This is a genomic window from Actinoplanes sp. GCM10030250 (genome assembly GCF_042666575.1).
GTDB lineage: Bacteria > Actinomycetota > Actinomycetes > Mycobacteriales > Micromonosporaceae > Actinoplanes.
Genome location: NZ_JBHTDO010000046.1, coordinates 1 through 57,671, shown reverse-complemented (window position 1 = coordinate 57,671; position 57,671 = coordinate 1). Strand labels below are relative to the sequence as shown.

Genomic DNA, 57,671 nt, shown 5'->3' with positions numbered 1-57,671 from the left:
ACTGTGTTCTGCGGGGTCACGTCGCAGTGACTGATGAGCTCAGGCTTGTCATACAGCCGTTCGAGGTCGGCGGGGAGCTGCACCTGTAGCTGCTGGCCGAACCATTTGGCGTCAGACGGCGGCACGAACGACTCGGAGGCGTCGTGCAGCCGGCGCAGCAGCACCGCGATCTCCGCCACCACCTCGTCCGTGACAGCCCAGGACTCGGGCGGGTTTCCCGGCACCGAGCCTTCGATGAAGTCGAAGACGTCGCGCCCCTTGTCGTCGCGGCCGTGCCAGCGTGGAACCCCGGTGAATCCTGCTCCGACAACGTGGGCCATGTAGGCGGCGACGGCCGGAGACTGCGTCAGGTGCGGGCGTCGGACGGTGTTCCCGACGCGCACCAGACCTTCGGTGATATCGCCACCAGTGAGCGGAACTTCCTCGCCCGCACCGGTCATGGGGCGCCCTTCGGGCCAGATATCCTCCTGCATTCCGTTTCTTGCACCGCCTTTCAAGGGATGGAGAAGCCGCCCGCGCTTGCGGCTGGAACGGATTCCGAGGACGCGGCCGCCTTCATCTTCGATGGGGGCGTGATGGCGAAGCGAGATACCGAGCCATCCAGCTGACGCCACAGTCGCGACGCCGGCCAGCGCTATCGCGGTGCTCGTGGATACCGCCTCGGTCAGGGTCCCGAAGATCACCGGACCGACACCCTGAAGGGTCATGGCGCCGGTGGCCAGCAGTCCGAATGCGAGCCCGCGTTCGGGCTCGGCCACGGCATAGAGGAAGCGGCGTTGCAGTCCCAGGCCATAGGCGAAACCGACGCCGCTGATCATCAGAAGTACCGCCACCAGCACGAGGGGCAGCGAGAAGGCCAGCAACACCAGGGGCGCTCCCAGGACCGCCATGAGAGGAACGGTGAGCCGTTCCCTGGTGGTGGACCGGACGAACCTGCCGACCACGAAGTCACCAACGATCATGCCAACGGGTAGGCAGGCCAGCAGCATGCCCGCTGTGGCAGGCGTGGCGCCGCGCGCGGACGCGTACGGGATCATGAGGCTCTCCGCGCCGGTCACGAAGCTCGGCGGCAGGCACTGGGCGAGCAGCAGAACCCGGACGCGGGTGTTGCCGAGAAGCGCACGAGTGTTGGCCAGGCTGGCAGTCAAGATGGACTGGCTCTGCGAAGGCGTGCCCGGAGGCTTCACCCCGCGCAGCAGGAACCACACGGTGGCTGCGGCGGACGCATGGAGGCCCGCGCTGATCAACACGGTGCTGCTGCCGCCCAGACCGGCGACGGCCAACCCGCCGAGGGCAAGCCCGACGAGCTGCCCAGCAGAGGCAGCTATGTTGAACAGTGATCGGCCGAGGACGTAGACGTCTCCGGTGAGGACCTCGGTCACCACCCTGCTGGTGGAGCCGGCGAAGATCGGCGCGGAGACGGCCACGGTCGCCACGAGCAGCAGGCTTACCAAGATCGATGGCTCCGCGAGAGCAATGATCAGCTCGATCGCGCACAGCAGCGCAAAGCCCGCGGAAATGAGCGCCCGCGGCGGAAGCCGGTCGGCCAGGGACCCGAGGAACACTCCGCCGATGACCTGCGGGAGATAGGCGATGCCGTAAGTCACGGCGGCCAGCAGCGGCGAGTTGCTTGCTTCGAACACCAGAACCGAGACCGCAACGGTACGCAGCGCGTCAGCCACGACTCCCAGCGACCGTGCGCCGAACACCACAAGGAACCTAGGCTCAGCCAGTGCGTCGCCGAAACGAGCCTGGTCTGTCATATGGCTCCTCCTGCTGATCCCGTGGGTTGCCGCCGGGCCTGTTCATCCACAGCAGCACGCCGTACCCGAGCTGCGGTTCTGGCTGTCTGACGGTCAGTTCCGATCAGGAGAGGTACGGCGTGTGCATGTCCAAGCTAGTTGCGCTCTCGCAGGCTGTCGAGAACGCCGACACCTCGAGAATCCCGCCACGAACCTGCTCGGCGGCCAAGCGTTGCCGGATGCCGGAGTTACCCACCTCGTCCGCACGGACGCAGCCGACGCGCGCCAGGCCGCAAGCGCAACCTCGTCGCCGGCCGCGGAACAGCCACCAGCACCCATGGGAACGCTTTCTCCGTACGCCATGCATAGATCCTTAGACCGATAGTGCCATTTTTCCTCCTCTGTAGACGTGCTTTCCGGAGCATATTGATCGAGTCCAAGAGAATGCGATCACCGCAGCTCAGATGGTATTCTCGCCGCATCTGAACGCCGAAGCAGAGATCGCCGAACCGGACATTACCGGCCGCGCTCTCGCGCGCACCGAGGCAGGGCGGCGATCCACCCTATCGTGATCTCGCATAGATGAGTTACGATGCCTCGCGAGATCGAAACGGGGCTCCGGGAAAATCGGAATCGGAATTGGGTGCATTCCCCATTCCGTCGCAATCATGGACACGCCGAAATAGATGCTCCGTTGGCGCGACCGATACGAAAGGTATCCCCTGCAGTCAGGAAGGAAACCGGTATGAGTCAGTCCGCACCCGAAGATCAGGCCCGCGAACACGCCGCCCAGGAACGCGACCGCGCTACCCAGGCCCGCGAACGCGCTACCGAACAGCGCGCCCGCGCCACCGAGCAGCGTGCCCGCGCCGTCGAGGACCGCGAACGTGCCGGCGGTGAGCGCGAGCGCGCCACCGAGGCCCACACCACCGCCGACCAGGCCCGTGAACGCGCCACCCAACAGCGCGAGCGCGCCACCCAGCAACGCGAGCGCGCGGGACACTAACGACTACCCGGATACGCAGCCCGGGAGGGACGCTCCTCCCGGGCTGGCTCAGGTGCGCCACCGCCGACCTACCGACGGTCACGATGCCTACGACGCGCATGAATAGGGTGAAGATGAGCATTCCGGAGCCGTCGCAGATCAGCGATGACCCAGCTAACACCGCCCCGCCGGAAGTGCTGCGCCCCGCCGCGCTGCCGGCAGTGATCATGCCGAAGGCCATCGGCTTCGACTGGCCCGAGCGGCCGACGGGAGCGAGCCTCGTCGAGCTGTTGCAGAACGAGAGCCGCCAGCTTTCGCCGACAATCCTGCTCAACACCCTGAGCCGGCTCCTGCCGGCCCTGGAGGAATGGCATCTGCAGGGTGCGGCCGTGCTGGCTCCGTGGAGCCTGCGGCTGACCGGTGACACGCTCAACGTGTGGTGCGCGCCGGGGCTGGGTGCGACGGTGGCCTGGCCCGAGTCCATGCGGCGGGTCAGCTCGCACGGGCCGAGTGCCGACCTTTTCGCACTGGGCTTCCTGCTGCACCGGCTGGCCAGCGGTCGCTGGGCCCGCGATGCGAAGCACGCGGTGATCGATGCGGGAATACTGGGCGGGGAGTGGCCGCCCGGCACTGATCTGGCGATCCTTGCCAGCCTGCACCCTGATCCCAGCCGGCGCGCCCAGACCGCCGGCGATCTGCTGGACCGGGTCAGCCCGTTCCTCGGGCATGAGGGCCGGCCACGACTGGACCGGGGCACGCGGGTCCAGGTGGCCGACGAGAGCGTCACGGGCTGGATGAAGGCACGTGGCCGTCCCGACGGCGACAACGAGGATGCCTCGGTCTGGGACTGGACCAGCGACGGCCTGGTCGCTGCGGTCCTTGACGGGGTGTCAGGTACGGGCGACGGCGGCGGCAGATGGGCCTCACGTGAACTGCGCCGCAAGCTGCGAGCCCAGTGGCGGGACAACGTCTGGGACCCGCACGAGGCGCTGAAGGGCGCGGTGGAGGCCATGAGCAGCCCGCCGATGTCAGTATCCCCGGACTCGTGCACGGTCGGTGTGATCGTCCAGGTGACCGGCACACAGGTCAGCTGGGTCTGCATCGGCGACTGCCGGCTGTACCTGGCCCGGCCGCGATCGCACGGAATGTCGGTATCCCGGCTCTCCACCGAGCATTCGTTACGCGCATCCGCACTGCGCGCCGGGCGCAAGGCGACGGCAGCGGACAGTCAAGTGGTCACCAGCGCGCTTCCCCAGCCGCAGCGCGTACTGTCCGCCGGCCGGGCTGACATCTTTCTCGGGGATGTGATGCTCCTGATGTCCGACGGCGCCTGCCGGATGCCGGACGACACCGAGGGAATCGACGACTGGCGCTTCCCCGACGTCCTTCACGAACTGCTCGGCGAGGCCGATCAGGTCCACGCCCCATTGCTGGTGTCCAAGCTGTGCAGGCGTGCCGACGAGCTGGGCGGCGACGACAACGCGACCGCTCTCGCGGTGGTGTGCGGACCGATACCCCCGGCCATCCTCAACCGCCCGGTGCGGCGGCGGTCTGTCCTGGGAGACGAAGTGGCTCCGCTGATGCAGGCCGCCGACACCTCGAACCACTCCCGGGACTGAATGGCGACACAGGAGGAAAAATGGTGGATGAATGCGGGCTGTGCCGTGGCCCGGAGATTGATAAGGAACTCGGCCGCGTCCAAGTTTGGGAAGACGAGCTATGGCGGCTTTCTACGAGCATCGGGCCGGGAAATCCGACCATCGCCTCGTCTTACCTTGAACCCAAGCGTCACATTCCCTACCTTCCCGACCTTGACGGTGCCGAGGCCGCAACATTCGGCTCAGTACTCGCCCGGTGCAGTGCGGCGCTTCGCGCGGTGACGGGAGTCGACCTCGTCTATGTCTATATCTTCGGGGGCACCCCGCATCTGCACGTTCATCTCGCGCCGCATCGGGAAGGTGACGCACTGAACACCTCCATGATCAAAGGCGAGCTGGTCCTCGAAACTCTTTCGTCCGGCGTCACCGGGTTCCAGAGCAAGGAGTACGCTGGGCTCCCCGAGGATGAACTCGAGGCCGCCGCCACGGCGCTGCGTGCCGAATTGAACGGCTTCCATTCGTCTTCGTCATCGTGAGCACCAACTCACCCGGTCGAGTAAGAACTCCTGACTCGCCCGGGTGCAACGCTATGGCTTGATCTCCGGTGTGCTCGTTGTCGCTGGCATGAGAAAGCGCGACGCAACCGTGGCTGGTCGACGACGACATCTGACCCCGGATCGAAACGCTGATCGGCGAAGCAGCGACCGCGGTCAGTCCTGGTCGTCGGCCGGTCAATGGCTGCAAGGTGCTGTGCGGAATGCTGTTCGTTCGTTCGAACTGATCGAGCCGCTGCTACGGCCGTGGCCGCGCAAGACTCCAGGGGGCCACAGTCGGGTGCCGGCTCGGCAGCGCCTGCAGGGCATCCTGTTCGTGCTGCACACGGGCATGGGCTGAATGGTCAGACGGAAGCGAGAAATGCCTGCACCCGCTCCATCAGCAGCGCGGACGCCTCAGGATCGTAGGCATCGAGCGAGGAGTCGGCGAAGAGGTGCTGGTCGCCGGGATAGACGAATAGCTCGGCGGCCGCCGAGGAGCCGGCGAGCTCGCGTGCGGCCGGCAGGTCCTCGTTGAAGAACTCGTCGCCCTCCTTGCCGTGGATCTGCACCGGCACACCCTCGGGCCACGTTTCACCGAATTCCGCGACCGGGAGGCAGGAGTGCATGAGGAGTGCCCCCCGGGCACCGGGCCGGGTCTGCGCGAGCCGCTGGGCGATCGTCACGCCGAAGGAGAATCCGGCGTAGACGAGCCCGGGTCCGAGCTCATCGGCCGCGGCGGCGCCGCGCTCCCGGATCGCGTCGAGCCCCAGCTCTCGAGCGAATCCGAACCCATCCTCGATGCTGCCGAACGTGCGGCCGTCGAACAGGTCCGGCGCGTGCACGGTGTGCCCGGTCTGTCGCAGGCTGTCGGCGAAACTCCGGACCCCGTCAGTCAGTCCTTGGATGTGGTGGTAAAGCAGCACGTCGGTCACGACGGTGAACTCCTTCCGCGAATGGTCTAGATTTCCGGAACGTTCCGCGATGCTAGTCTGTTAAGCCATGGAAGCCAACCCGCCGGACTACGAGCTAGCCGATCGGATGGCGCTGACCAGTCCGGATCAGGTGAAGGCCATCGGCCACCCGCTCCGCACGATGATCCTGCAGCTCCTCCATGAGCGTGCCGCGACCGTGACTGAGCTGGCGGAGGTGGCCCAGCGCCCTAAGAGCACGGTCGCGCACCACGTGGACGTGCTGACACGGAACGGTTTGCTCCGGGTGGTGCGCACGCGGAAGGTCCGGGCGATCGAGGAGCGCTTCTACGGGCGCACCGCGCGCATCTTCCACGTAACAGCCGAGCCATCACCCGCCGGCGAACAGATGCCGGGCGACTTCAACGACTTCGTGGTGGCTGCACGCGAATCCGCGAAGGCGTTCGAGCGTGGAAAGCTCTGGGGCTTCATCCGGCATGCGCGCATCTCGGAGGATCAGGCCTCTCAGTTCTGGGACCAGATGGTGGAACTCGTCGATGAGTTCGACCGGATGCCGAGATCCGGCGAGACCATGTACGGGTTTGCTATCGGCATCTATCCCACCGACCACCCGGCCCTGCCGGCGGCGCAGGATTCACCTCCCGGTGAATCGTGGACGGCCTGATCACGCATTGGTCAAGCCGGCTGCCGCCGTCACGGACGGACCTCCTCGTGTCGGCAGCCGGTAAATGCCTCGGAGCGGAGTCTCGCAATCGGCAACCCTGGACACGCATCGCATCCCGGCTTGCACGGCTCGCCCAAGTACGCCTGTTCGATCTTCATCCGCCTGGCGTCCGACGCACCGCTCCGCTGGACGGCGAAGTATGCCTTCGCAGTGGCTGCGCTGTCCGTGTCGTCGGTGTTGTAGGCGTGTACAGGTCGTCCCACTCGTTGCAGATCATCTCGCTGTTGCCGTTGAGTGGCCCGGGCGCCGAGACAGCCGGCGTCACCGGCGCGGGTGTCGACTCGGAGCAACCGGCGGATGCCAGCGTCACGACGCCCACGACAGTTATCGCCGCGCATCGGAACATGGCCGGATTGTAGATGGCCACAAGCCTGCTCCATGTCCGGATCTGGCGCGACCGTGCTCGCCGGCCGACAGCAAGACGTCACGCTCGGCGGCTCACCCACGCCGACGCCGTGATCTTCCGATGAGAGCAACTCTCGGTCTGGAGGAGGAGCGGCTCCCAGCTACGCGGATCGCCATGAATGACGTTGATCATGGCTGCGGAGTCGACGGCCAGGCACTCGTGGCGGTGAGAGTTGTGGCTACGCCTCCTCGCGACTCCAAGCCGCCTTTACGTCCATCATCTGGGCGGTTTTGGCGGGGTCTCGGTCTACCAGATCGCCAAGTACCGCATCGATCTCGACGATCAGGTCGCCGGAGAGACGAACGCCGGCCGCCGCGGCGTTCTCAGTGACCTGTTCTGGACGGGTCGCGCCGATGATCGCCGAGTTGACGCCGTCCGGCTGCAGTGTCCAGGCAAGCGCGAGCTGGGCCATGGACAACCCGGCTTCATCGGCGAGCGGACGTAGCCGCTGGACACGCTTGAGGAGCTCCTCGCCGAGAACCCGGCGGATGAATCGCGGCGCGCGGCCGGCACTCGAAGCCCGCGATCCCTCCGGCGGCGGCCGGCCGGGCAGGTACTTACCGGTCAGCACGCCCTGAGCAAGCGGCTGAAACACTATCTGCCCGATACCTGCGCTGCGGCACAACGGCAGCACCTCCGGTTCGATGACTCGCCAGAGCATGTTGTACTGCGGTTGATTGGCGACGATACGGCTGCGGAGACCCATTTTCTCAGAGAGATCAAGAGCGGCCCGGATCTGCGGCGCGGTCCATTCGGAGACGCCCAGGTAGAGCACTTTGCCCTGGCGAACAAGATCGTCGAATGCGGTCAGCGTTTCGTCCAGGGGAGTTCGTTCGTCGAAGCGGTGGGCCTGGTAGAGGTCAACGTAGTCAGTGCCGAGCCGGCGTAGCGAGGCGTGACACGATTCCATGATGTGCTTGCGAGACAGGCCTCGATCGTTCGGTCCGTCGCCGGTCGGTAGGCACACCTTCGTCGCGATCTCCACCGATGCACGGCGTACTGGGCGCAGTGCTTCACCGAGGACTTCCTCAGCGGCGCCGAAAGCGTAGACGTCGGCCGTGTCGAACGTCGAGATACCGGCGTCCAATGCGGCGCGAATGCAGGCCAGCGCCTGGTCACGGCCCACGAGTTCGCCATGCGTCAGCCAATTCCCGTAAGTGATCTCACTAATGCTGAGGCCGCTGCGTCCGAGGCGTCGATGATCCATGGACAGTGATCTTAGCTACGCGTTGCTGCTTACTCGTCTGCCGCTGATCGTGCACGTCGGTCAGCGACGGCCCGTCGCGCTCAATGGTCGCCACCGAGCCCAAGCCGAAATGCTGAACTGCCGAGATGAAGGACTGTCAGGCGTTGCAGTCGATGCCCTGCACGGACCACAGGTATCAGTGAGCAATTTTCAACCTGGCATCGGGCCCGAAGCCGCCGGGCCGTTGTCCGGCGTCGCCGGCCGACGCCCTCGCCACGTTGAAAAAGGCTCAGTGGACGGCACGGCGATTGTCGGCAGGCTACCTTCGGCGCTGGAGCAATGGTTGATTGATCGCGCCGCGACGCGGCCACCCGAGACCGAGTTCGTCTACATGAGCGCAGGCGTTCACGGCGGTGGGCGCGGATCCGGTCAGCGAGGTGGTTCAGGCTCCGATGGGACAGCGGGATCTTGGCGGGGTAAGCCAAACAGCGAGGCTCCCAGGTTTCGATGTCTCCATCAGCCTTGGGGCGGGACAGACGTTTCGCCCGGTCAGGTTGCCGGCGGATGAGGCACCGGCGTGATCGTGGGCGCCGGGTCGTCACGCAGCCGGCTGTACAGGTATCCGTCGCGCCAGGCCCCGTCACGGAACTCACACGCCCGAACTACGCCCTCGAGTTGGAAGCCGGCCTTCACCAGGGATTTCTGCTCGGCGGCGTTCTCGGGGTGCGTCCCGGCCTGGATGCGCTGCGCCGGGCTGTGGCTGAACAGGTAGTCGGCAAGCAACGCCTGGGCTCGCCAGCCGATACCCATGCCGCGCCATTGCGGCAACAGCACGATGCCGATCTCCCAGTACGTGGCCATGCCGCTGTAGACCCCTTGCCGGTAACTCACCAGCCCACACGCCTGCCCTCGCACATCGACGATGAGCCGGCCGTCTCGTTCGCCGAGGTATCCATCCTGGGCGAACCGGCGGGCCGGCTGCTGCGCGTCCTTGAAACCGGACCAGTCCAGACCTACGAGGTACGGCTCGGTAAGGAACCGCCGAAACATCTCCAGGTCCGACTCCACAACCGGCCGCAGCCGTAGCCCGTCCCCGTCCGTCATAGGGGCCAATGTTAGCTGTGATCATCGACCGGATCTCCGCCGCGAAGCCCGGGCGGAAACCCCGAGCCGACGTCTGCGGGGAGCCTGCACGGATCTGCCGCTCCGGGTGGAATCTCGATCAGGGTATGCGTCGCTTGACGCACTGTGAACGCGATGCTCGGGCTGCGGATCTTCGAAGCTTGCGGCGCCAACATCGCCGACCTCGGCGAAGGAACACGCCACCGGGTACTCAAGGTTCGAGAAAGGCGCCCGCAAGGTCCTCGACCGCCACCCCGACTACATCCTCGCCTCGCCCACTGGGCCATGGATCCGGGCAACGCTCCTGCCGTCCTGGACCACGAGGGTCATCCGCGGTCGGCCCAGGGCCGGTCGGTAGCTGAGCCGGGCATCCCGCTGCCGCACCTCGGCGCTGCCGCGACACGTGCGCTGACCGCGCACGGCGTTGTCCGGCTCGAACAGGTGGCCGGGCCCAGTGAGAGCGACGTGCTCGCGCTACGTGGAGCCGGGCTTACGCTCTTCGCCACCTGCGAACCGCGATGGACGCGGCCGGGCTGTCCTTCCGTGACGACTCTGGCGCCTCGCCGCATGCCAGCGCCACACCAGAGACGTCCTGACAACTCGTCTGCAAGCCGCCGCCGCGAGGGCAGAACGATCTCGGAGCCCTCAGACTTCCCTCACCACGACGGGCTCACGATCCGATGGCGACCTCCGGCCGGGACGGCTCGGGTGAAGTCGCATGTGTGGCAGCGATGAAGTCGCCGATCGTGGAGGCCAGCAAGTCGTGAAGGAGGGTGTCGGGATCGCCGGAGCAGGCTCGGGCGATGCCTTCGACCGCGTAGTGGACGGCGGCTCGGGCGCCGCGGTCGCGGAACGCCCGCAGCGACACCGGGGTCTCGGCCGTGTATCGCTCGGCCCAGCGGGCGGCGAGCGGCACCTGCGCCAGAGCCCGCGCGCCGATGGCATCGAGCTGATCGGGTGCCGGGCCGTCGAGGTCGTTGAGGAGGCGGCGGGCGGTCAGGACGGTCACTGCCATCGCGCGCTGCCGTTCCTCAGCGGCAACCGGGAGGGCGGTGGCTGCGGCGCGCAACGCGATCCTCAGGTCGACGCGTACGTCATCGCTGGTCAAGCCGACCACGGAGGGCACCAGACCGACCAGCCGGCGCCGGCCCTCGTCCGAGGAACAGTCGTTGACCATGCGGGCGAGGTGTGCCAGCAGCGGATGTGTGCAGGCGGGGTGGTCGGTCCACCGTTCCCCGGCCAGGTATGACGCGAATTCCATGAAGCAGGCGCCTCGGCGCGGATGCCGGTGCTTACCCCGCGACAGCATCGGCACCAAGCTCGGCGTACCAAAATTTCTGCCCCACACGATGCCCTCCATCGGTCGGCGTCTCTTCGGCCAGTGTCACCCCGGGCGGTCGCCGCTGCCCATCCATTTACCACGATCTGCGCCGACGGTCGGCGCAGTGATGGCAGAGCCGGATCTCCAGCATGCGGTCATCCTCGCCGGACGGGCGATCCGTGCATGCCGCCTCGACGCCGGCCCGGCACCCCGCCGTCACTCCGGAGGTGAGCGAGGAACAGGGCGAACGCTAGGGCGCCGGGCTACCGGTCACCACGAGCGACCGGAGGCGGCCGGTGTTGTCGAAGAAACCGAAACCGACGCGGCCGGTGCGGAACATACGGTCGACGGCGGTCATGCGAGGGTTGGCGGCGCCGTCGATGTATACGGCGATCTCGCCGGTGGCGGGCAGGTGTCAGACGCGTGCCTGGACGACTTCCGAGCCGGTGAGCTGCCAGCATGCCGGGGTGAACGGCGTCCTCCGGCAGAGAGTCAGAGCGGACTGGCCGAGATCTCGACGAGTTCCGCGTCGCCGGCGGTCCAGCCGGGCACGGCCACCGCGAGATACCGCACAGTGGACGGCGCGCTGAACGCGGTGTAGGTGATGCCGTCCGCGGAGGACTCGATACGTGCCGCGCGTTGCGGGCCGCCGGTCCAGGTCAGCGACACGGCGGCTACGGCGCTCGCCGCGCCCAGGTCGACGACCATCCGCCCGTTCGGGCCGGGGCGCCAGGCCGTGCCGGGGTTGCCGTCGACGGCGTACGACGGCTCCCCCATGCCGGCGGGCAGCGGTGAGGTGGGGAACGTCGTGCGCCCGCGGGCCAGGTCGGCCGTGGGGGTGACCGGCCCGGCGATCGGCACGGCGTAACCGCGGGTGCCGCCGGCGGGGACTTGCGCCCGGGCCTGCCAGGTGCCGGTGCTCAGGCGTACGTCGACGGCAGCCCCGGCCGGCGCGGTAACCGTGACGTGGTGCGAGTCGGCGACGTTGAAGCGGGTCCCGGTCGGGGCCCGGCCGGTCACGGTGAAGCGGGCCGGCCGCACCGCGCCACCACCGGCGGGCACCGAGGCGGTCAGGTCGAGCCCGCCGTCCGCGCGCACGATCGACACTCCTCGGTACAGACGGTCGCCGCGCGGCAACGTCAGCACCGCGCCGTTGATCGCGGCCGAGGACAGGTTGAGCAGCGTCAGGAAACCGTCGGCGTCGCTGAGCCGCAACGCCGCCGGCCCGCCGGTGGGCAGTCTCCGACCGGCCGCCGCGGGCAGGTCGGCGCCGACATACCCTTCGATGAGGGTGGCCTGCGGAATGGTGACGCGCACCGGCGACGCGATGACCGGGCCGGTGGCACCGTGCGCGACCAGACCGGCGCGGCCGTCGATGTCCGCCCAGGCGCCCAGCGTCGCGGTGGCGGGGGCGGTGGCCGCGGTGGTCCAGGTGGTGCCGTCGGTCGAGGTCTGCACGAGGTACGCGGTGGCGTACGCGGTCTCCCAGGTCAGCGTCACGCCGGTGACCTGGACGGCGCTGCCGAGGTCGACGGCCAGCCAACTGTCGGCGCGGCCACGTTCCTCGCGGGCCACCGCCCACCGGGTGCCGCTGTTGCCGTCGACGGCGTTCGCGGCCGGGTAGGCGGGGTCGGCCGACGACGCGGTGACGGCGCGGCCGAGGGCCCGGTCGGTGCCGGCGGCGTCGAACACCTGGAGCCCGAACAGCGAGTAGCCATACTGCCCGGCCGCGGAAACCCCCGAAAACCTGACAAACCTTATGGTACGGGGAACGAACGTGATCCTGTCGGTGCCGCCGTCGCCGAGACCGGCCGAGGGTGTCACCGTGCCGCCGGCGCCCGTGAAGGTGCGATCGCCGTCGAGGCCGGGCACGCCGGGCATGGTCAGGTTGAACAGCGTCAGGTGTGACGGGCCGGGCCCGGCGTAGACGACGGTGCCCGTGGGCAGGGTCGCGTAGCCCGCCCACCCGGCGGCGGTCTGCAGCACTGTTGCCGTGGCGTCGACGCCGTCGCGGGCCGCGGTGTACGCGGCCGTCCAGGAACGGGCCGGCGGTGCCGTCTGCGCGGGCAGGAACGCCGGCGCGCGCGTGTCGATCAACCAGTTGTCGTGGCCGGGCTGCCACAGGAACCGGACCTGCCCGGGCTTGGTGACGGCCGCGGCGAAGGCTGCGGTGCTCTGGTGTGCGGTCAGCCCCACAGCGTCGCCGAAGGTGCGGGCACCGGCCGCCGCCGCGAAGAACTCGGCGCTGGTCACCGGCGTCACCGGGGCGGTGCGCCACTGGTGGAACAGGTAGGCGATGGCGAGTTCGGCGCGGGCCTCCGGCTCGTACTTCTCCTCGCCGCTGAACTTGGTCAGCCGGTTGACGGGGGTGTACCGCAGGTACGGCATGAGCCGGGCGGCCAGGTCGGCCTCGGCGCGGGCGGCGTGCCGGTCGCCCTGCACCTGGGCGAGGAACGCCAGTGGCAGCACGTCACGGCCGTAGAGGTGGTAGCGGTCGGCGACCATCGGCATCACCGGCTCGCCCGCGTCGCTGGCGAGCAGCCGCAGGGTGGCCCACAGCTCGCGGCCGTTCGGCTGGCTGGTGAGGACCTGCGGCAGGGGCTTGGCGGCGGCGAGGAAGTGCGCGGCGGCGCGTCCGGCCGTACGCCAAAGTTCTGCTTGGTAATGGGGGTTGACTGATTCGTGGTTCTCCACGACGAAGGTGTCGTGCAGATTGTGGGCCACGTTCACATCGCGGACGGCGCGGCCATCGATGATCGCCGGGTTGGCCCGGTCGGCGGCGGGCAGGCCGCCGGCGTTGGCCGCCCAGAAGACGAACCGTTCCTTCCAGCGCGCCGCCTCGGCGTCGCCGGCCGGGGCCCAGGCCAGGCCAGGGGCGATCGCCTGGGCGTAGACGCCCATCTCCTCCAGCTTGGTGTCGCCGCGGTAGCCGCCCGCGCTGCCGTTCGGTGTCCAGGAACCGCTGAGCGGGTCGTTGCCGGTGCCCAGCCCGTAGGCGTAGGCGGCCTGCGCCCGCGCGATGGTGCCGACGTTCGCGCGGGTGGCCGCGTCCAGGTCGGCCCAGAGCAGCCGGGCGGCGAGCACGAAGTACAACTCGAAGGTCGAGTCCCAGAACAGGCGCTGCCCCCACTCGGTACCGCCGGTGAGCCGGTTGGTAGCGGCGAACCGGGTGATCGTGGTCAGTGTCTGCCGGCGCAGCGTGACCGCGTCGACCCCGGCCAGGTCGGCGTCGTAACCGTCGGTGGTGAGCAGCACCGCGTTGCCGAGCACCGCCGCGAACCGGAAGTCGGCCAGACGGTACGCGCCGATCGCCGGGTCCCATTGCTGCTGCACCCATCGGGTGTGCGCGAGGAGCAGCCGGTGATACTCATCGGCGACCGGATCGGCGGCGCGGGCGAGAGCGGGCCGCGGCAGAGCGAGGGCGCCGCCGGCGGCGCCGGCCAGAGCGAGCAGAGCACGGCGAGTGGGCATACACGGCACTCTTCCCAAGGGCATCCGCGGTAGTCAATGCTTTAGTTAACTCTGTGAACAGATAATTTTCATTGGCAACCACCTTTGCCGCGCCGTGTCCAACGGTGTCCAGCGGCGTCCAGGATCCGGGGCGGTTCCGCCCCGGCACAGACATCGTCGGTCCTCGATGGGCCGCCGGTACTCCGACCGGCGGCCAACCGAAGGAGGACCAGTGAGAAACCTCGGACGACTCGCGGTGACGGTCTGCGCCCTGGCACTCTCGGCCGCCGGGCCCGCGGCACCCCCCGCCCACGCCGCACCGCCCGGCAGCACGTTCGGCGCCGAGGCGGAGCCGGTGCCCGGCGGCTTCGCATCGTGGTCGGAGCTGTTCACCACCCAGGACCGGATGAACGTCGCCGGAACCCGCGTCACCGCTCTCGGACGTGCGGATGCGCGTTCCGGGTACGCCGGCGTCATCGCCGATCCGGCTTCCCGCGAGCTGCGGGTGTACTGGAAGGGCGCGGCACCGGCCGGGCTGTCGGCGAGAGCGCGCTCGTCCGTACCGGTGCGGGTGTTGCCGGCCGCGTATTCCGAGCGTGACCTGCAAGCCGCGGCCGAGCGGCTGCTGGCTCGCGCGGGCGGCCAAGTGACCATGGTCGGTCCCCGGGCCGACGGCTCCGGGCTGCTCGTCGGCACCGGCGGCGCGGCGATTCCGGCCGCAAGGTACGCGGGCGTGCCGGTGACGCTGGAAACGAACGTCAAGCCGGTGGCGTTGACCCGGGTCAACGACGCGCCGCCGTGGTCCGGTGGCGCACGCTGGCAGAACGCCACCCGTGGCGGCAGCTGCTCCACCGGTTTCGGCGTGGTACAGGCCGGCGTCAACCGGGTACTGACCGCCGCGCACTGCGGCGAGCCGAACCACCTGGCCGAGGATCCGGCCGGACAGGACATCGGCCGGGTCGGCACCGAGGACGACGGCAACGACGTCATGGTGATCAACGGCAACTCGCAGGGACGGGTGTACCTCAACACCTTCGACTCGCTGGGCCGGGTGGTCCAGGAGTTCTCCAGCCCGGTCGTGGGCACCCGCGCCAGCCAGGTCGGGAACATCCTCTGCACATCGGGCTCGTTCTCCGGATCCCGGTGCCGGGTCTCGGTGAGCGCCACCGGATTGTGCATCAACCTCTCGACGCCGTCCGAGGGCACCGTGCGGGTGTGCGGACAGGTCCGGGCCGATCAGCTCGACGGGCTCGCCGCCGCCGGCGAGGGTGACAGCGGCGGCCCGGTCGTGTCCTTCGACGGTGCGGGCACCAGCCGGGTGCTGGCGCACGGCACGATCAGCGCCGGGAGCAGCGCCCAGGAGGTGGCGTGCCGCGGGTACGACACGTCCGACCGCAACTGCTCGTCGCGGATCTTCTTCGAGGACATCACCACGGGCCTGGCGGAGATGAACGCCACCATCCTGCTCGGCTAGCGATCAGCCGGCCCGGGCTGGCCGAGTCTGGCCCGCACCGGGCCGGCGTCCGGGTGGTCGAGCTGGTCGAGCATTTCCAGGGCCATTTCCCACGTACGCTCGGCGGCCGCGCGATCCTCGGCCGCCGCGAGGGTGTCGCCCAGCCGCACCAGCGAGTCGGCCTCCTGGTACCGATGGCCGAGCGTGTGCCAGAGCGCACGGGCGCGCAGGTAGGACTCGGCCGCCTCGTCGTGCCGGCCGAGCATGTGCTGCGCCTGCCCGAGACTGTCCCACGCGTTGGCGGCGCCGAACCGGTCGCCGATCTCCTGAAGCACGTCGAGGGCCCGCCGGCAGTACTCCACCGCCTCCCCGTGCCGGTCGAGCAGAGTCAGCGACCAGCCGATGCTGTTGTACGCCCGGCCCCGGCCGGACCGGTTGCCCGCGGCGGTGAACAGGCGCAACGACTCCTCGCTGTGGCGCAGCGCGTCGTCCTGCCGGTCCTGCCGCGCGGCGACCCAGGTCAGGTCGAACCCGATCCGGCCCTGCCCGGAGAGGTCGCCGGCCGCACGGTACAGATCGCGGGCCGCGGTCAGATGGCCGACCGCCTCGCCGGGGCGGCCGAGGTGCACGCCGGCCCGGCCCAGGCCGCGGCGGACCGGCGCCTCCTCCGCCGGGTCACCGAGTCGCCGCGCGGCCGGCAACGCGACGTGCTGCACCGCCACCCATCGCGGCCAGTGCCCGCGGCGTTCCAGGAAGTGGGCCAGGGTCCGGGTCAGCCGGCACGCGTGCCGGTCGAAGCCTTCGGCCGCGGCCAGCGAGACCGCCGCGATCAGCACCGGCACCTCGGTGTCGAACCAGGCGAGCGCGGCCTGATGGCCGGCGATCGGCTCGGGCGTGACCGCGGCGGCGGCCGGCGGGACCGGGATCGGATCGCGGTGCTCATCGAGCCGCAGGTCCGCGGCGTGCGCGGTGTGCAGGTAGTGGTCGAGGAGCCGGCCGATCGCCGCACGCCGGCCGGCGGCGGTGTCGACGGCGCCGGCCAGCTCGGCGGCATAGGCCCGCAGCAGGTCGTGGCAGGCGTAGCGGTCCGGTGCGGACTCGGCCGTCAGGGAGGCGTCGGTGAGCTCCCGCAGCGCCGGGCGCACCTCGGCCGGCGGCGCACCGGCCAGGCTCGCCGCCGCCGCCCCGCTGACCTCCGGGCCGGGATGCAGCGCCAGCAGCCGGAACAGGCGGGCCGCGGCCGGGCTGAGCGACCGGTACGACCAGGAGAACACGGTACGGACGTCGGAGCGCTGTTCGGCGCCGCTGAACGGCTCCAGCCCACCGCGCGCCGCGCACAGCTCCTCGGCCAGCGCACCGAGCGGGAACTCCGGGTTGAGGGCGGCCCGGGCGGCGACGATCGCCAGCGCCAGCGGCAGTCGCGAGCAGGACGCCACCATCGCCTCGGCGGCCCTCGGCTCGGCGGCCAGCCGGTCGGCGCCGAGCCGGGCGGCGAGGAGTTCCCGTGACTCGCCGGCCGTGAGCAGGTCGAGCGGGATCGGCCGGGCGCCGTCGAGGCTGACCAGCCCGGCCAGCCGGTCACGGCTGGTGACCAGCGTGCGGCAGGAATCGCCGCCGGGTAACAGCGGCCGCACCTGGCTCGCGTCGCGGGCGTTGTCAAGCACCAGCAGCAGGCGCCGCTCGGCGAGCAGGCTCCGATAGAGGGCGGCCTGGGCCGGTGCCGTCGGCGGGATCTGGTGCGGCGGCACGCCGAGCGCGTCCAGCACCGAGCGCACCGCGTCGTCCCGCGAGACCGGCACGCCCGCCGGATCGTAACCGCGCAGGTTGAGATAGAGCTGGCCGTCGCGGAACCGCTCGGCCACCCGATGCGCCCAGTGCAGCGCCAAGGCGGTCTTGCCGACGCCGGCCGTGCCCCAGACGGTGACCACCGGCGCCGCCTCGCGGCCGTCCGGATCGATCAGCCGGTCGAGCTCGGCCAGCGGCCCGGCCCGGCCGGTGAAACCCGGCAGGGCCGGCGGCAGATGCCCGAGCACCCGGCCGGCGCCGGCGCGCCGGCGCTCCTCGACCAGGTCGCGGGCGGTGGCCAGCCGGCCCTGCTCGGCCGGGGTCGCGCCGAGCAGCCGGACCAGCACGTCGAAACGGTCGGTGGGTGGCAGCACCCGCCCCGCCAGGTATTCGCCGATGATGCCGTGCGACCAGCCGGTCTTGGCGGCGAGCTCACGGTAGGTGAGCGGATTCGCGCCTTCCCGGCGTGCCTCCCGGCGGCGGAGCCGGCGCAGCACAGCGGCCAGGGCGGCGACGGTCGTCACATCGGCGATCTCCCGCCGGGACAGCTCGGACACCGGGCAAGCATAGTCATTCATCGATTCCTTGAGAGTGGGGCCGCGTCGCGCGCCACCTCTGGCAGTCCGTCGGCCGCCCCGGCTCGGCTCGCCGACCTGGTCGCGGCCCGCGCACACGCTGAGCAACAGGCCCGGGACAAGGCCGGCGACAAGGCATTCGACACCGCCTACGCCGACCAGCCGGAGCGGAGCAGGTTGCGGACGCCGGCGAAGAACTGCTCGAGACCGGCGTCGAACGGGGTGTCGTCGACGACGTAGGTCCAGGTGGCGCTGGGGCGGTCGAGAACCGGGTCGGGCGAGGCCGGGTCGAGAGCGGCGAACGCGTCGGCGGCACGCTGCTCGGCCGCCGGGATCAGCTGCCGGAAAACGGGGATCGCGGCCCGGTGGAACTCGTCGAGCGGGTCCAGGTTGGCGATCGAGCGCAGGTGGATGCCTTCCCGGAGTTCGGCCATGGCGGACAGGTGATCGGCCCACGCCTGGTCCAGGTGGAACAGCAACAGCTGCCGGGCCACCGCCGCGAGCCGCCGGTCGACCAGGTGGAACCGGGCCATCACCTCGAGCGCGCGGTCGGTGGTGAGGATTTCCTCGCGGTAGGCGGCGATCGTGGTTCGGTGCTGTTCGAGCAGGTAGTGGTAGCGCCAGGTGTTGCGGTGCACCTCGAGATCGACCTGTTCGGCGAGGCGCTGGGCGTCGGCGGCCGGGCGTGGGCCGTACCGCAGAAGCAGCTCGTCCTCCTTGCTCACGAAGAACACCGAGCCGCCCGGATCGCCCTGCCGCCCGGCCCGGCCGCGCACCTGATCGTCGACGCGGCGGCTGTCGTGGCGGCCGACCCCGATCACGTAGAGACCGCCGAGCGCCGCGACCCGCGCGTGGTCGGCCTGGTCACTGCCGCCGAGCCGGATGTCGACGCCGCGGCCGGTCATCTGGGTGGAGACGGTGACGGCCCCGGGGAGCCCGGCCTCGGCGACGATCGCGGCTTCCATGGCGTCGTTGCGGGCGTTGAGGACGGTGCACGGGATGCCCGCGTCGCGCAGGCGGGCGCCGAGCGTCTCCGAGTCGGCGACGCTCGGCGTCGCCAGGAGCACCGGCCGGCCGGCCGCGTGGGCCCGGGCGACCTCCGCGACGACGGCGGCGTCACGCTGGCCGGTGGTCTCGTGGACGCGGTCGGGTGCATCGAGGCGGATGCACGGCCGGTGCGGCGGCAGGACGGCGATCTCCAGGCCGTAGAACTCGCGCAGTTGCTCCCCGACCGGCAGGGCGGTGCCGGTCATCCCGGCCACCTTGCGGTACTGCCCGAGCAGCGCCTGCAGGGTGATCGTGGCCAGAACGGTGCCGCCGCCGCTGCCGGTCAGCCCTTCCTTGGCCTCGACCGCGGCCTGTAGCCCGTCGGGCCAGCGGCGGCGCCGGGCGACCCGGCCCCGGAAGCCGTCGACGAGTTCGACCCGGCCGTCCCGGACGATGTAGTCGACGTCCCGGACGAGCAGCGCCGACGCATACAGCGCCAGGTTGACGGCGGTCAGCAGATCCAGGTTCTCCGGCTGGTAGAGGTGGACACCGCCGAGACCCTGCTCGGCGAATTCGATGCCGGCCGGGGTGAGGTGCACGGCCTGGTTCTCGTCGGCGACCGTGTAGTGCTCGTCGCGGATCATCGCCCGGACCAGCGCGGCGATGCCGGGCGCCAGGTCAGCCCCCGCGCCGGTGGAACCGGCCAGCACCAGCGGCACACGCGCCTCGTCGACCAGTATCGAGTCGGCCTCGTCGACGATGACGGCGTGCAGGGGCGGCTGCACCCGGTCCGCGGCGCCGGTGCAGAGCCCGTCGCGGAGGAAGTCGAAGCCGGCCTCGTTGACCGAGACGTAGGTGACGTCACGCCCGTACGCCACCCGCCGCTCCTCCGGCGTGGAGGCCTCGGTCACCCAGCCCACGGTGACGCCGAGCCGCTCGTAGAACGGCCACATCCACTCCACGTCACGCCGCGCCAGATAGTCGTTGACGGTCAGCACGTGAACCGGCCCGCCCTTGCTGAGCTCGGCCGCAGCGATCGCGGCGGTCAGAGTCTTGCCCTCACCGGTCGCCATCTGCACCACCCGGCCGTCGATCAGCGCCAGAGCCCCGACGAGCTGCTCGTCGTACGGCCGCAGCCCCAGCGTCTGCCACGCCGTCTCCCGGGCGATCGCACAGAGCTCGGCTCGTGGCGTCCCTGTCCCCCGGGCCTCGGCCCAGAGCGGCCGCAGGTCGACGGCCGAGCCGGGCGGCCGCACCACCCAACGCCGCAGGAACTCCATCCAACCCGGAAGCGCCACCGTGTCCCCCTCACGTGCCGGCATCCACTGTGCCCGACCCCAGCAGACCGCTGCCACCCTCCTGCCCGCCAGGTCCGGGCGGCCGTCGAGATCCGTCCGACGGACGCGAACCTGACACCGGCCCGCGCCACGACGTGGGCGGCCTGCGGACACGCGGGCGTGAACAGCGATTGACCATGATCTGACCTGGCAGGTGAGTATCCGCACGGCTGACTCTGGGTCCTCTGAAGCATCACCGTCCGGAGGCAGCCCATGATCCGATCGCTCGTACCGTCGGTGAGCACCGCCAGGCGTTCGCCGATGTCGCCGCTCGCCGCCTGGGCCGCCAGCCTGGCGGCCACCGCGGCGTCCACCTACGCGTTGGACCTCTGGGCGGCGGCCGCCGGAGCCGGTCTGGTCGCTTCCGGGTTGCTCGCCGATCTCGATCATCGATCGGTGGTGGTGTTCCTCCTCGTGACCTACACGGTCTGGGTGTTCGGGCTGCGCGCCAACTTGAGGGCGAACGGTTCTCTGCTGGCAGCGACAGGGGCGAGCACCAATGTGCTGTCCAAGCTGGCGTACGACATCACCCGGCGCCGGTGGGGCGATGGGCGCGCCGCTCGCCTGGCCGCCGCTGTGGCATACACCGCCACCGAGGTCGCCAAGGAGGTGCCGTACTACACGGCCGCATTCGGCGCCGCCGCCGTGACCGACTCGATCACCACCGATGACGCACTCGTCTTCCTCGCCGGCGCCAACCTCGGCGCCGCGCTCTACGAAGCCGCACTTGCCCGCCTCACCCGGAGCATCCTTCGCCGGCCGAGATCCAGCGGTGGATCGACCGTGCGCCGGGCGCCCACGACTGGCGGCCGTTCGTCCGCTACACCCTGCAGTGCGAGGGCAATACCCGTCCGGCCGACGACGAGGTGACCGCACGCGAAGACCTCACCAGAACAAAGATCACCACACTGGTACGGGTGGACCTGCCGCACGAGGGGATCGAGGTCATACCGACGGCCCAGCACGGTTCCCACGGCTACGCCGCGATCCTGCTCTGGCGGGCACGCCGCACTGCGGCGCCCAGCGGCAGGTTTGTCGGCTAGACGCTGGCGCGACCCCGCCGGGACGCCGACACTGAGCCTCATGGCGAACCTGGGCGACGTCATGGACGACGTTCGGTGGCAGGGCTTCGTCGGCCGGGCCGCGCAGGTGGCCGCCTTCGACGACGCCCTGGCCGGCCGATCGGCTCGCCGCGTGCTGTTCGTCCACGGTCCCGGCGGCGTCGGCAAGACCACCCTGCTGCTGCACCTGCGCAGCCGGGCGCGCCGAGCCGGCCGTCCCGCCGTCTACCTGGACGGCAGCGAACTCGATCCGTCCCCGGAAGGCTTCGTACACGCTGTCCAGTCAGTCGACACCGGCGCCGCGCCGGTGCTGCTGGTCGACGGATACGAGCATCTCGCCCCGATAGACGGCTGGTTACGCCGCGACCTGGTGCCCACCCTGCCCGCCGACGGCGTCGTGGTCTTCGCCGGCCGCGACGCGCCCGCGCCGGCCTGGCGGGCCGATCTGGGCTGGCGGGGACTTGTCGCTGTGCACTGTCTGGGCAACCTGGACGAGGCCGACAGCACCGCCCTGCTCGAGCGGGCCGGTGTCGCCGCACCGGACCGGGAGGCGATCATACGGCTGGGCCGTGGCCACCCGCTCGCTCTCGCCCTGCTCGCCGACGCGGCGCTGACCGGCACGGTGCCCAGAACCCTCGCCGACGCGCCGGACCTGATCTCCGCGCTGATCGCGTCGCTGGTGCACGAGGCCCCGTCGGACGCCCACCTGGCCGGCCTGGCCACCTGCGCCAAGGTGCTGCTGACCACCGAGGACCTGTTGCGGCGGACGGTCGGCGACGACGACGCGCCGCGGGTCTGGGAGTGGTTGCGGGACCGGCCGTTCGTCACGGTCCGGCCGCACGGCCTGACCCCGCACGACCTGACCCGCGCCGTTCTGGAAGCCGAGTTCGAACGTCGCTTTCCCGACCGTTACCGGGATCTGCACCGGGTCATCCACGACTACGTCGTCACCGGCCTGCACGCCTCCTCCGGCACGCATCGTCAGCTGCTCGCACAGCAACTCGCCCAGCTGCACCGGGAGGGGCCGTTCAGCGCCCAGTTCCGCGCAGTAGCGGCGGACGGAACCGTCGCCCTGGTGCGGGCGCGCCCGGAGGAGCTTCCCGGTGTCGCCGAGCTGATCGGCCGGCATGTGGGTCCCCGGTCGGCCGAGCTGGCCCGCGGCTGGTTCGCCGAGCGGCAAGCCGGCGCCAGTGTGGTGCGTGTCGAGGGCGAGATCAGCGGCTTCATCTATCACGCGCGATGCCCGTCCGCCTCCGCGACCGAGAATCAAGATCCAATTGTACGGGCCATTCTCGCTCACGTTGCCCGCACGGCACCGCTGAGACCCGGTGAGCAGGTCGACATCTCGCGATTCCTGCTCGGGCGCGACGGTGCGCAGAGTGACCCGTACGCGGTCTTCGCCGGCTCCATCTCGTCGATCATCGAGTGGTGCGGCCGCCCGCTCGCGTGGGCTTTCATCGTGTCGGTGGAGCCGTCGTTCTGGGGCCCGTTCTTCGACTATCTCGCCTTCCGCGAGATCCTCGAGGTGACCTTCGACGGACGGCGCCACGTGGTCTACGGCAACGACTGGCGGCGCTTCTCGGTCCACGCGTGGCTCGAGCTCATGCAGGAACGGGAGCAGTCCGGCGGCACCGGCCCGCCGCCGGACTGGATGCAATCGCCCGCGCCGCTGAGCCGGGACACCTTCGACGCCGCCGTACGCGCCGCGCTGCCGAGTCTGCGCCGGCCGGACCGGCTCGCCGCGTCACGCCTGATCGGCACCCATCTGGGCGCCGACGCCGCCGCCGTCCGGACAGCGTTGCGCATCGCGGTGGACGAGCTGACCGGGCTGCCGCGCGGCGATCGGCTCCGGGCCGTGCTGTACCGCACGTACGTCAGTCCCGCGCCCACCCAGGAGGCCGCGGCGGAGGTGCTCGGCCTGCCGTTCAGCACCTACCGGCGGCATCTCGCCAAGGCGGTGGACGAGCTCACCGAACGGCTCTGGGCACGCGAGACCGGGCAGGAAATGACCGGCGACTGAGCTGGAGAGTGAGCAGCGCGCGGTCACATCCTCGGGCCATGACGACGACAACGATCCTGGGTGCCGGCCTCGCCGGCCTGACCACCGCGATGATGCTCAACCGGGACGGCCACGAGGTGACCGTCCTCGAACGTGACCCGGCCGTGCCCGCCGACCGGCCGTGGGACGACTGGGACCGGCCCGGGGTGAACCAGTTCCGGCTGCCGCACTACCTGCTGCCGCGCTGGTGGGCGGAACTGCGCGCCGAGCTGCCCGGCGCCGCGGCCGCCGTGCACGCCGCCGGCGCCGCCGTGATCAACCCGCTGGCGGCCCTGCCGCCGGAGATCCGCGGCCCGGATCGCGACGGCGACGACCGGTTCACCACGGTGACGGCTCGCCGCCCGGTCCTCGAGGCGGCGCTGGTGGCGGCCGCCACCGCCGCCGGGGTCAGCATCCGGCGCGGCGTACGGGTCACCGGCGTGCGCACCGACGGCCGCCGCCCGGTCCCCCGGGTCACCGGCGTCACCACCACCGGCGGCGCCGTGAGCGCCGACCTCGTGATCGACTGCGGCGGCCGCCGTTCCCCGCTGCCGGCCTGGCTCGCCGCGGCCGGCGCACGGCCGGTCGCCGAGGAACGGGCCGACGCGGGCTTCGTCTACTACGCCCGCCACTTCCGGTCGCCGCACGGCCGGCTGCCGGAGATCAGGTCGATGCTGAACCAGCCGTACGACTCGCTGTCGGTGCTGACGCTGCCGGCCGACCACGGCACCTGGAGCGTGGTGCTGACCACCAGCGGCAAGGACAAGGCGCTGCGGGCACTGCGCGAACCGGCGATCTGGTCGGCGGCAGTGGGCCACTACCCGGCGGCCGCGCCCTGGCTCGCCGCCGAGCCGATCACCGGCGTGGACGTCATGGCCGGCCTGGAGGACAGGCTGCGCCGGTACGTCGTCAACGGCCGCCCGGTCGCCACCGGCGTCGTCGCGGTCGGCGACGCGTGGGCGTGCACCAACCCGTCGCTGGGCCGCGGCGCCTCCTTCGCGATCGTCCACGCCCGTGTCCTGCGTGACGTCCTGCGCGAGGTCGGTGCCGCCGACCACGACAAGCTGGTCCGCCGGTTCGACGAGGCGACGGCTCAGGTCGTCGAACCGCTCTACCGCGCCACCAACTTCGTCGACACGCACCGGCTGGCCGAGATCGACGGTGACGTCGCCGGTGTGCCGTACCGGCCGGACGACCTGCGCTGGCTCGCCTCGAAGGCGCTGTTCGCCGCCGCCCTGCGCGACCCCGGCGCGCTGCGCGGCTACCTGTCGATCAGCTCGTTCCTGGACACCCCCGACGAGGTCTTCGCGACGCCGGGCCTGCGCGACCGGGTCCTGGCCCTCGGCCTGCCGGCGCCGCAGTACCCGCTGCCCGGGCCGTCCCGCGCCGAACTCCTGGCCGCCGTCACCGCGGGTGCCCGATGAACATCCAGGCCGGCGACATCAGCCCGCACGTACGCGACACCCGCCGGGGAACGGCGAGCAGGCTCCGGGATGGGCCATGCCGTTGGGGCACAACCCATCCCGGGGAGTCCGGTTATCCGGTCGGGCCGTCCAGGCCGTGGACCGCCGGCACCTCCAGCTTCCGGTCGTCGCCGGAGCCGCTCAGGATCACCTTGCGCAGGGAGGTGTTGTTGGTCGTGCTGAGTTCGGCCAGCCGATCCGACGGGTTGGCCTTGACCTCGATGTAGTAGGTGCCGTTCGGCAGGTCGGTGACGTCGAACGACTGGCCGGGCAGGAACTGGGTGTAGGTGTCGCCGTTGCCGATGTCGAGCACCTCACGTACGGCGACAGCGGTGTTGGCGCCGCAGGAGCTGGAGAGGTCGGTGTTGGTCGGCCGGACCTTGGCGTTCGCAATCGTGTAGTCGACCGCGTCCGTGTTGACCAGGCAGAAGGCCTCCTTGCCGCTGCGCACGGCCTCCGTCTGGTCCGCCGTGAGCAGGTTGTACTGGGCGAAGTCGGTGAAGTGCCAGTGCAGGTGACCCTCCCGCTTGTCCCACTCCATGGTGCCCGCATTGGCCGACCCGACCTGCTTGCCCTTCGCGTCGTAGAAGTACTGGTACGCGTCCATCAGGTCGGTGCCGGTGCGGCGGAAGCCGTCGACGACCAGCGGTGAGGTGCCGGCGTTCCAGACGGTGGCGCCGAAGACGATGTACTTGCGGTCCGGAGTGCCTCCCAGCTCCGCGCCGTCGACCAGGCTGATGCCCCAGGCCGGCAAGGAGCGCAGGTCGGGGCGGGGCCCCTTGGGCAGGGCCGCCCGGCTGGACACGGTCTCCGGAATGCGGGCCGCGGGGCGCAGATCGGGTGAGTAGGCCGACACCTGCTGGGCGGCATCGCCCTCGGTGAGGTGGTCGTGGCCGGCGCCGGCGGGCTGAGCGGCCTCGATCTTCGCCTTCGCGCGGGCGCGGTCCGCCGTGGAGAGCGCGCCCTCGACGATGCTGGTGATCGTGATCGTGAGGTTCGTCCCGGCACCTGCGATCTTGAAGTAGTCGCGGTACCTCGGGGCGATGTCGACGCTGGCCTGGTAGGTGCCGTCGGGCAGGCCCTCCAGTTCCGTCGGCGCGATGGCGGCGGTCCACCCGCTCTGGATGCCCCAGACATTGCCGATCTGGAAGGGGTTGCCGTTGAAGCAGTCCATCGGGTACGGGGTGGTGTCGGGCGCTTCCGGCCGGGCCCTGCTGGACTCGTAGGTGTTGGGGCAGAAGTCCTGGCTGCCGGAGACCACGGTCGCGCCGTCCGCGTCCGTCATGGTGATGTTGGTGAAGTCCTTGAGGCCGCCGAAGTCGGTGACCATTCCCGCGGGCAGGGTGACCTTGGATTTCTTACCGCTCTTGGTGATCACCTGCTGGGCGACGATCGGGTCGGCGTACGACTTGCGCTTCACCTCGATCTCGAACGGATCCTTACCGGCCACGAGGTACATACCGATACTCGGGTCCAGGAAGAAGGAGCCGAATTCGTACACGTACCTGGTGAGGGTGACGTCGGTCGCCGTCGTGACCAGACTGAGTGGTGGTGGCGGCGTGGTGTCGGCGCTGGCCACCGCTGTGCCGGTGGCGACAAGGCCGGCGCCCAGGGCGAGCGCGACGAAGGGGCGCCATCGGCGCCTGGAGCGGGCAGTGCTGGTCATGCGAATCCTCCCCGATGAGTGGAACCGAATTGCCGGGCCGACAGCAGCGTCAGCGGCCGCGACCCGTCAGGGGCGCAACGAGTGGTCGGACCTGTCGCATCAAGACCACGATCAGGTCCCCCGGGCCACCGAACACCGGCCCACCGGTGAGGTCATGCGGTTGCGGCATCGCGATTACCCCGTAGTCCTCGTCGCGCCACCGACATTGCATCCTGTCGATATCCATCCTGTCCACCCCGGTGCGATGGCGACGCGACTCGATTGACGCACGGCTCGGCGTCCGGGACCGCGCTCAGCTCGTGGTCATCGCGTACCAGTGTGGTCTGGTCCGGCCGGCCGCCGCCCTGCCGGAGGACTGACCCCGGGGACGAGCGCCGGGTGAGGCCGGGTTGTTCAGCGGCCGGGAACGGCCGGCAGCGCCAGCGCCACGGCGAGCCGTTCGTCGCGGAACATCAGGCCGCGCCGCTGGAACTCGTCGAGCACCTCCTGCACGTAGCCGGCCGTCCGGTCCAGCCGCAGCCGTTCTCGTACGGCGGCGGCCGTGATCGGCCGGTCAGTACAGGCGAGGTAGATGTCGGCGAGGGTGCCCTCGAAGGTGTACGTCCCGTCGCGCCCGGCGTGCCGGGCGTCGTGGATCTGCAGGATCCCCGGCGCTGACCAGTAGGTGAGTGCCGGGTGCGGCCCGGAGCGCCAGGATGCGACCCAGCCGTCGAGAGCCTGGCGCAGCGGTTCGTAGGCGCTGTCCGGCAGGGCGCCGTCGACCTCGTAGTCGAAGAAGTACGCGACCCGGTCGAGGTCGACTTCCTTCGGGTAGATGTAGCGGTAGCTGGCGTCGGGCTCGCATCGGCGCAGCCCGAAACGCGCGGGCCGCCGGTACAGCGGGCTGAAACGTTCGAGCCAGATTCGGCCGGAGTGTTCCGGTGGCTGCAGGTGCACCAGGTCGGGCACGGCGGCCGCCTGTTCGGCGTAGTCCTGTGCGGACTCGCCCGGAAAGCCCCACAGGATGCTCCACGCCACGTCAATGCCGTAGTACCGCGCCCAGCGCAGGAGGTTCACGTTCTGCGCGGCCCGCACACCCTTGTCCATGAGCCGCAACACTGTGGAGCTCAACGACTCCAGACCGGGCTGCAGACGGCTCACCCCGCCGCGGGCGAGGACCCGGAGGTGCGCGCGGGTGAGGTTGGCCTTGGCCTCGTAGAAGAACTCGTAGCCGGCACCACTGTCGGCGATCGCCGGGAACAGCTCCCGCAGGTAGCGCGGGTCGAGGATGTTGTCCACCGCCTCGAAGCGGAAGGAACCGTACCGGCGGGCGAGCCCGGCCAGTTCGTCCAGGACCCGCGCCGGCGACTTCGAACGGAACGGCATGGTCGTACCGTTGAGCCCGCAGAACGTGCAGTGGTGCCGCACGCCCCACCAGCACCCGCGTGCGCTCTCGAACGGCAGCCACACCTGACGGCGCGCGGCGCGGGGCACCACCTTCAGCCGCTCCGCGCGCTCGAAGTATTCGCCGTAGTCCGGGAGCGGCAGTTCGTCGAGTTGCTGGTACGGCGGTTCGGGAGGCGTCGCGACGGCCGTGTCACCGGCCCGGCGGCAGACGCCCGGCACCGCCGCGGGGTCAGTTCCGGTGGCCAGGGCGGTCAGGAGGCGCGGGAACGCCGCGTCCGCCTCACCGCTGACCGCCAGGTCGATGCAGTCGACAGTGCGGGCCAGCTCGGAGCCCATCTCACCGTCGAAGTTCGCCCCGCCGAAAACCGTGACGAGGTGCGGGAACTGTCGCTTCAACCGGCGTGCCAGCGCGAATGAGGCAGTGTTCTGCTGGAAGGTGCAGCTGAAGCCGACGACCTGGACATCGTCCCACTTGACAGCGTCGGCGAGGGAGTCGAGCAACGCGGGCACCTCAAGGTCACGGATGCGCAGCAGCCGCTCGCGGACCTCCTCTCCGGTTCCGCGCAGGTACGCCAGGTCGGTGGCCGCCTCGTCCGGCAGGCGGCCGGCAGGATCGGGAGCCCGCTCGCCGAACGCCTCGACGGAGAAGAGCCAGTCACCGACCAGCGGGCCGCGCGTCTCGGCGAGCGCTCGGTAACTGTCCACCCCGATCCGCGCCGCGAAGTCGAGATTGGCGTGCAGGGTCCGCACGTCGAAGCCGTTCCGCTCACCGATCGCCTTGAGCAGGCCGAGCTGGATCGACGGGCGGTCGATGCCCATGAAAGGCATCGAGACCAGGACGGTACGCATGCGGTGCGGTCAGCGACCGATCTTGAATCGCACGTCGATGTGCCCCGCCTGCGGCTCTTCGGCAGCGAAAGCCTTGTCGAACGTCTGGCGCAGCGACTCCGGCGGCTCCGGCTCGGGAGCCGTCTCGCTGTCCAGCGCCGCGAGCAGAGGCCGCAGCACGCTCTCGGCAGGCGCGGTGCCGCCGTTGAGCGCCTCAGCCAGCGCTGCGAGGTCGCTCGAGGAAACCGTTATCTCGTGCACTGAAGACCTCCCTGTGGATTTCGGATATCAGGTGCTCGCCGCCGGTTCGGGAGCCGCGAGCTTGGCGCGGATCCGGCCGGCGTCCGGATGGTGCAGCAGGTCGAGGATGTCGGCCGCTCGTCGCCATGCGTCGCGGGCGGATGCGGCATCGCCCGCCGCGTAGTGAGCGTCGCCGAGCGACGCGGTGGTGTCTCCTTCGTTGTACCGGTCGTCGAACTCCCTGTACAGCGCGACCGCGATCCGGTAACAGGAGATGGCCGCCGCGTGCCGGCCGAGCCGCTGGTTGGCGTATCCGAGGCTGTCCCAGGTCTCGGCCTGCCCGAACCGGTCACCCGATCCCCGTTGCAGCTCGAGTGCCTGCTCGCAGTGTGTGATGGCCTCGGCGTAGTCGCCCAGCATCGCGGCGAACCATCCGACCGCGTTCAGCGCCCGAGCCTCGCCGGCCTGATGGCCGGCGGTGTGGAACAGGCCGAGGGCCTGCCGGGCGTACTCGAGCGCCTCCCGGTAGCGGCCCTGACGCTCCAGCAGCCAGGCCTGATGGCGTCGGGTATGCGCCTCGCCGGCGAGATCACCGACCGCACGGTACAGCCGCAGCGCGTCGGACAGGCGCTTCCCGGCGTCGGCGAAACTACCCAGCCGGATGTTCGCGCAGCCCAGGTAGCGGTGCGCGAATGCCTCCTTATGTGGATCTCCCAGCCGCCGGGCGGAGTCCACGGCCGCGGTGAGGGTGTTGATCGAGTCCTGCCAGTGCCCGTGGTACGCGAAGAACCGGACCAGCGCCCACGCCAGCTGCCAGACGAGCGTGTCGTCGCCGGACCGGCCGAGCGTCGCCAGCAGCACCCGGTGCTCGGCAACGAACCAGGTCAGCGCTTGGGACTGGTCGGCCGGTCGTTCCGGTTCGACCCCGGCCGGGACCGGCGGCGGCGTCACGGGATCGTCCCGGTGCGGATTGAGCAGCAGATCGGCTGAATCGGCGCTGTGCACGTAGTGGCTGAGCACCCGGTGCAGCGCGGCGGCCCGCTCGGCCGCACCGTCGAGTGTGCGAGCCAGCTCCGTCGCGTACGCGCGCAGCAGGTCGTGGAAGGCGTACCGGTTGAGGGTGCGCTGGATCAGGTGGGCCCGGGCCAGCTCGGCCAGCAGCGGCCGGATCTCGGCGACCGGCCGGCCGGCGAGGCTGCCCGCCGCGGCCGTCCCGATGTCCGGTCCGGCAGGTAACCCCAGCAGCCGGAACAGTTCCGCGGCGGGCGGGCTGAGTTGCCGGTACGACCAGGAGAACACCGCACGCACATCGCTTGCCACGTCGGGATCGGTGAACTCCTCCAGTCCGCCCTGTGCCTCGCGCAACTCGGCGGCGAGGACGGCCAGCGGCAGGCCGGGCCGGGTTGCCACGCGGGTTGCCACGATGGCCAGGGCCAGCGGAAGCCGCCCGCACATCGCGACGATGTCGTCCGCGGTGGACAGTTCGGCCGTGACCCGGCCGGCGCCCAGCCGGCGCACCAGCAGCTGCCGTGCCTCGTCGACCGGAGGCAGGCCGAGTGTCATCGGGTACGCCCCGGTCGTCACGACCAGGCCGGCGAGCTGGTTGCGGCTGGTCACCACCGCCATGCAGCCCGGCGCCCCGGGCAGCAGCGGGCGCACCTGCTCGACGTCGCGGGCGTTGTCCAGCAGCACCAGCACTCGCCGGCCGGCCAGCAGGCTGCGGTACAGGCCCGCCTGGGCGTCCAGCGTGACCGGGATCCGCTCGGGCGGCATGTCGAGCGCGCCGAGGAAGCCACGGACGGCCTCGTCCGGCGCCACCGGGGTCCCGGTCGGGTCGAATCCACGGAGGTTCACGTAGAGCTGGCCGTCGGGGAAGTGTGGCGCCGAGCGGTGCGCCCAGTGGACCGCCAGCGCCGTCTTGCCGATGCCGGCCATGCCGTCGATCGCCGCGATCACCACGGTGTGGCCGGCCGGATCGGAAGTCCGGTCCAGCAGCGCGTCGAGGCGCCGCAGTGGAGCGTCGCGCCCCGTGAAGCCGTACACGTCCGGAGGCAGTTGGGCCGGCGCGGTGCCGCGGGCGGGCGGGGCCACCCGATCATCGATCGGCGCGGTCGCCGGCTCGCCACGCAGGATGGCTTCGTGCAGGGCGCGCAGCTCCGGTCCCGGGTCGGCGCCCAGCGCGTCGGCCAGCCGCTGCCGCACCGTCACGTAGCGGTCCATGGCTTCCGCGTCCCGGCCGGCCGCGTGCAGCGCGGTCATGAACAGCCCTTCGAGCGGCTCGGCGAGCGGGTATTCCGTGATCAGGTCGGGCAACGCGTTGATCACCGCCTCGGGGTGGCCGAGCCGCAACTCGGCGCGTGCCCAGCCCACGGCGGCGTCCAGCCGGCGCCGGTGCCAGCTCTCGCGCACATTGGCCGCCCAGTCGCCGGTCAGCGCAGCCAGCGGGATGCCGCGCCACAGGCTCAGCGCCTCGACCAGGGCCTGTACCCGCTCGGTGTCCGCGCGGGACGGGTCCCGGCCCAGGTCGGCGAGGCGCACGAATCGGTGCAGATCGATCAGGTCCGGGTCGGCGTCCAGCAGGTATCCGGCGTGCCGGCGTTCGAGCCGTACCACGGTGCCGTCACCGGAAGCGGCCGCCTGCTTGAGCATCCGGCGAATCCGGCTCACGTGGGAGTACAGCACGTTGCGCGCCTCGGCCGGCGGGTTGTCGCCCCACACCCGGTCGACGATCGTCTCGATCGCCACCGCCCGTCCCGCCTCCACCGCCAGCGCCGCGAGCACCGCCTGCTGCCGCGGCGTACCGGTGTCCAGCGGCCGTCCCGCGGCCGCCAGCTGCACCTCACCGAACAGCCGGAATTCCACATCAGCACCCTTGGTGATCATCCAACCACTGATCGTGTCCTCATCCTGACCTGCGCCGCAAGGTCGCCGCAAGGTCCGCGAGGAGGCCCTGCGGTGACCGTACGGACATGTCCCACCTCTCGTGGAAGGAGGCGCCATGACCACCGCGCATCACGGCCACAGCGGACCCGGATCCGATCCGGGCGACACCACAGGCCGCCACGGCATGCTGCTGTTCGGCGAGGATCCGCTGTACCTGTCGCACCTGCCGATGTACACCGTCCCGCACAACTTCCAGGTGGTGCTCGAGGTCGCCCTCGACGACGCCACGCGCGGCATCCTGCGCGCCGACCGGGCACTGCACGGTGACGGCATGTACACGTTCGACCCGGCACCCTTCCCCATCGACGAAATCGAACCGCACGACGATGCCCCGGCTCGCACCGTTCTCGACGGCACGCTGGTACGCGGGCACTTCGAGCGCGGGGGCGTCCCCATCGCCACCGCGGCTCGGGCCGGCATCCGGCGGGTGGTGCTCCACCGCCGGCTCGACACCGAGGCGGAGCCCGGACCGGGCCGCCCGCTGAGATACCTGGCCTTCGGCCGGAGCGGCCGGATGTACCTGACCCACGAGCTGCGCGAGCGGCCCAGCTTCGATCAGGTGCTCACCGTGCGGTTCATACCCGGGACGGTGCGGAGCCAGGTCGGCCACCCGCTGGACGACGACGTCACGGACATCCGTTTCGACCAGCCGCAGCCCGCGACGTTCGGCCGGGACGACGTGGCCGGGCGTCAGCTGGTCGCCGGCGAGGTCGCGACCGCGTCGTTCAACCTGACCCGTTCCCCCAGCTTCTCCCGCGGCTTCACCGTCGGGGTCGAGGTGGAGCGCGAACTCCACCTCGAGACCAAGGAACTCACCTGACCACGCAAGGAGCGTGTGACGTGGCGATGAGCACCCGCCGGGCCACTTCGACCTGATCCGGCCCGGCGACAAGATCCTCCACCCGTGACCCGCGAGACGCACACATCGTTCGATTCCGCTACGCCGGTACGACACCAGGGAGATGCAAAATGACTAGAGCTGCCGATTTTGTCGGACTGTTGCTGCGACAGAGGGGCGACCGGTACCTGTTCGGGGTGGAGAGCAAGATCTCCAACCCCGATCCGTCGGCCTTCGACTGTTCCGAACTGGTCGAGTGGGGATGCGGCCGATTCAAGGTCCGCCCGAGGATGCCGGACGGCTCCTGGCTGCAGGCCCAGCACTGCCGCAGGAACGACACCCTGATCAAGGTGAGCCGGGCGATCGACATCCAGGGCGCGCTGCTGTTCCGGTTCGCCGGCGGGAACCCGTTCGGCAAGAACCGGCCGGATGCCGCCCACGTGGCGGTCAGCCTCGGCAACGGCAGCACGATAGAGGCGCGTGGCAGGAAGTTCGGCGTCAACTGCTTCAATGCCGTCGGCCGGAACTGGACCCACGCCGCCCTGATTCCGGGGCTGGACTACGAGAAAGCTCCGAAGAAGATCGCAGGTACGCCGAACGCCTGGCGCCGGCACATCACCCAGCCGCCCGTCATGACCGGCGACGACGTGCGTACCTGGCAACTCAAGATGAAGGATCGCGGCTGGCGCATCCGTACCGACGGGGTCTACGACAAAGACTCCGAACAGGTCTGTGTGCAGTTCCAGCGGGAGAAGAAACTCGAGATCGACGGCGTGATCGGCCCACAGACGTGGCATGCGACATGGCACGCTCGCGTGACGCCGTAACTGCGATCGCCAGTGGCTCCGGGGCCCGCGCCCCGGAACCACCAAGTCAGCCGGTTCCACCTCGAGTGTGTTGATACCGCAGCAGGTGCACCGACCTCACCAACTGCCCTCGAGGAGAAGCAGGAACGGCGGGATGGGGTCCGCCGCGGTGGTCACGTTGGCTACCAGGACGACCAGCGCGGCCGCGGCGGGCACCGCCGTGAGCAGGCCGGCCAACCGATGCCGGCGCCAGGCCACCACCGACAGGCCGATGAGGACGGCCGCCAGCAGACCGACCAGCACGGCCTTCACCAGGTGCCACCGCACGTACTCGTCGAGCATGACATTCAGCGTGGGCGACGCCGGGCCGTTCTCGAGCTGGTCGCGGATCTGGGCCAGGGCCGCGACCAGATCGGCACCAAAGGGGCCGGACGCGAGCACCGGCAGCAGCGTGCCGAAAGGTGACACCACCCCCTGGACGGAGGCGATCAGTAGCACCGCCGCAGCGAGCGAGAGTGCGCCGGTGAGAAGCTGGTACCGCCGGTACCGGACGGCCAGTGTCACGAGCACCGCGAGCAGCGGCACGGCGATCACCACCCGCACCAGGTGGTAGCGGAACTGCCGGTCGACGAGGTGCTGGAGGTCGGGCGGGAGGTCCGCGCCGCCCGAGGACCAGTAGGCGGCGAAGGCGCGCGGCAAGTCGTCAAGCCCGCTCGGGCCGAGCAGCAGCGGCGCGAGGAAGAACGCGGTGGCCAGGAAGACGACCACGGTGAGGAGCCCGGCGGCGTGACGCCGGGCAGTGGTGGTGATCAAAACAGGGCTCCTAGTCGGATCGGCCGCGCAGGTACGCGAGCACGGCGAGGACCCGCCGGTTGGTGTCGTCGCTGACCGGCAGGTTCAGCTTGGTGAGGACGTTGCCGATGTGCTTGGCGACCCCGGCCTCGGTCAGGCAGAGGAGCCGGGCCGCGGCTGCGTTCGAGTGCCCCTGCGCCACAACGGCGAGGACCTCGCGTTCGCGGGCCGAGAGCTGTCGGAGCGGATCGCGGTGGTGTTGCATCAGCTGCCGTACGACCTCCGGGTCGACCACCGTGCCGCCCTCGGCCACCCGGCGCAGCTGCCCGGCGAACTCGGACACGTCGCCGATGCGGTCCTTGAGCAGGTAGCCGATCGACCGGCCGGAACCCGAGGCGAGCAGTTCCCCGGCATAGCTGTGCTGTACGTACTGGCTGAGGGCGACCACCGCCAGCCCCGGGTCCTCGTTGCGCAGTGCGATGGCGGCCCGCAGCCCCTCGTCGGTGTAGCCCGGCGGCATCCGGACGTCGGTGACCACCAGGTCCGGGCGGTACTCGGCCACCGCGTCCAGCAACGCGGGGGCATCCCCCACCGCGGCGACGACGGCGATCCCGAACCGGGGCAGCATCGCGCTCAACCCCTCCCGCAGCAGCACCGAGTCCTCGGCGATCACGACGCGCACGGCAGCTCCACCCGCAGAATCGTCGGACCACCGAGCGGGCTCGCCATCAGCAGCCGGCCCCCGGCCGCGGCGGCCCGGTCGGCGAGCCCGGTCAACCCGGATCCGCGCTCGGGGTCGGCACCGCCGCTGCCGCCGTCGCGGATCTCGACCAGTAGCCGGCCGGCCTCGCACCGGGCGGTGACGGTGACCTCGGCGGCGGTGGCGTGCTTCATGGCGTTGGCCAGGGCCTCGGAGATCGCCGCGTAAGCCACCGACTCCAGGTCGGCCGGGAACCGCGACGAGGGGACATTCACGCGTACGTCAAGGGAGCTTGCCGCCGCCAGCTCCTCGGCTGCGGCTCGCAGGCCCAGCTCCCGCAGCGTGCGGGGGCTGATGCCACGGATCAGATCCCGCAGCTCGGCCATCAGCGTCTTGGCCTGGTCGTGCGCGGAGGCCATCGCGGCGGCGGCCGGCGAGGACGGCGGCAGATCCAGCCGGGCCATCCCGATCTGCATGGTGAGGGCGACCAGGCGCTGCTGAGCTATGTCGTGCAGGTCACGCTCGATGCGCAGCCGCTCCGCGTCGAACGCGTGCGCCATCCGGGTGCGGGAGCGAGCCACCTCGACCAGTTCCTCGGACGGCTCCGGGTACAGCAGCAGGCGAGCGAGCGCGGCGTGCGCCCCGCCGAGCAGCGCGGTCAGATACAGCAGGACCGGGATCAGGAGCAGCCCGCCGGCGGCTCGTCCGGCGATGCCGGCCAGAGAGTCCATGATCGAGATCCGGTGGGCCACCGCGATCGGCGTCGAAACGATGACCAGCCCGATCGCCCCGAGCACGCCGAGCCACATCGGGCCGACGACGACGAGCAGCACCATGTAAGCCACGGCCCGCCAGGTGGCCGGGTCGGTGTAGAGGTCGCCGCGGCGCCCGGGCGGCGGCGGAGCATCACCGACCAGGCGCAGCCGCCACCGTTCGGCCCGGGCCGTCGAGAGCGCCAGCCGGGGGCCGAGCAGCCCGAGCAGGCCGACCCCGGCCAGCCCGAGGCCGGCCGCGACGATGAAGTGGCCACCCGTACGCGCCGAACTCGATCTCTTGCCGAGGAGCGGATGCCGCCCTGCCGGCGTGCGGACAAGCCGCCTCTGGGCGTCACATCATCTTGGTGGCTGCCTTGATCGCTTCGCGGATACGGGAGTAGGTGCCGCAGCGGCAGATGTTGCGCAGGCCGTCGAGGTCGGTCTCGGTGAGCTCGCGGCCTTCGGCGGTGACCTGGTGGACCAGTGCGACGGCGGCCATGATCTGGCCGGGCTGGCAGTATCCGCACTGGACGACGTCGTGGTCGAGCCAGGCCTGCTGCATCGGGTGCAGGGCTTTGCCGACGGTGCCCGGGAGTCCTTCGATGGTGACCAGTTCGTCGGTGGGCTGCAGATCCTTGACGGCGATGGCGCAGGGGTTGACCGCGGCGCCGTTGAGGTGGCTGGTGCAGGCTTTGCAGACGTTGATACCGCAGCCGTACTTCGGGCCGGTGATGCCGAGGATGTCGCGCAGCACCCACAGCAGGCGCACGTCGTCGGCGACGTCGACGGTGACCTGTTCACCGTTGACGCGGAAGGTGTGTTCAGGCACGGCGGACTCCGTCGGTGGGCGAGGCGGGGATCGGCGGGATCGTGGGTTTCGGTGTGAACGAGAGTGTGCCGTGGTTGATCGGGAAGACCGTCGGCATCGTGCCGGTGGCGCGCGCGTACGCGCAGGCAGCCGCGGCCATCGCGGCGGCGACACCTAGTTCACCGGCGCCGGCGGGCTGGCCGGACGTGCTGGGCATGATGATGATCCGCAGGTCGGGTGGGGTGTTCCACTGCCTGGTGTAGAAGTAGTTGTCCCAGCTGGCCTCCAGGAAATGGCCGTCGCGCAGGTGCAGGCTGGAGGTGAGGGCGAGCGCGATGCCGTCGGAGATCCCGCCCATCATCTGTGCTTCCAGCCCTCGCGGGTTGACCGTGAGCCCGACGTCGACGGCGGAGACGGCTTTGGTGATGCGCGGTCCGCCCACACCGTCGCGGATGGGACGGTTGACGGTCTCGGGCCGGCAGTCGATCTCCATGAGGGTGGCGCTGACGGCCTTGTACTCGGCGTGGAACGCGATGCCCTGGGCGGTGCCCGCCGGCATCGGCCGGCCCCACTGCCCGGCCTCGGCGACCTTGCACAGCACTGCCCGGGAACGGTCGTCGAGAAGGAAGTCGTGCCGGAACCGGTACGGGTCCTTTCCCATCCGGGCGGCGAGCTGGTCGATGACGAGTTCGCGGGCGCAGGTGGTGTCGGGTGAGTACACGTTGCGCATACTGCCGGTGTTGAAGCCTTTGCCGGTTTCGCTGAGCAGGCGGCTGTGGATCCCGAACCGGTACGGCGAGGTGTGGCTGAACTGGAAGAACGTCTGCGCGAACGCGGCGTCGCCGATCGGCAGCCGCGCGGCCATGGCGGTGAACAGTTCACCGAGTCCGTGGCCGAGGTCGGTGGTGACGCTGGTGTGCCGCTGTTCGTAGCCGAGCACCAGGTTGCCGGCATAGGCGATGCGGACCCGGGAGGTGGCCATCGGATGGGTGCGTCCCTGCCGTGAGTCGTCGGCGCGGTGCCACATCAGTTTGACGGGCTTGCCGATCCGCTGGGACACCTCGGCGGCTTCCAGCGCGGCGTCGAAGAACAGCTTGCGGCCGAAGGAGCCGCCGCCTTCGGTGACGTGCACGGTGACGGCGCCTGGTGGCAGTCCGAGGCAGGCGGCGATGCTCTGCCGGGCAACGATCGGTGATTTGAGCGACGCCCAGATCTCGGCGCGGCCGGGGCGTACGTCAGCGATCGCGCAGTTGGGTTCCAGGGCACTGTTGCTGCGGAAGTGGAAGGTGAACCGGCCTTCGACAGTCCGGGTCGGTGGCCGGGGCCCGAGCGGCAGTTCCGCGGCAGCCAGTTCGCGCAGCACGCTGTCGTCGGACTTACCGTCGACAGTGCCGGGCCGCCAGACGATCCGCAGCGCGCGTACGGCGTCGATGCACTGGCCGAAAGTGCCGGCGCGGACCGCTACACCGGTGGAGACGGTCACCACGTCGGTGACGCCCGGCATGGCGAGGACCTCGGCCCGGTTGGTGACCGAGCCGACCTTGCCGTTGATCGTCGGTGGGCGACAGATCATCGCCGGTTTCGCGCCGGCGACGTCGAGGTCCATCGCGAACTTCTTGCGGCCGGTCACCGCGTCGAGGGCGTCGATGCGGCTGTGGGGCCGGCCGATGACGGTGAAGCTCTCCCGGGAGTGGAGTTCCACCGGTACGGACAGGGTTCTCGGGCTGGCGGCCTTGCCGGCGAATTCGCTGATGTCGGCGCTGCGGCCGGTGGTGTCGGTGATGACGCCGGCCTTCAGCTGGAGGTCGTCGACCGTCGTGCCGAACTCGGTCGCCGCCGCCGCCAGGATCCGCCGGCGGGCGACGGCGGCGGCGACCCGGATCGGCGTGTAGGTGGCGATGGTGGTGTTGGACGCGCCGGTCAGCTGGTTGAACAGCAGTTCCGGCCGGGCGTCGGCCAGGGTGACCCGGACACGCGAGAGGGGTACGGCCAGTTCTTCGGCGATCAGCATGGCGCTCGAGGTGGTGATGCCCTGCCCGACCTCGGCCCGTGGCAGTGCGAACGACACCGTCCCGTCCGGGTTGATCTCGACGGTGATCAGACCGGATGTCGGCAGTGCGGCCGCGGTCATGATGTCGTTGAGGTCCAGCAGCTCGGTGAGATCCCCCGCCGCTGCTGGATCACCGGTGGCGAGGTCGGCGGCGGTCACCAGGATCGGGGCGGCCAGCACGTAACCCAGGAATCTGCGCCGTGCGATGGGTGCGGTCACGGTTCACTCGGGCCGGTTGATCATCGGGATCTCGATCTTGGTTTCCCGGGCCTTGGTGAGGAACAACAGGATGTACTGGCGGGCGGCCTCGTCGAGGACCCAGGCGGCTTCGGGCACCAGCGGCAGTGGGATGAGTCCTTCGCGGAACTTGACCAGGGCCGGCCAGGCGGTGGCGATCAGTGGGCCCCAGATCGGCTCACGCTTGATCTGGTCCCAGTCGGCGACCTGGTCACCGACCAGATAGCGGCCGAGGGCGTTGCACAGCGGGCGGCTGATGCTGGCCGGGCTGGTCTGTTCGGCGAGTTGGCCCAGCAGGATGTCGGTGAGTTCGACGCCCTCCCTGGTCGGCCCCATGTTCGGCGGCAGCACCTGGCCGGACTGGGCGTTGGCGGCGGCCCAGGTGGCCGGGATGTACTCGTCGTGGACGCCGAGCAGGTGGGCGGTGACCTGCCAGACGTGGAGGTAGGCCTGAGAGTCGGCAGCGCTGACCGGCACCTTCCATTCCCGCAGTTTGCGCATCGCGTACGTCGGCAGGGTGTGCCAGGTGACGAGGATGTCCTCCTGGCTGATCGGGATCCCCCACTTCCAGTGCGGGGACTGTTGCAGCAGGTGCCGGACCGCCGCGTGCACCAGTCGCGTCTTCACGGCCTGGACGACGCAGTCGCCGTCGGGGCGATAGGCGTTCAGGGAGCCGACCGAGAAGCCGAGCAGGCTGGTCTTGGCGACACGGTCCTCCATGTCCGCCCCGCCCTTGGAGTAGTAGACCGACCATGCCTCCTTGGGGATGGCGGTGCTCAGCATGCCGCCGCCGACGCCGTTGAGCAGGTTGAGATAGAGGCCGCGGGACTTGTTGAACTGGGCGGCGGCCTCGAGTTTGGTGTGGTCCGCCCAGGACGGCAGTTGGCGGGCCTGTTCGATGAAGTCGTGCAGGTAGCCCGGGAGCCCGGCGGGTAGTGGCTGGTCGTTGCGGGTCCAGTTCCACAGCAGCCGGTTGACCTCGGGAACAGCGCCGCTGTCGAGCAGTTGCGCGGAGACCGGGTCGGCTTCGGCGTCGTACACCGCACGCGGGTCGGCGCCGGTCCCGCTGCCGGCGATCGAACCGGCCGGCGACCACGTCCAGGGCATCTGCTCGCGCGAATGAGCCGGCGACGGGAAACCGAGCGCACCGAACGCCCCCAGGGCACCGCCGGACAGCAAAACTTCTCTTCTGCTCAGTTCAGTCATCGCCGTACCTTCTGCTCGGTTGTCATGACGGGCGGTTGGTGTCGGGGATCTCGATGCTGATCGGCCGTGCCCCGGACAGGAACAGCAGGGCCGCCTTGCGCAGGAACTCGTCGAAGAGCCAATACGCCTTCGGCGCAAGAGGGAAAGGCAACAATCCTTCGCGTACGGCGACAAAGGGTCCCCAGGCAGTGCGCAGCAGCGGATCCCACACCGGTTCACGCGGGATCTCCAGCCATCCGGCGATCTTGTCGCCGAGCATGAAGCGGGTGAACGCGCCGAGGATCGGTTTGCTGAGCAGGCCGGCGTCGACCGAGGCGCCGAGGTGCAGCAGGATGTCGGCCAGCTCGACGCCCTCGGGTGTCGGCGTCAGCACCGGGTCGAGAACCTGCACGGCCTGCGCGTTCGCCTCCGCCCATGACGCCGGGATGTACTCCTCGCGCACGCCGAGCAGGTACGCGCCGACCTGCCACGAGTGCAGGAACGCCGCGGACTCGGCCGCCGGGATCGGCACCTTCCAGTCGGTGAGCTTGCGCATCACGGTCGTCGGCAGGCTGTGCCAGGTGACCATGATGTCCCGCTGACTGATCGGGATGTCCTCGTCGGCAGCGCCTGTCCACTGCGGGGACTGCGGCAGGAGGTGACGCACCGCGGCGTGTACGAGACGGGTCTTCACGGCGGTCACGATCATCTCGCCGTCGGGCTGGTAGGCGTTGACGGAGCCGATGTCGTACCCCAGCTTGGCGGTCTTGGAAATGCGGTCCTTCATGTCCGCGCCGCCGCGGGAGTAGTAGACGGCGAGGGCCTCCTTCGGGATGACGGTGCTCATCATGCCGCTGGCCAGCCCGTAGAGGACGCCGAGGTAGAGCCCGCGCTTCTCGTTGAACTCCACCGCGGTGGCGAGCTTGTCCTGGTCGGCCCAGGACGGCAGTCGCCGGGCGTACTCCATGAAGTCCCGCAGGTCGGCCGGTAACCCGTCCGGCAGCGGCTGCCCGTTCTTCTTCCAGGTCCGCAGCAGCGTGTTGACCTGGGGCACGTCGCCGCGGCCGATGATCGAGGCGACCAGCGGGTCGGCCTCCGGATCCCACACCCACCGGGGGTCGGCGCCCGCGCCGGCCCCGGCCACTGATCCCGCTGCCGACCACGTCCAGGCCTGGGCCGGGGCGGCGGCGCTCAGCGCGCCGATCGCACCCAGCGCGCCGCCCGCCTTCAACATGTTTCGCCTGCTGAGAGGTTTCACGCTTCGCTCTCCTCCGTCGACACCGAAAGCCCGTTGATACGGTGAAACAAACATTGCTTTGATGTATCAGGGATAGGACCACAGCATTACGGCAGCCACAAGCCTCGATGCGATATCCATCGATCCGTGCCTGCGGCTCGGCCCGTGCGAGCAGGCCAGACGCGCCGCTGGTTCCGCTTCCGCGGTTGGTATCGTGATACAAATAGTGTCAATGTGACTCACGGGAGGGGCGAGCATGGGCAGGCCACCGACCGATCCATCGCCACCCGCACCCGGCACCGTCCCGGGCTCGGATTCGCTGCTGGGGCGCGCCATCCTCGAGGCAATCGAAGGGGCCGGCCCGGACGCCGGTCTCACCGATGACAACGACGAGGTCACCACGCGCCTGCTCGACGCCGCACACGCCCAGTTCTGCCGCATGGGCATCCGCCGCTCCACCATGGAGGATGTGGCCCGCCGCGCAGGCGTCTCCAGGATCACCGCCTACCGCCGGTTCGCCACCAAGGACGCCCTGGTCAAGCACGTGATCCGGCGCGAGTTCCGCCGCTACTTCGACCAGTTCCCCGTCGACATCCAGACCGCCGGCACCGCCGCCGACCGGGTCGTGCTGGGCTTCGTCAGCTCCTTACAGGCCTTGCGGCACAACCAGCTCATCGGCGGCCTGATGACTGCCGAACCCGACGTGGTCATCCCCTCGTTGGTCGGCGACGGGGGGCTGATGCTCGCCACCGTGCAACGGTTCGTCGCCGGGCAACTCCGCAAGGAACAGCACGCCGGCCACATCTCGGGCCGCGTCGACGTCGAACTCGTAGCCGAGCTGATGACACGGCTGTCCTGCTCTTTCCTGGTCACTCCGAGCTTCGTCGTCGACCTCGACGACACCGAACAGCTCAGCACCGTGGCCCGCCGGTTCCTCGCACCCATGCTCCAACACGACCCCCGGACCGGGTGACCGGCCTTCCGCGGGGCGCCGGCCGCAGCGGAACAGCCTGCTGCGGCCTGGCCAGGGCGCCGGCAACCGACGATCCGCCTGTTGCCGTCGCCAGGCTGCGCCGAGCCGGGATGACACCATGATCGGCATGACTGCTGACGAGCACGCTGCCCGCGCCGCCGAACTCACCGCCGAAGCCGAACGCCTCTATCAGATCTGCCTGGTCGACTACCACACCAACATCAACGAAGACGACCACTCCGACGAACCGTACGTTCCCGGCGCCGACCTCGCGATGCTCACCGCCACCACGCAACTCGCCCAAGTTCACGCCACCCTCGCCCTGCGGCAGCCGGGGACCGGAAGCGAGCAGTGAACGCCCCTTTCCGCCCACCGGCATCGGATGGTGAACGGGTTGACGACCACGCATCACCACTCAACCAGCGCACGAATCGCGGCCAGATCAGCGCTGAGGCAGGTCACCCGGACGAGCGGCGTACGTTTGATCAATGATGACCTTGCCCGAAGGGCTGCTCGCTCTCCTGCGCCGCCCGAGCCCATGTTTCATCGCGACCGTGGATCCAGACGGTTCGCCCCCAGCTGACCGAGACATGGGTCGACACGGATGGCGACCACATCCTGATCAACACGGTGGAGGGCTTCCGCAAGGTACGCAACGTCGAACGGGACCCGCGCGTCTCGGTCATCGTGACCGACCCGGACGATGTGACCGACTACTACTCGGTGAAAGGTCGTGTCATCGACGTGGCCTCGAAAAGCGGCGCTGACCACATCGACGAGCTGGCACACAAGTACCTCGGCCGGCCCTACCCATGGTTCGGAGGCCGCGACCAGGTGCGCCTCATCTTGACCATCGCACCCGACAAGATCGTCCACGCGCCGCACCGCTGACCCTGCTGGACAGCGGCGCTGGAAGCCATGAGAGCCCTGAAACGCCGGCGAGCCTCAATCACCATCTGGCTTGACAACTCGATCAAGGCCATCAAATCGCTGGCAACCCCTGGCGCGCGTCTGACATTGTTCGCGGATGCTGCTGGTGCTGACCGGGTCGAGCTGTTCAGGCAAGTCCACCCTCGCGTTCGCCGTCGCCGAGCGATGCGATCGACTGGCCGTTCACGACAGCGACGAGAGCGGCGTTCCGCGCAACCCGTCCCCGCACTGGCGCAACCACAACACCGAGGAGTGGATCCGCCGCGCGCTCGACTACCAGACCGACCAGGTCGACCTCCTACTGACCGGTCAAGCCCCACTCGGCGAGATCCTGGCCGCCCCGTCGGCGCCGCTGCTGAACGCCATCGCGGTATGCCTGATCGACGTCGCCGACGAAGAGCGCCGACGCCGGCTCAGGCAACGCGATGCGGACCGCTGGCCGGAACACGAGGTTGACCGTTTCAACAGCTGGGCGGCCTGGCACCGCGGACACGCTCGCGATCCCCGCCACCGGCCCGAGGTCATCACCGCAAACAGCGCATCAGCCATGGCATGGCACCGCTGGTCGTCGTGGGCCGCCGAGGACCCTCGGTGGCAGACCCATGTCATCGACACCACCGAGTGTCCCCATGACACAGCCGTCAGCGAACTGGAAATGTGGCTTGACCAGCAACGAGAGGGCCTCCGCTCTGGCCGCCACCCCCTGCGCCGTGGCTGGGAAGCGCAACGCCGCTCCAGCGATGCGACGTCGTCGGCGACGCCCGCGACCCCAGGACCGCACAACGAGCGGCAACGACAGCCGAGGCCACCGGTCCTCTGACCGGATGGGTCAACAACGCGGCGATCTTCCGCGACGCCGACCTCGTTGACGCCTCGGCTACCGAGATCCTGGACCTCATCACCGCGAATCTGGCGCTGGCACTCACCGGCTGCCACACCGCGGTCAACCACTTCCTGGTACACCACCGAGTCGGCGCCATCGTCAACGTCTCCTCCCACCAGGCCCAACGCCCCGTCCGCGGAGCCCTGCCCTACGCAACCGCGAAGGCGGCAGTAGAGGGCTTGACCCGCGCGGTCGCAGTCGACCACGGGCCAGCCGGCATTCGCACCAATGCGGTGGCACTCGGCTCGATCACCACGCGCCGATTTGAGCAGTACCGAACCGGGCACTCCGAGGTCGACGCCCAGATGGCCGCCCTGCACCGAAGAGTTGCGGATCGCCGAGCATCTGGCGCAGTTCCGGCACCGCCGTCGTTGGCCGCAGTGGCCCGCGCGGTGGGCGCCGGAACAGTCAACCGGAGCGGGGGTTACGGTGGGTCATTAGCAATCCGAGGATAGGCTGCAGATGATCAATGTGCAGGAGTTCGCGCGACGGCTGAGCACTCTCGGAGTTCAAGCCTTCACCAGCGACGACGTCGTGGACCTGGCGACCGCCGCCGATGCGCGCATCAGCGCTGACGTCGACATCGACGCCACTCTGGCGCAGCGCTTGCTCGACCAGATCTCACCCACGCTGCCAGTCACCGGAGCGCAGATCGCGGCGTCGCAATGGCCGCCACCCACATCTTCCCGGCCTGCAGCGCCTTCGGTGTCGTTCTCCAACCCCGGTGCCGTCGACGGCCCCGCTGATCAGCCGGGCCGATCCCGCAGCTCTGGGCCCGCGCGTAGCGGCCGGCGACCCGGCTCTCAACGAAGGGGCAGGTGAACGATTCTACGACAGGGCAGCGCGCACGGACGGCGGCATGACAGTGCGTGTGTCACCCGCTCCACGATGCCGGCCGACGATCAAGCCCAGGCTCCGGACACGAACAAGGGGCGACACCAACCACCATCATCTCTCGCGCTTGCGTAGAGCGACACCGCGGCAGCCCGGCTGCACCCGGCTTCGTGAGCCGTCCGCGATCTTTTGTCCAGCGCCTCGTACAAGGCGCTGGATCTCGCGAACCGCTAGAGAATCACTTTTGATTTGACGCAGGGATCAACACCCCATACGGCGTGACACATCTTGAATTCGACGGCGTTGGGGATGCCCTTCGGCCCGAACGCGTTGTTACCGACGACGACGGTCTTGCTGCGCTCCACCGTCTGCCGGTTGCATGCAGTGGCGATCGCCGAATCGGCGTCGTGACCGTACGCCGTGATGATCCGGTATTCCACGTAAACGCATTTGTCATTCTTCAGGTGATCGGTCACCTGGGCCGACATCGACACTTCGTAGCCCTGCATGAAACCCGGCCGCGCTTCCGCCGTGGCACTGACTGTTGCGGACCCCCAGGTCTGGGTGAGTGAGGAGTCTGCTGCATTCGCAGGTGCGGGAGACAAGGCCAGGAGCGGCACCGCGGCCATGGCCACGGCCCCGATTCGCAAAGGACACGTTACACGATTCACATTTTCCTCCACTGCCGGCGCGTATTTCGGCGACCAGGCCATCGTGGCAAGTCTCGAGTAATTGTCGGCACCTACGTTCGGTTGACCCCGAACGAAGTCAGACCTATCACCGGGTTTGGACCCTGTTTGTAGTGTGCCGTGGGTGTCCGCAAACACCGATGCCCCCAAGACCAGCCGAGCGCGCTTGATCGAGTTCCTCGTCCTGATCGTCGTGGCCGTGGTGGTCGCCGGCACGGTTCGAGCGTTTCTCCTCCAGACGTTCTATATTCCGTCGCCGTCCATGGAGCGGACCCTGCTTCGCGACGACAAGGTTCTCGTCAACAAGACCGCCTACTGGTTCCAGCCACCCGAGCGCGGAGAGATCGTGGTCTTCGCACCACCGGCGGAATGGTCGGCTGCTCCCGGCGAGAACTACATCAAGCGGATCATCGGCGTGGCCGGCGACCGCGTGGTCTGCTGCGATCAAAACCAGCGGCTCACCGTCAACGAGCAGGCTCTCGACGAGGACTACCTGTTCCCCGGGGACGTCCCGTCCAACGAACCCTTCGCCGTGACCGTCGGCGCGGACAGCGTCTTCGTCCTCGGTGACCATCGCAGCGACTCGGGCGACTCGCGTGCCCACCTCGCCGCCGCGAACGGAACCGTCCCGGAGGACCGCCTGGTGGGCCGGGCATTCGTCACTTTCTGGCCACCGGCGAGGGCCCGAACCCTGACCGTGCCCGCGACGTTCGCCGACATCCCGGCCTCACGGTGAAGCACAACTGACGGCCGTCAGCGCTGTCCAGCAGCATGTTGGCAATCCGGAGTACGTGCGTCGACGCCGCCGGTTGATCGCGTTCTGTAGCACACCGGGAGGCGATCTGAATGCGGGGTCGACCGAGGAGACTAGCTGGTCACCCGGCCCTCGGCAGGGTCGACCACAAAACACGCGCAATCCAGAATTTCCAGTAGTGCGGCCCGGACATGCTGGACCGCATCGTCGTCCACGTCCAAATGCAGCCGGCAGTCGCATGGAAAGCCAAGGGTCGCGGCTGCCCGTGGGCCGAACTCCAGGGAGAGCTCGTGGCCGATGAGGGTCCATGCGCCCGGACCCGCCGCGACCGCGCCGGTGCCGTTGATCACCTCGTCCACCCAGCCGTCATAGCGGAGGCGGATCAACATGACGTGGACGCCCGCGACGCCGAGGCTCAGCGTGTGCTCGTTGTCGGTCTGCCAAACGTCGATCCGGTCGACGCGCAGTCGGGTGCTCTCCACGTGCGGACCGTACTGCGACGTCGACTGTTTGCGCGACGGCGATACGGCCGAGCATGCGCGCTCCGCGGCAGTTTCGGACGCTTGCGTACAGCCGCAAGGCAGGCCACTGCCAAGGATCTCACGCTGCCAGCGTCCTGATCGTGAGCCAGAGCGGCAGCAAGGCGGCTGCATTCTTCCGGGAGATCTCGGCACCGCACCGTCTGGTACGTGCGTGATGATCAAGGAAGTCCCGCGTCCGAGACCTCCAGCGGTAGTCGAGCGATACCGTACTGGTCATCCCAGACCCGCGCTCAGCGGGCAGCCTACATCTGGGGCCCCGACCTCGTCCCGTATCCGTCTGTCTAGAGACATTTAGAAGTGACGACCTCCCGGTGCTGGCCGACGAGGGCTACCGGGTGGGATCGACTGGACCGGTTCTCGGTTGGTCGGCTGGGATTTCACCGTGGCCGAGTTGCTCAATCGCCTAGCTCATGCGCTGCGCGAAGGCCCGTACTCCCCGGAGGAAGCCACGAGAACTGGGTAACCCCGGACGCCCTCTCCACGCGCTATCTCGGCAAAGTCACACACGCGATCATTGGCCCAGCCGCCACGTGCGGTGACTGCCGCGCCGGCCACCGCGCACGATCAGCGGCATGTGAGTGCGGTGTGAGAAGGCGCGATGGCAGCTTGATAGAAAGCGTCGAGCCACACGCCGCATACCGACACTGGGCGAATCCTCTAGCCTCACGCGGTCGGCCACAGGTGGCGATCTCTAGAACACGACGAACCACAGAAGGGCCACGACGATCACAAGCACGATCGCCAGCGGAAGCAACAACGCCACAAGCTGAATGGACGCGAGCCATAGTTCGACCCGAGCGAGCCGGCCCAGCGTGCGCATTGTCGGGTCGACCGGCGCAGCTCGGGGCGCTTGTCGCTGTGCCTCGTGATGTTCCTGGGGCAACTCAGGCCCGGGAAACCGTTCCGCGATGCCCTGCCGTTGGTTGCGCCCGGCGAGCTTGGCGGCAGCATTGCGGCGGCGCATCCACTCATGGCGATCAGAGGCCGAGCTGGCGAGCCAGCGACCGAAGCCGACCCTGAAAGTCTCGTCGAAGGTCGGGCTTGCTGGATCAGCGGGTACACGGAACATTTAGTGGCATCCCCCATTCATGCACCTCGGCAGTCCCATCCGCATCCCAGTACACGTCAGGGCCAAACAAGAACCGATTGCCCGTGCGGCCCGCGATTTCACGTGCGCTGATCAAGCCTAGCCCTCTCAGACGGACCTCCGGACCCTCTTCCAAGACCATCGGGCGGCCGGTGACATCGGCGGACCCGAGGGCAGTTGAGCACGATGCTGCCGTCGCCGGACGTCGATCATCGCCCTCCGGGCGGCGTTCGCCACCAGGCCAACCGAGCCTGGATACGGCTGACATCCGCGTTTCGCGGAGCACCCTCACAGTTGCTTACCTCCAATGGCACGACCGTGGCCGGCCAGGCATGGTCGAGGCGACCAGCGGAGACCCTCTCAATTGGGCTGCGAGCGTGCCGGTGGAGCGGCTCGCGTCGATGCCACTCGACCTGAGCCGAGCCCGGCAGACTGGCGCGCACGCTCTGCGATAGAAGGGACGTTCGACGGAACGACGGCAAGTAGCTTGGAGGTCAAGATAGAAATCATGACCGCGAGAGATGAAATTCTTGCTGCGTTGCCCCGCATCGAGGCCCGAACCGCGGACGGCTCGTTCAGCCCTCAAGACGTCGTAGTCGAGCTACGCCGGCGCGGAACCGATCTTGCGGAGTCCACGATACGAACCCATGTCATCAGCCGAATGTGCTCCAACGCCCCTGACAACCACGCCAGCACCTACGACGACCTGGAACGAGTGTCGGCCGGCCGCTACCGACGCAGGTAGACCGCCTGCGTGCGGCGGCGAGATCGCGCGTTATCCGCGGCATGTGAATGAGGTTGATCTTGGTTGGCCGGAAGAACTCCGAACGCTGCGAACCGATTCGTGGATCGGTGTCACGGGGCTGACTCGTCGCTGCGGATGCGGGCGTGCAGGTGCATGTCGTGACGACTTCGGTGTGGACGGCTTCGCTTCGTTTAGTGCCTTCCAGCTTGAATATGGCTTTGACGGCGACCCGGCAAGAGGCGTCATTGCGTGTCGAGGCTCAGGTGCAGACGGTGGAAGCCGGCGACGCCGAGCGCCCAGACATTGACGGCGATCAGAGCGCGGGCAGCGACTCCGGCCCCACGAGCGGGCAGCACCCAGTAACCGCATCCCGCGACGCCGTCGTCGAGATTCAGGCTTCCGATGGCGACCCGTCCGAGCACCTCACCGCCGGCGCGCGTCGCCGCCCAGCTGGCGCCTTGTTCCTGCGACCAGTCCTGCCGGTATTGCTCGAACCAGTCCGTGACCTGCGCCTTGGATGGAGGTTGGCGGGTGTGCCAGTGCCGGATCGCCATGTCCTGGTACGCGGCGAGGCAGAAGGGCGCGTCGGACGGTTACCAGGGGCGCAGGATGAGGTCGCCCGGTGCGGCAAGTACCGGTTGCGGGTGTGCGGCGACGGCTCCGTCGGGGATGGCGGGCGGGGTGGGAAGTGGCGATCTCACTGCCTCATTCTGTCGTAGGCTGCAACGATCTGGATCCGGGCACCGAGGCCAGCGCTCTGGTCCCTGACCGCTGAACTCCGGGCTGGCGCTGTACCCGCAACCGCCTGCCCGGCGTGGGCTATAACGGCTGTGAACACCGCGCATTCTCGGCGGCCGAAGAGGATGCCGAATTTCCTGCGGCGCACCGCGCCGGATACTGGCGCTCGTGGAGAAAAGGTGGACACATATCAGGTGTCGCGCCCGGTACCTGATCGGTGGAAATCCGGTTGGCGTTGCGGCGCTCCTAGCGCAGCCCAGGCGGGGCGTTGACCAGCGGCGTCCACCGGCCGCCGACGATGTAGCCGGCGGGATTCATGGCCTCGAACACCGCGCAGTCGTCCGGGAACTCCATCACGAGAATTCGCGAGAGCACCGCATCGGGCAGACCCTCGGCAGCCAGCAGCGCGCGGGATGGCGCCAGGCCGCGCTGATCAAGGCGGGCGACGGCCAGCGGGAACTCGGCACACCCGGTCGCGGTCCAGCCGTCGAACGGGCACACCGAGCCGTCGAAGTAGTGGCCGCTGTTGCATCGCAGGTAGGCGACCGTACGGCTCATCAGAACGACCCTAGCGTGGCGCTGATATAGAGCGCCGCCTCCTCTTGCTTGAAGATGTTGGTGAAGCCGAGCCGCTGCAACTCTGCGACGATCTCACCGGCCGGCGCCTCGCTGCCGGTCTCGATGGTGAGCTGGCCGCCGGGCTGCAGCACCCGGGCCGCCTGCCGCAGTGCGCCGATCTTCTCGCCGGTGAAGGCGTCGTATGGCATCCGCTCGAAGAAGAGGGATTTGAAGGTGCCCGCGCGGAACGGGATGTTGGCTACGTTTCCGACGATCCGGGGGCTCGCGTCCCGGGCGATGTTGAGAGAAACGTCGCCGGCCACCTCGGCGCCGCCGCCCGAGGTGCGGCCGCCGCCGACCACCAGGCGCAGTGCAGTGGTCTCGGTGGCCTGCGCGGTGGCGGTCGCGCCCTCGGCGGCCGCGGTGCCGGTGGCCCGGCTCGCCGCCGACAACGCGCCCAGCGCGGGTCGCATGGCCCAGCTCTGTACCGGTGCGAGCGCGGTCAGGACGCCGTTGATGGAGGTGATCTCCAGCTGGATGGTGATCTCGTCGAGTTCGGCGTCGGTCATCGGCCGGGCCGGCGCGACCGACTGATTGTTGATCTCCGTCACTGGGATGCCCTCGCTGCGGAGCAGGCGCGCCTGGTCCTGGATCGGGAGGGCGAGGAACTCGCCGAGGTTCTGCGGCTTGCTGACCGGCCGGGCGCCGATATCGTCGGCGACCCGCGGGGCGACGACGCCGATCCCGCCGTCCGCGCCACCGCCGCAGGTTCCTGGGCAGACCGAACCGGACGATCCGGTGGGATCCGACGGCGGCGGGCCAGAGGTCTTGCCGGGCGCGACGTGGCCGGTGATGTGGCCGCCCGCGGCGGCGCTCTCGTCGTCGGTGAAAGTGACCGTGCTGCCGTCGTCGGCCTCCATGCCGGTCGGATCGGTGACGGTCGTGGGGTTGTTCAGCCCATAGCTGTACGGGTTGAGCGCCTCGCTGCTCCCGGTGGCCGTCAGCAAGGGGTCCGGCGTGAGGAACCGCTTGGCCGACGGGTCGAACAGCCGGGCACCCATGTTGATCAGGTTGATGTCCTCGTCGTGCTGATGACCGGTGAAGCCCCGCCGGATGTCGCGCAGTACGTCCGCGGCCGGCACCGAGGCCTGCGCCACCGACCGGGTGCCGAACGGCGTGTAGCGGAGATGCGCCACGACACGGCCGGACGCGTCGGATAGCGTGTCCACCGATCCGAGCGCGTCGTCGTGCAGGTAGACCGTGCGATCCGGGGCAGCCACCGCCCAGCTGACCTGGGCGATCGGCCGATCGGCCACGATCGAAAAGACGTGGGTGATCCGGCCGGCGGCGGCCCGCTTCTCGTAGAGGCCGCCGATCGAGACGGTGGACTCGTTGCCGCGCGCCTTGCGGACGCGGCGGTGGAACGCGTCGTACGAGAATCGGACGTCGCCGCTCGTGGTCCGGATCCTCGACGGCAGGTCGAACGCGGTGTAGTCCACGGCGCGGTTCGGGCCGGTCCGCTGGTTACCAACGGCGTCGTACGCGTACCGGGTGGTCGTGTTTCCGCTCTTCGTGGTGGTGACCGCGTGCGGCCCGGCCCCGTTTTCCCCGTACGTGTGGGTGGTGGTTCCCGCTTTCGTCTCGGTGAGTACGTTGCCGCCGGGCCCGTACGTCCAGGTCGTCGTGGTCTTGTTCGCGTTGGTGGCGCCCTGGTCCCAGCCGGTGAGCCGGTCGGCGGCGTCGTACTTGAACTCGTCGCTGAGCCCGAGCACGTGGTCCTGCCGGAGCCGGATGTTGCCGTTCTCCTCGTATCCGTACTCCAGGCTCTGCACTACGCCGGCGCCGGTGGCCGCCGCGTCGACGGTGCGCAGGCGCCCCACGTCGTCGAAGCTCCTCGTGGTGGTGACCCCGTTGCCGAGCACCTCGGCGGTCGGTTGCCCGAACACGTTGCGGGCCCACGCGGTCCAGTACTGCCGCTTGGTGGCCACGTCCTGCACGCCGCGGAGCTCACCCTGCGCGGTATAGACGTACTTCACCTGCAGCGGAGCTCGGCCGGGCACGACGGGATAGCTGAGCACGTCGATCCGGCCGTCCGGGGTGTAGGACATCCCGATGGCGTACGACTCGCCGGCGACCGTCGTGACCGTGCGGCTCGGGCGGGAGAGCGCGTCATAGGTGTAGGCCGTGGTGACGTTGTCTGTGCTGCGCGCCGCCGCCGGCAGGCCCAGGCCGTGCGGCGCGGTATCCCAGGTGAACGTCGTGGTGCCGCCGGCCGTCGTCATCGTCGTGGCCCGGCCCAGCACGTCACGCTCGTACGTGGTGGGCTTGCCGGTCGCGTCGGACTCGCGCATGACCTCACCGAAGGCGTTGTAGCTGGTCTCGTGCGTGCCGGAGTCGGGGTCGGTCAGCGCCGTGCGCCGGCCGAGCCGGTCGTAGGCCATCGTGACCGTGGCTCCGTCCGGCCCGATGATCTCCTGGAGCTCGTCGAACGTCCCGTACGCGTACGACGTGCGCAGCGTGGCGTCGGTGACGGAGGCGAGGCGGCCGGACTCGTCCTCCAGCACGACTCGCTGGTTGCCCTTCTCGTCCCGCTGGGTCGTCTGCAGGCCCTGATACGCCCAGATCCGCGAGGTCCCGTCCGGATTGGCGAGCGCCACCAGCCGGTCCAGGTCGTCGTATTCGTAGCGCCGCGACACCACCGGATCGCCGGCCTTGTGCGGCAGAGCGGCGGAGGCGACCCGCCCGGCCTCGTCGTAGGCCGTCTCAGTCAGCACGGTCGCGCCTGCGAAGTCCTGCCATTGCCTGCTGGTGACCCGGCCGTATGGGTCCTGCCGGAAGACGGTGGTCCGGCCGCCGGTGGCCGCCACCGTCACGGTCGGCAGGCCCGCCGCGTCGGCCAGATAACTCGTCGACACGTCGCCGTTGTCGGGGACGTCGAGGTAGCGCTGGCGCCCGAGGCCGTCGTAATGGAACTGCGTCCGCACGTTGTTGGGGTCGGTCGCCTGGGTGATCACGCCGAGGCCGCCGTGGTGCACGAGGAGCGTGTGGTGTCCGGCCGCGTTCGCCACGTCCACCGGGTACAGGTGCTCCGCGGTGTCGTAGGTGATCGTCTGGGTCCGGGTCTGCCCCGACCCGGTCGACGTAATCGCGGTCACGAGCCCGTACGCGTCGCGCTCGAGGACGGTCTCGACGCCGAGGTCGCCGGGCTCGTCCACCACCCTGGTCAGCATCGCTGTGTCGGGGTTGTAGTCGTAGTCGGTCGTCCGGGACTCCGCGCGGCCGGCCCGGGTAGTGCTCGTGTCGGTCCGGTGCCGCATCTGGCCGACGATCCAAGAGGCGTCGAAGTTGTCGTATGCGGTGCTGATCCGGCGGCTCTCGGGTCGGCCGGCCGGTGCCCCGGCGCGCACGGTGTAGACGAGCCGTTCGGTCTCGGTGACGTTGCCGAAGTCGTCCTGTACCTGGCGACTGTCGACCTGGCGGAGCAGGGTCGGTCCTTCGAAGTCCCGCACAGTGCGCTTGTCGGCGTATGGGAAATACGTCTTGTTCTGAACGACGGGGCGGCAGCTGGTCGTGGTGACCGAGCGATACAACCTCCCGCCGGCGGTCACCTCCGCCGTCTCGGTGACGGGCATCCCGGCGCACGGATAGAAGGTGCCGACGCGGGTCGTGTTGTCGAAGACGGTGCTGGTCTTCCGGCCGGTGACGTCGTCGATCTCGGTGCGTCGGCCGAAGCCGAGCCAGCCGCGCCCGCGCAGGTCGCTCCGGGCATCCGCGTACTGATAGCGCTTGCTGGTGCGGCTCGACGTCCCCGGCGCCTTGATCTCGTGCCGGGCAACGACCCAGCCGCCGCGAAGGGCGCACGTTTGCGGGTACTCGCAGCCGGTGCCGCGAGTGTAGACATCCGGGTCGCTCACCGGACGATAGGTGAAGCTGTTGGTGACGCCGCGGCCGTCGGTGATTCCGAGGAGCAGATCCTCCTTCACGCAGACGGGATCGGAGCCCGAGGTGCAGCCGGGGCTGCGCAGATAGACATGGAAGTTTCCGCGGGTGGGCTGGACGAAGTCGTCGAGACCGTCGCCGTTCGCGTCCAGTACCTTGGAGAGCCGCCATCCGCGGACGGACTGTGGCTGATTGCCCGCGCTGTTGACGTTGTCACCCACCGGGATCGCCGGCGTCAGCGACAACGGCTGGAACCCGGTGCCGGTGGAAAGCAGGACGGCCGGCGTGCTCAGCGGGAAGTTGGGGTGCCCGGAGCCGCTGAGCAGCAGGAGATCCTGGCGCCCGTCGCCGTTGAAGTCGGTTACCCGGGCGCCGACGTCGGCCTGCGGGTTGTAGAGCACTGGGCCGTTCGCCGACGCGAAGAACGGATTGACGCCCGGGGCGAAGCTGTACGGAGCGGGAATCGTCCACTTCTCAGGCAGCAGGAAGCCGTTCCCGGTGTTGATGGAGACGTTGAGGTAGCCCTGGGTCTGTCCCTCCGAAACCCAGTCCGCCAGGCCGTCCCCGTTGACGTCCAGGAAAATCGGCCGGGCGTAGCCAACCCTATCGGACACGATGTTGGTCGACCGGACCACCGGGCCGTCCGCGTCCAGCGTGATCGCGGCGTGCCCGCCGCCGCAGGCGAAGCCGCAACCGAACGGGGCGAGTAGCGAAGCCCGGCCGCTCCCGTCGAGATCGATGGCGATGCCCTTGGTGTTGCGGCTGAAGCCGGCCGGGGCGCCGGTCCGGAGATAGTCGGCCGGCCGGCCGCCGGCGTTCAGCCGGTACCCGGCGAAGTCGGCAGAGACCATTTCAGGCAGGCCGTCGCCGTTCATGTCGAGCACGTACGGTTCGCGGGTGTACGGCCGGAACTGCTCGACCGTGTCATTCATCGCGACCGTGCCGAGCGGGGTGTTCAGGTAGGTCCGGTTGAGGAACTCGGCCGGCGTCGCCGGGTTGTTGTCGCACTTGTCGCGCTCGAGGAAGAGCAGGTCGGCCCGGCTGTCCCCGGTGACGTCAATGACCCGGCCGTCGGACTGGACCGAGCCATCCCCCGGATCGACGCAGTTGAAGGGCAGATGCCGGCACCCGATCACCTCGCCGCCGGAAGCCGGCAGGTGGCAATGGCCCTGGCTACCGCCGCTGACGCTCGCGTCGCGGTACCAGATGTCGTCGCGCCCGTCGGCGTCCAGATCGGCGGTCTGTAGGACCGGGTTGCGATCGTCCCCGGCTTCGAGCAGGGTCACCGCGATGCCGGTGTCGACGTCAATGTAGGACTCGCTCGCGTCCGGCGACCACCGCAGGGAGGTCGGCGCCAGGCAGGCGCCCCTGCCGTCGCATTCCTGGATTCCGGTCAGCAGGCTGCGTTTGGTGAAGCCCGTGTTGGCGTACGCGAGCGCGTAGGACCGCATCAGTTGGCCCGTCCAGTGCATCTCGACGCGGGCCAGCCGTCGCCGTTGCTCCAAGCGCAGGCCGCTGACGTACTGCACGATCGCGTCGGGCCGGTCGGCATATCTGAAGCGCACCTCGCGCGTCGCCGGCACCGCGCCGGCGCTGGTCGACCCGGTATAGGCGATCGTGGTGAGAAGCTGCTCGTAGCCATGGTTTTCGAAGGCGTCCAGCTGATAGGCCGTCGTCAGATAGTTGCCGGCCCGGTCCTCCATCCGGGACAACGACCAGCCGAACCGCACCTGCTGCGTGTAATCGACCGGCCAGCTCTGCGGAACCGGGTCCGGGAAGCCGGTGCTCTGGTCGGCCTTGGCGCGGTGGCCCTGCACCATCGCGTTCGCGTCGCCGCCGCCCAGCGTGAGGATCCGCCTGTCGGGCAGATAGGCCTTGAAATACGTCGGTCCCAGCGCGTCTGGCGCGTACGAGACGATCTTCACGTGGCGGTCGCGTTCCAGCCGGTATTCCGTGCCGTCCCCGCCGTAGGCGCTGACTGCGCCGTTGATGCCGCCGGTCGCAACCAGCCGCTCGCCGTCCAGGCAGTACCGGTCACCCTTGTCGCCGTCGACGAACGCGATGCCACCGGCCGCGCCGTCCTGCGCGTACGTCCGGACGCACCGGGTGATCCGGGGAATGCCGGTCAGCCGCCAGCCCATGCCGGCGATGCCGTTGCCGCTCCGGCTCGAATAGGCGAGCGCGAGACCTGGCTCGATCCCGGCCCGCCCTGGAGGCGTCCACAGGGGAATGGTGTAGCGCGCCGCGCCGTCGGTGCTGACGCCGCCCTGCCCCAAGGTGCCCCCGACCGCTTGGCCGTCGACCGTCTCGGTCGCTACGATGTCATCGGCCGGCGGAGTCACCAGGGCAGTGGCGGGCGGCGGAGGGTCCACCCGCTCGGCCAACACGGCCATCGCCGATAGCGCGACGAGCCCCACGCTCGTCGCCGCCAAAGCTCGAAGGTGTCTCACCGGGGCCTCGCATCGATCGCAGCCTTCCTTTATGAAGAGTGACGTCAGCGCTACGGAGTGTCAATGGACGTGGGTGGGCCGCAGGACCTCTACCTGAGACGAGACAGGGACCGAGTCCGTTAGCCGACTGGCCTTAGATGCAGTGGTGTGTTGCCAAGCGGCTGAACGCTGCCGTCGCGGAACGAATCGCGTCGGCCTAGCCGTCCCGCACCCCGCCCTGGCCGAGTTCGTTCAGATCGTCCCGATCCTGCCCTATTCCGTGCGTAACCGGCTGCGCGACCTGCCCACGGCCCGGCCGTGTTGGCCGCCGAGTACGCCAACCTGACCGCCGGGCTCGCCTACGCGCAACACATCACCCAGCCGGTCCTCCGGGTCGTCAAAGTCTTGGGCAGGTTCCTCAACCAACCCAGCAGCACGACACCCGGCACCGCTTGCTCGATGACGCCATCCGCGCTCACCCCGCGACTGAGGACCCGGACCGGCAAGCGGAGCGAGGGTGGGCGCGTAGCCCAGCGAACCCTCTTGAAAAACTTCGGCAAGAAAATCACATCTGGCTGACAGCGTATTGCACGATGCAACCGCCGAAGTCGTCCCCATGGACTTGCGGAATTAATTCAGCAAGTCACTTGACGGTAGCGTCAGCGGCAGAGAGGACCAATAGTAGGTCAGTCGGCAGCCATTCTTGAATTATTCCATCGCACTACATCGGCCATGATCGGATGCACTCTTTTCGGCAGTTCAGCCCGTCGGCGACGGCACGCAGTCTGACTACCCAAGGTGAGGGCTGTCGCGGGCCGGTGTGCACGATCAGCGGCTGGGGAGTTAACTGAGTCAGGGAGACGATCGATGCGTGCAAAGCACAGAGCCCGGTTTCAGGCGTTTGGCACTGCGTTGGTCGCGGCGCTCTCCGCACTCGCGTGGGTCGCATGGCTGGGCTGGGATAGCGAGCATCAGGCTGATCCGGCTACCGGCGTCGCGACCGGCCCGTACGAGGTATGGCAGATCGCCGGTTGCGGGATCTCGCTGCTGATCCTGTTGGTCGTCGCTGAGTTGGTCGGCGTGCGAGCGTTGCCGGCGTCGGCGGCCCTGACTCTCGGGTTCACCGCAGTATGGACCGCTCAAGCGGCACGCTCGGACACAACCGGCCTCTATGCTGTCGGCTCGATGATGCTGCTGGCAGGTCTGGGCACTACGGCCGCGATGGTTTCCGCAGCCGTGATCGGCATCCGCGACCGGCGCGGGCACACACCTCCGCACCGGTGAAGCCGACGCCTCGAACGCCGCGATCCCGCCAGATCAGCGGCTAGTCTTGCCTTTTAACCTCCAGGTTTCTGCAGGTCGGCTTGGGTCCGGGCGCGGTGGATGGTTTTGCCCACGTCG

Annotated in this window: 43 protein-coding genes and 1 pseudogene (1 of these 44 running past the window's edge); 18 read left to right on the top strand and 26 right to left on the bottom strand. The window is 69.5% G+C overall.

All coding sequences use genetic code 11. The annotated features are described in order from the left end of the window. On the bottom strand, window positions 1–1,763 hold the 5' portion of the coding sequence (locus tag ACFQV6_RS38705; protein ID WP_378032680.1) for an MFS transporter. The gene continues 397 nt to the left of window position 1, outside the view; the window shows 1,763 of its 2,160 coding nt (coding positions 1–1,763); the start codon lies at window positions 1,761–1,763; the stop codon falls past the left edge of the window. Window positions 1,764–2,487: 724 nt separating this feature from the next. Here ACFQV6_RS38705 and ACFQV6_RS38700 point away from each other — a divergent pair. The 3 genes from ACFQV6_RS38700 (at window position 2,488) to ACFQV6_RS38690 (ending at window position 4,861) form a co-directional block, all read left to right on the top strand. Further along, complete coding sequence (locus ACFQV6_RS38700) at window positions 2,488–2,748, top strand: hypothetical protein (protein WP_378032679.1); 261 nt, start codon at window positions 2,488–2,490, stop codon at window positions 2,746–2,748. Window positions 2,749–2,861: 113 nt separating this feature from the next. Continuing rightward, entirely contained in the window at window positions 2,862–4,346 is a 1,485-nt protein-coding gene (locus ACFQV6_RS38695; RefSeq protein WP_378032678.1) for a hypothetical protein, read from the top strand. A 20-nt stretch (window positions 4,347–4,366) separates the two neighbouring features. Continuing rightward, window positions 4,367–4,861 carry an HIT family protein gene (locus ACFQV6_RS38690; protein ID WP_378032677.1) on the top strand — a complete coding sequence of 165 codons (495 nt, stop codon included), beginning with the start codon at window positions 4,367–4,369 and terminating at the stop codon, window positions 4,859–4,861. A 362-nt stretch (window positions 4,862–5,223) separates the two neighbouring features. Here ACFQV6_RS38690 and ACFQV6_RS38685 read toward each other — a convergent pair whose 3' ends face one another. Then, on the bottom strand, window positions 5,224–5,793 hold the full coding sequence (locus ACFQV6_RS38685; protein ID WP_378032676.1) for a dienelactone hydrolase family protein: 570 nt from the start codon (window positions 5,791–5,793) through the stop codon (window positions 5,224–5,226). A gap of 67 nt (window positions 5,794–5,860) precedes the next feature. Here ACFQV6_RS38685 and ACFQV6_RS38680 point away from each other — a divergent pair, with 67 nt between their 5' ends. Next, the gene (locus tag ACFQV6_RS38680; RefSeq protein WP_378032675.1) at window positions 5,861–6,454 is read left to right on the top strand and encodes an ArsR/SmtB family transcription factor; all 594 of its coding nucleotides are present in this window, start codon (window positions 5,861–5,863) and stop codon (window positions 6,452–6,454) included. A 644-nt stretch (window positions 6,455–7,098) separates the two neighbouring features. On the opposite strand, the gene ACFQV6_RS38675 is transcribed toward ACFQV6_RS38680, so the two are convergent. From ACFQV6_RS38675 to ACFQV6_RS38660, 4 genes are all read right to left on the bottom strand, one after another. Next, on the bottom strand, window positions 7,099–8,127 hold the full coding sequence (locus ACFQV6_RS38675; RefSeq protein ID WP_378032674.1) for an aldo/keto reductase family protein: 1,029 nt from the start codon (window positions 8,125–8,127) through the stop codon (window positions 7,099–7,101). 528 nt (window positions 8,128–8,655) lie between these two features. Then, window positions 8,656–9,210, bottom strand: coding sequence for a GNAT family N-acetyltransferase (locus ACFQV6_RS38670; protein WP_378032673.1), 555 nt, complete (start codon window positions 9,208–9,210; stop codon window positions 8,656–8,658). A 688-nt stretch (window positions 9,211–9,898) separates the two neighbouring features. Beyond that, complete coding sequence (locus ACFQV6_RS38665; RefSeq protein WP_378032672.1) at window positions 9,899–10,489, bottom strand: hypothetical protein; 591 nt, start codon at window positions 10,487–10,489, stop codon at window positions 9,899–9,901. 552 nt (window positions 10,490–11,041) lie between these two features. After that, window positions 11,042–14,020: a discoidin domain-containing protein gene (locus ACFQV6_RS38660; protein ID WP_378032671.1), complete on the bottom strand. Its 2,979-nt coding sequence runs from the start codon at window positions 14,018–14,020 to the stop codon at window positions 11,042–11,044. A gap of 211 nt (window positions 14,021–14,231) precedes the next feature. Between ACFQV6_RS38660 and ACFQV6_RS38655 the strand changes: the two genes are divergently transcribed. After that, a complete protein-coding gene (locus ACFQV6_RS38655; RefSeq protein WP_378032670.1) occupies window positions 14,232–15,473 on the top strand; it encodes a hypothetical protein in 1,242 nt (413 codons plus the stop codon). On the opposite strand, the gene ACFQV6_RS38650 is transcribed toward ACFQV6_RS38655, so the two are convergent. Then, the gene (locus ACFQV6_RS38650) at window positions 15,470–17,794 is read right to left on the bottom strand and encodes an ATP-binding protein (protein WP_378032669.1); all 2,325 of its coding nucleotides are present in this window, start codon (window positions 17,792–17,794) and stop codon (window positions 15,470–15,472) included. The two genes, ACFQV6_RS38655 and ACFQV6_RS38650, sit on opposite strands and share 4 nt — an antisense overlap. 167 nt (window positions 17,795–17,961) lie before the next feature. Further along, window positions 17,962–20,079, bottom strand: coding sequence for an accessory Sec system translocase SecA2 (gene secA2, locus ACFQV6_RS38645; protein ID WP_378032705.1), 2,118 nt, complete (start codon window positions 20,077–20,079; stop codon window positions 17,962–17,964). Between the two features lie 270 nt (window positions 20,080–20,349). Here secA2 and ACFQV6_RS38640 point away from each other — a divergent pair, with 270 nt between their 5' ends. From ACFQV6_RS38640 to ACFQV6_RS38625, 4 genes are read left to right on the top strand one after another with little or no spacing between them, the layout of a single operon-like run. After that, the gene (locus ACFQV6_RS38640; protein ID WP_378032668.1) at window positions 20,350–21,006 is read left to right on the top strand and encodes a hypothetical protein; all 657 of its coding nucleotides are present in this window, start codon (window positions 20,350–20,352) and stop codon (window positions 21,004–21,006) included. Beyond that, window positions 20,901–21,179, top strand: coding sequence for a hypothetical protein (locus tag ACFQV6_RS38635; RefSeq protein WP_378032704.1), 279 nt, complete (start codon window positions 20,901–20,903; stop codon window positions 21,177–21,179). The genes ACFQV6_RS38640 and ACFQV6_RS38635 overlap by 106 nt, the downstream gene beginning before the upstream one ends. A 40-nt stretch (window positions 21,180–21,219) precedes the next feature. Then, a complete protein-coding gene (locus ACFQV6_RS38630; RefSeq protein ID WP_378032667.1) occupies window positions 21,220–23,217 on the top strand; it encodes an ATP-binding protein in 1,998 nt (665 codons plus the stop codon). A 38-nt stretch (window positions 23,218–23,255) separates the two neighbouring features. After that, a complete protein-coding gene (locus tag ACFQV6_RS38625; protein ID WP_378032666.1) occupies window positions 23,256–24,659 on the top strand; it encodes an FAD-dependent oxidoreductase in 1,404 nt (467 codons plus the stop codon). A gap of 112 nt (window positions 24,660–24,771) precedes the next feature. Here ACFQV6_RS38625 and ACFQV6_RS38620 read toward each other — a convergent pair whose 3' ends face one another. The 4 genes from ACFQV6_RS38620 to ACFQV6_RS38605 all read right to left on the bottom strand — a co-directional run bounded on the left by ACFQV6_RS38620 (window position 24,772) and on the right by ACFQV6_RS38605 (window position 31,701). Next, a complete protein-coding gene (locus ACFQV6_RS38620; protein ID WP_378032665.1) occupies window positions 24,772–26,364 on the bottom strand; it encodes a lysyl oxidase family protein in 1,593 nt (530 codons plus the stop codon). Between the two features lie 393 nt (window positions 26,365–26,757). After that, the gene (locus ACFQV6_RS38615; RefSeq protein ID WP_378032664.1) at window positions 26,758–28,578 is read right to left on the bottom strand and encodes a RiPP maturation radical SAM C-methyltransferase; all 1,821 of its coding nucleotides are present in this window, start codon (window positions 28,576–28,578) and stop codon (window positions 26,758–26,760) included. A gap of 30 nt (window positions 28,579–28,608) precedes the next feature. Then, complete coding sequence (locus ACFQV6_RS38610) at window positions 28,609–28,839, bottom strand: hypothetical protein (protein WP_378032663.1); 231 nt, start codon at window positions 28,837–28,839, stop codon at window positions 28,609–28,611. Window positions 28,840–28,866: 27 nt separating this feature from the next. Continuing rightward, complete coding sequence (locus ACFQV6_RS38605; protein WP_378032662.1) at window positions 28,867–31,701, bottom strand: BTAD domain-containing putative transcriptional regulator; 2,835 nt, start codon at window positions 31,699–31,701, stop codon at window positions 28,867–28,869. A 115-nt stretch (window positions 31,702–31,816) separates the two neighbouring features. Between ACFQV6_RS38605 and ACFQV6_RS38600 the strand changes: the two genes are divergently transcribed. Together ACFQV6_RS38600 and ACFQV6_RS38595 are read left to right on the top strand one after the other, a co-directional pair. After that, window positions 31,817–32,581 carry a hypothetical protein gene (locus ACFQV6_RS38600; RefSeq protein WP_378032661.1) on the top strand — a complete coding sequence of 255 codons (765 nt, stop codon included), beginning with the start codon at window positions 31,817–31,819 and terminating at the stop codon, window positions 32,579–32,581. 149 nt (window positions 32,582–32,730) lie between these two features. Then, entirely contained in the window at window positions 32,731–33,426 is a 696-nt protein-coding gene (locus ACFQV6_RS38595; RefSeq protein WP_378032660.1) for a peptidoglycan-binding protein, read from the top strand. Window positions 33,427–33,522: 96 nt separating this feature from the next. Here the strand turns inward: ACFQV6_RS38595 and ACFQV6_RS38590 are convergent, their stop codons facing one another. From ACFQV6_RS38590 to ACFQV6_RS38560, 7 genes are all read right to left on the bottom strand, one after another. Next, entirely contained in the window at window positions 33,523–34,218 is a 696-nt protein-coding gene (locus tag ACFQV6_RS38590) for a hypothetical protein (RefSeq protein ID WP_378032659.1), read from the bottom strand. A gap of 10 nt (window positions 34,219–34,228) precedes the next feature. Continuing rightward, entirely contained in the window at window positions 34,229–34,879 is a 651-nt protein-coding gene (locus ACFQV6_RS38585; protein ID WP_378032658.1) for a response regulator, read from the bottom strand. Beyond that, entirely contained in the window at window positions 34,867–35,916 is a 1,050-nt protein-coding gene (locus ACFQV6_RS38580) for a sensor histidine kinase (protein WP_378032703.1), read from the bottom strand. Before ACFQV6_RS38580 ends, ACFQV6_RS38585 begins: the two co-directional genes overlap by 13 nt. An 88-nt stretch (window positions 35,917–36,004) precedes the next feature. Beyond that, window positions 36,005–36,481 (bottom strand): (2Fe-2S)-binding protein, encoded by a 477-nt coding sequence (locus tag ACFQV6_RS38575; protein ID WP_378032657.1) that lies wholly within the window; start codon window positions 36,479–36,481, stop codon window positions 36,005–36,007. Next, a complete protein-coding gene (locus tag ACFQV6_RS38570; RefSeq protein WP_378032656.1) occupies window positions 36,474–38,729 on the bottom strand; it encodes a molybdopterin cofactor-binding domain-containing protein in 2,256 nt (751 codons plus the stop codon). Before ACFQV6_RS38570 ends, ACFQV6_RS38575 begins: the two co-directional genes overlap by 8 nt. 3 nt (window positions 38,730–38,732) lie before the next feature. After that, window positions 38,733–39,953, bottom strand: a complete 1,221-nt coding sequence (locus ACFQV6_RS38565) for an oxygenase MpaB family protein (protein ID WP_378032655.1) — start codon at window positions 39,951–39,953, stop codon at window positions 38,733–38,735. A 22-nt stretch (window positions 39,954–39,975) separates the two neighbouring features. Beyond that, the gene (locus tag ACFQV6_RS38560; RefSeq protein WP_378032654.1) at window positions 39,976–41,190 is read right to left on the bottom strand and encodes an oxygenase MpaB family protein; all 1,215 of its coding nucleotides are present in this window, start codon (window positions 41,188–41,190) and stop codon (window positions 39,976–39,978) included. Window positions 41,191–41,425: 235 nt separating this feature from the next. On the opposite strand from ACFQV6_RS38560, the gene ACFQV6_RS38555 reads away from it, so the two are divergent. From ACFQV6_RS38555 to ACFQV6_RS38535, 5 genes are all read left to right on the top strand, one after another. Further along, a complete protein-coding gene (locus ACFQV6_RS38555; RefSeq protein WP_378032653.1) occupies window positions 41,426–42,142 on the top strand; it encodes a TetR/AcrR family transcriptional regulator in 717 nt (238 codons plus the stop codon). Between the two features lie 127 nt (window positions 42,143–42,269). Next, a complete protein-coding gene (locus tag ACFQV6_RS38550; protein WP_378032652.1) occupies window positions 42,270–42,497 on the top strand; it encodes a hypothetical protein in 228 nt (75 codons plus the stop codon). A 275-nt stretch (window positions 42,498–42,772) separates the two neighbouring features. Then, entirely contained in the window at window positions 42,773–43,033 is a 261-nt protein-coding gene (locus ACFQV6_RS38545; protein ID WP_378032651.1) for a hypothetical protein, read from the top strand. 136 nt (window positions 43,034–43,169) lie between these two features. Beyond that, window positions 43,170–43,892, top strand: a complete 723-nt coding sequence (locus tag ACFQV6_RS38540) for a hypothetical protein (protein ID WP_378032650.1) — start codon at window positions 43,170–43,172, stop codon at window positions 43,890–43,892. Continuing rightward, window positions 43,787–44,410 carry an SDR family NAD(P)-dependent oxidoreductase gene (locus ACFQV6_RS38535; protein WP_378032702.1) on the top strand — a complete coding sequence of 208 codons (624 nt, stop codon included), beginning with the start codon at window positions 43,787–43,789 and terminating at the stop codon, window positions 44,408–44,410. Before ACFQV6_RS38540 ends, ACFQV6_RS38535 begins: the two co-directional genes overlap by 106 nt. A 54-nt stretch (window positions 44,411–44,464) precedes the next feature. Here the strand turns inward: ACFQV6_RS38535 and ACFQV6_RS38530 are convergent, their stop codons facing one another. Both ACFQV6_RS38530 and ACFQV6_RS38525 read right to left on the bottom strand, forming a co-directional pair. Beyond that, a complete protein-coding gene (locus tag ACFQV6_RS38530; RefSeq protein WP_378032649.1) occupies window positions 44,465–44,674 on the bottom strand; it encodes a hypothetical protein in 210 nt (69 codons plus the stop codon). Between the two features lie 345 nt (window positions 44,675–45,019). Then, window positions 45,020–45,502 carry a hypothetical protein gene (locus ACFQV6_RS38525; protein ID WP_378032648.1) on the bottom strand — a complete coding sequence of 161 codons (483 nt, stop codon included), beginning with the start codon at window positions 45,500–45,502 and terminating at the stop codon, window positions 45,020–45,022. 91 nt (window positions 45,503–45,593) lie between these two features. On the opposite strand from ACFQV6_RS38525, the gene lepB reads away from it, so the two are divergent. Further along, the gene (gene lepB, locus ACFQV6_RS38520; RefSeq protein WP_378032647.1) at window positions 45,594–46,214 is read left to right on the top strand and encodes a signal peptidase I; all 621 of its coding nucleotides are present in this window, start codon (window positions 45,594–45,596) and stop codon (window positions 46,212–46,214) included. 131 nt (window positions 46,215–46,345) lie between these two features. On the opposite strand, the gene ACFQV6_RS38515 is transcribed toward lepB, so the two are convergent. The 5 genes and pseudogenes from ACFQV6_RS38515 to ACFQV6_RS38495 form a co-directional block, all read right to left on the bottom strand. Then, window positions 46,346–46,714 carry a hypothetical protein gene (locus ACFQV6_RS38515; protein WP_378032646.1) on the bottom strand — a complete coding sequence of 123 codons (369 nt, stop codon included), beginning with the start codon at window positions 46,712–46,714 and terminating at the stop codon, window positions 46,346–46,348. Between the two features lie 751 nt (window positions 46,715–47,465). Next, a complete protein-coding gene (locus ACFQV6_RS38510) occupies window positions 47,466–47,843 on the bottom strand; it encodes a hypothetical protein (protein ID WP_378032645.1) in 378 nt (125 codons plus the stop codon). Between the two features lie 1,005 nt (window positions 47,844–48,848). Then, a pseudogene (locus tag ACFQV6_RS38505) lies at window positions 48,849–49,184 on the bottom strand (GNAT family N-acetyltransferase); the annotation flags it as partial. Between the two features lie 406 nt (window positions 49,185–49,590). Further along, window positions 49,591–49,902, bottom strand: a complete 312-nt coding sequence (locus ACFQV6_RS38500) for a hypothetical protein (protein WP_378032644.1) — start codon at window positions 49,900–49,902, stop codon at window positions 49,591–49,593. Further along, on the bottom strand, window positions 49,902–56,234 hold the full coding sequence (locus ACFQV6_RS38495) for an RHS repeat-associated core domain-containing protein (RefSeq protein WP_378032643.1): 6,333 nt from the start codon (window positions 56,232–56,234) through the stop codon (window positions 49,902–49,904). Before ACFQV6_RS38495 ends, ACFQV6_RS38500 begins: the two co-directional genes overlap by 1 nt. Before the next feature lie 903 nt (window positions 56,235–57,137). On the opposite strand from ACFQV6_RS38495, the gene ACFQV6_RS38490 reads away from it, so the two are divergent. Then, the gene (locus ACFQV6_RS38490; protein ID WP_378032642.1) at window positions 57,138–57,554 is read left to right on the top strand and encodes a hypothetical protein; all 417 of its coding nucleotides are present in this window, start codon (window positions 57,138–57,140) and stop codon (window positions 57,552–57,554) included. Window positions 57,555–57,671: the final 117 nt, after the last annotated feature.

Excerpts from the sequence above, each read along its gene's own strand:
- ACFQV6_RS38700 (WP_378032679.1), top strand. The coding sequence starts at position 2,488 with ATGAGTCAGTCCGCACCCGAAGATCAGGCCCGCGAACACGCCGCCCAG.
- ACFQV6_RS38695 (WP_378032678.1), top strand. The coding sequence starts at position 2,862 with ATGAGCATTCCGGAGCCGTCGCAGATCAGCGATGACCCAGCTAACACC.
- ACFQV6_RS38690 (WP_378032677.1), top strand. The coding sequence starts at position 4,367 with ATGGTGGATGAATGCGGGCTGTGCCGTGGCCCGGAGATTGATAAGGAA.
- ACFQV6_RS38680 (WP_378032675.1), top strand. The coding sequence starts at position 5,861 with ATGGAAGCCAACCCGCCGGACTACGAGCTAGCCGATCGGATGGCGCTG.
- ACFQV6_RS38675 (WP_378032674.1), bottom strand. The coding sequence starts at position 8,127 with ATGGATCATCGACGCCTCGGACGCAGCGGCCTCAGCATTAGTGAGATC.
- ACFQV6_RS38670 (WP_378032673.1), bottom strand. The coding sequence starts at position 9,210 with ATGACGGACGGGGACGGGCTACGGCTGCGGCCGGTTGTGGAGTCGGAC.
- ACFQV6_RS38665 (WP_378032672.1), bottom strand. The coding sequence starts at position 10,489 with ATGGAATTCGCGTCATACCTGGCCGGGGAACGGTGGACCGACCACCCC.
- ACFQV6_RS38660 (WP_378032671.1), bottom strand. The coding sequence starts at position 14,020 with ATGCCCACTCGCCGTGCTCTGCTCGCTCTGGCCGGCGCCGCCGGCGGC.
- secA2 (WP_378032705.1), bottom strand. The coding sequence starts at position 20,079 with ATGGAGTTCCTGCGGCGTTGGGTGGTGCGGCCGCCCGGCTCGGCCGTC.
- ACFQV6_RS38640 (WP_378032668.1), top strand. The coding sequence starts at position 20,350 with ATGATCCGATCGCTCGTACCGTCGGTGAGCACCGCCAGGCGTTCGCCG.
- ACFQV6_RS38630 (WP_378032667.1), top strand. The coding sequence starts at position 21,220 with ATGGCGAACCTGGGCGACGTCATGGACGACGTTCGGTGGCAGGGCTTC.
- ACFQV6_RS38625 (WP_378032666.1), top strand. The coding sequence starts at position 23,256 with ATGACGACGACAACGATCCTGGGTGCCGGCCTCGCCGGCCTGACCACC.
- ACFQV6_RS38620 (WP_378032665.1), bottom strand. The coding sequence starts at position 26,364 with ATGACCAGCACTGCCCGCTCCAGGCGCCGATGGCGCCCCTTCGTCGCG.
- ACFQV6_RS38615 (WP_378032664.1), bottom strand. The coding sequence starts at position 28,578 with ATGCCTTTCATGGGCATCGACCGCCCGTCGATCCAGCTCGGCCTGCTC.
- ACFQV6_RS38605 (WP_378032662.1), bottom strand. The coding sequence starts at position 31,701 with ATGATCACCAAGGGTGCTGATGTGGAATTCCGGCTGTTCGGTGAGGTG.
- ACFQV6_RS38600 (WP_378032661.1), top strand. The coding sequence starts at position 31,817 with ATGACCACCGCGCATCACGGCCACAGCGGACCCGGATCCGATCCGGGC.
- ACFQV6_RS38595 (WP_378032660.1), top strand. The coding sequence starts at position 32,731 with ATGACTAGAGCTGCCGATTTTGTCGGACTGTTGCTGCGACAGAGGGGC.
- ACFQV6_RS38565 (WP_378032655.1), bottom strand. The coding sequence starts at position 39,953 with ATGACTGAACTGAGCAGAAGAGAAGTTTTGCTGTCCGGCGGTGCCCTG.
- ACFQV6_RS38555 (WP_378032653.1), top strand. The coding sequence starts at position 41,426 with ATGGGCAGGCCACCGACCGATCCATCGCCACCCGCACCCGGCACCGTC.
- ACFQV6_RS38550 (WP_378032652.1), top strand. The coding sequence starts at position 42,270 with ATGACTGCTGACGAGCACGCTGCCCGCGCCGCCGAACTCACCGCCGAA.
- ACFQV6_RS38540 (WP_378032650.1), top strand. The coding sequence starts at position 43,170 with ATGCTGCTGGTGCTGACCGGGTCGAGCTGTTCAGGCAAGTCCACCCTC.
- ACFQV6_RS38525 (WP_378032648.1), bottom strand. The coding sequence starts at position 45,502 with ATGGCCTGGTCGCCGAAATACGCGCCGGCAGTGGAGGAAAATGTGAAT.
- ACFQV6_RS38510 (WP_378032645.1), bottom strand. The coding sequence starts at position 47,843 with ATGTTCCGTGTACCCGCTGATCCAGCAAGCCCGACCTTCGACGAGACT.
- ACFQV6_RS38500 (WP_378032644.1), bottom strand. The coding sequence starts at position 49,902 with ATGAGCCGTACGGTCGCCTACCTGCGATGCAACAGCGGCCACTACTTC.
- ACFQV6_RS38495 (WP_378032643.1), bottom strand. The coding sequence starts at position 56,234 with ATGGCCGTGTTGGCCGAGCGGGTGGACCCTCCGCCGCCCGCCACTGCC.
- ACFQV6_RS38490 (WP_378032642.1), top strand. The coding sequence starts at position 57,138 with ATGCGTGCAAAGCACAGAGCCCGGTTTCAGGCGTTTGGCACTGCGTTG.